The sequence below is a fragment of the Pseudomonas sp. LB-090624 genome, assembly GCF_003205205.1.
GTDB lineage: Bacteria > Pseudomonadota > Gammaproteobacteria > Pseudomonadales > Pseudomonadaceae > Aquipseudomonas.
This window is the reverse complement of the sequence record NZ_QJRL01000001.1, coordinates 283,240-340,910: the sequence shown is the minus strand read 5'-3', so window position 1 is coordinate 340,910 and position 57,671 is coordinate 283,240. Positions and strand designations below refer to the sequence as shown.

Genomic DNA, 57,671 nt, shown 5'->3' with positions numbered 1-57,671 from the left:
GTCATCAACGGCCTGTCCGACGAGTCGCACCCGTGCCAGTTGCTGGCCGACATGCAGACCTTCCTCGAGCACCGGGGCTCGATCCAGGGCAAGACCGTGACCTGGATCGGGGATGGCTTCAACATGTGCAACTCCTATATCGAGGCCGCCAGGCAGTTCGATTTCCAGCTGCGCATCGCCTGCCCCGAAGGCTATGAGCCGGATGAGCGCTTCATGGCGCTGGGCGGTGACCGCGTGCAAATCATCCGTGACGCCAAGGCAGCCGTGCGTGACGCACACCTTGTCGTCACCGATGTCTGGACTTCCATGGGGCAGGAGGAGGAAACTGCACGGCGCCTGGCGCACTTCGCGCCTTACCAGGTCACCCGCGAACTGCTCGACCTGGCGGCACCCGATGTCCTCTTCATGCACTGCCTGCCCGCCCACCGTGGCGAGGAAATCAGCCAGGACCTGCTCGACGACCCACGTTCGGTCGCCTGGGACGAGGCTGAAAACCGCCTGCATGCACAGAAGGCGCTTCTCGAATTCCTTGTAGAACCGGCTTACCACCACGCATGAGTCAACCCCTACTGCTCAACCTGCGCAACCTGGCCTGCGGCTACGGCGACCAGCGCATCGTCCAGAACCTCAACCTGCACCTGAACGCAGGCGACATCGGTTGCCTGCTGGGCTCGTCCGGTTGTGGCAAGACCACCACCCTGCGTGCGATTGCCGGCTTCGAGCCGGTGCACGACGGCGAGATCCAGCTAGCCGGCGAGGTGATTTCCCGCGCAGGCTTCACCCTGGCCCCGGAAAAGCGCCGCATCGGCATGGTGTTCCAGGACTACGCACTGTTCCCGCACCTGACCGTGGCGCAGAACATTGCCTTCGGCATTGCCAAGCACCCACGCCAGGCCGCAGTCATCGAAGAAATGCTCGAACTGGTCAAGCTGGGTGGCCTCGGCGGGCGTTACCCGCACGAGCTGTCTGGTGGCCAGCAGCAGCGCGTCGCCCTGGCCCGGGCGCTGGCACCAGAGCCGCAGTTGCTGCTGCTCGACGAGCCGTTCTCAAACCTCGACGTGGAGCTGCGCCGACGCTTGAGCCATGAAGTGCGTGACATCCTCAAAAGCCGTGGCACCAGCGCTATTCTGGTCACCCATGACCAGGAAGAAGCGTTCGCCGTCAGCGATCAGGTCGGGGTGTTCAAAGAAGGCCGCCTGGAGCAATGGGATACCCCCTACAACCTCTACCATGAGCCGCAAACGCCGTTCGTGGCCAGCTTCATTGGCCAGGGGTACTTCATCCGTGGCCAGATGAGCAGCCATGAAGCGGTCAACACCGAACTGGGTGAACTGCGCGGCAACCGGGCCTACATCATGGCGCCAGGCAGCTCGGTGGATGTGCTGCTGCGCCCTGACGACATCGTGCATGCAGCAGACAGCCCGTTACGGGCGAGCGTTGTGGGCAAGAGTTTCCTGGGGGCTTCGACCCTGTACCGCCTGCAGCTGCCAACCGGCAGCCAGCTGGAAGCCATTTTCCCCAGCCATAACGACCATCAGCTCGGCGACGATGTAGGGATTGCGGTGAAGGCCGACCACCTGGTGCTGTTCCCGGTGCCAGGTAGCGTTGCAGCGCAGTTGACGCGACAGGAGAACGGGGTTCGTCGGTACAGTTCGGCGACCTGATTCTGCATCCCAGGGGCCGTTTTGCGGCCCCAACACGCTCAGCCCCTGCCAATTCCGGCAAACTTGCCTTTGGTATGCTCGGCCAGCACAACGGCCGCCAACTCCACTTCCAGCCCACGCCGTCCAGCACTGACATGGATGGTCGCGAACTGCTGCGCCGAGTCATCGATGAAGGTACGCAGGCGCTTCTTCTGCCCCAGCGGGCTGATTCCACCTACCAGGTAGCCGGTAGCGCGCTGTGCCGCCGCCGGGTCGGCCATCTCGCACTTCTTCACCCCAGCCGCCTGAGCCAGGGCCTTGAGGTCCAGGGTACCTACCACCGGCACCACCGCCACCAGCAACTCACCCTTCTCGCTGCTCGCAAGCAAGGTCTTGAATACCTGCTGCGGGTCGAGCCCGAGCTTCTCCGCCGCCTCCAGACCATAGGACGCCGACTTCGGGTCATGTTCATAACTGTGCACACGGTGCTCGGCGCGATGCTTCTTCAGCAGGTCTAGGGCGGGGGTCATGCAGGGGCTCCGGTCTGGGACGGCTCGGCGGCTACTTTAGGACAATTCCCACATCCCAGCCAGCGCACCGCAATCGGGCGCCTCTAGGACGAGGGTTCATGGCGGATTTTAGCGACCAGTTCGTGACTGGTCGTTCACTTTCGACCTTTGACATCAGCGTTTCTTGTCTATATTTTTTCGTTTCTGAATAAATGGTGCCCTTTTAAGGTGCATTTCCAACATCTGCCCGGGGGTCAACGGGGATCGACCCCGGGCTTTGCTGTCGAGCGCCACGCGCCTCACAACAAAAACAACGAGGTCATACATGACGACTGCTCTACGCCAACCCACCCTCTCCAGCCAATGCCTGGCCGAGTTCCTCGGCACCGCCTTGCTGATCTTTTTCGGTACCGGCTGCGTCGCTGCGCTCAAGGTCGCAGACGCCAGCTTCGGTCTTTGGGAAATCAGTATCATCTGGGGCGTGGGCGTCAGCATGGCCATCTACCTCAGCGCCGGCATCTCTGGCGCGCACCTGAACCCGGCCGTGAGCATCGCCCTCACCCTGTTCGGCGGTTTCGACAAGCGCAAACTGCCCTTCTACATGCTGGCCCAGGTCTGTGGCGCATTCTGTGGCGCGGCACTGGTCTACACCCTGTACAGCAACCTGTTCTTCGATTTCGAACAAGCCCACGCCATGTTGCGCGGTAGCGAAGCCAGCCTGGAACTGGCCTCGGTGTTCTCCACCTACCCGCACCCGTCGCTGTCCACCGGCCAGGCATTCCTGGTCGAAGTGGTCATCACTGCCATCCTGATGGCAGTGATCATGGCCCTGACCGACGACAACAACGGCCTGCCACGCGGCGCGATGGCGCCCCTGCTGATCGGCCTGCTGATCGCAGTGATCGGCAGTGCCATGGGCCCTCTGACCGGCTTCGCGATGAACCCCGCCCGCGACTTCGGGCCAAAACTCATGACCTTCCTGGCCGGTTGGGGCGAAATCGCCTTCACTGGCGGACGGGACATTCCTTATTTCCTGGTTCCGGTGTTCGCACCGATCCTTGGCGCTTGCCTGGGTGCCGCGACCTATCGCGGTCTGATTGCCCGCAATCTGCCTGTGGTGCCCGCTGCGAACCCTGAGACAAATGACAATCGCCAGGGCGATACTCAAGTCAATTGATGCCGGCAACACGCCCAGCCCTGACCCCAAATTCTTGCAAGGCCTACGACCATGACAGACACCCAGGATAAGAACTACATCATCGCCCTGGACCAGGGCACCACCAGTTCGCGGGCGATCATCTTCGATCGCGACGCCAATGTGGTGGGTACCTCCCAGCGCGAGTTCGCCCAGCACTACCCGCAGGCGGGTTGGGTCGAGCATGACCCGATGGAGATCTTCGCCACGCAAAGCGCGACCATGGTCGAGGCCTTGGCCCAGGCGGGCATCAGCCACGCCCAGGTGGCCGCACTGGGCATCACCAACCAGCGTGAGACCACCGTGGTGTGGGACAGGGAAACCGGGCGCCCGGTGTACAACGCCATCGTCTGGCAATGCCGCCGCAGCACCGAGATCTGTGCCCAGCTCAAGCGTGACGGCCATGAAGACTACATTCGCGAAACCACCGGCCTGGTCACCGACCCCTACTTCTCCGGCACCAAGCTGAAGTGGATCCTCGACAATGTCGAGGGCGCCCGTGAGCGCGCCGAGCGCGGCGAGCTGCTGTTCGGCACCATCGATACCTGGCTGATCTGGAAGTTCTCCGGTGGCAAGGTGCACGTTACCGACTACACCAACGCCTCCCGCACCTTGATGTTCAACATTCACAGCCTGCAGTGGGACGACAAGCTGCTGGAAATCCTTGGTATCCCGCGCCAGATGCTGCCCGAGGTACGCCCTTCCTCGGAAGTGTACGGCCACACCAAGAGCGGCATTGCCATCGCCGGTATCGCCGGCGACCAGCAGTCGGCGCTGTTCGGGCAGATGTGCGTGGAACCGGGCCAGGCCAAGAATACCTATGGCACGGGTTGCTTCCTGTTGATGAACACCGGCAGCCAGGCGGTGACATCGTCCCATGGTCTGCTCACCACCATCGCCTGTGGTCCCCGTGGGGAAGTCGCCTATGCACTGGAAGGCGCGGTGTTCAACGGTGGCTCCACCGTGCAATGGCTGCGTGACGAACTGAAGATCGTCAACGACGCCCTCGACACCGAGTACTTCGCCAGCAAGGTCAAGGACAGCAACGGGGTGTACCTGGTGCCAGCCTTCACCGGCCTGGGTGCGCCGTACTGGGACCCGTATGCCCGTGGTGCGTTGTTCGGCCTGACCCGTGGGGTGAAGGTGGACCACATCATTCGTGCTGCGCTGGAATCGATCGCCTACCAGACCCGCGATGTACTTGACGCCATGCAGCAGGACTGCGGCCAGCGCCTGTCCGAGCTCCGCGTGGATGGCGGTGCGGTGGCCAACAACTTCCTCATGCAGTTCCAGGCAGACATACTCGGCACCTGCGTTGAGCGGCCGAAAATGCGCGAAACCACAGCGCTGGGCGCCGCTTACCTCGCGGGCTTGGCCTGTGGCTTCTGGAGCGGCCTGGACGAGTTGCGCGACAAGGCGATCATCGAGCGCGAGTTCAGTCCGCAGCTTGATGAGGCGCAGAAAGAGAAACTGTATGCCGGCTGGCGGAAAGCCGTGGAACGTACTCGTGACTGGGAAGATCACGAGGTTTGATCGCACTGCGGTCACTGTAGGTGCGGCCTTGTGTGGCGATCCTACAGTGACCGCGCAAGGCCATGGCGTTCGTCCACTGGCCGTAGTCCCCTTCCTACGGCATCATTGCAGAATTTGTCCGGCAGCCCCAAAGGACCGCCCATGAATCTGCCCCCACGCCAACAACAAATCCTCGAACTGGTGCGCGAGCGCGGTTACGTCAGTATCGAAGAAATGGCGCAGCTGTTCGTCGTGACGCCGCAAACCATCCGCCGTGACATCAATCAGCTGGCCGAGCTCAATCTGCTGCGCCGCTATCACGGTGGCGCAGCTTACGATTCAAGTATCGAGAACACCGCCTACGCCATGCGCGCCGACCAGATGCGCGACGAAAAACAACGTATCGCCGAAGCCGTGGCCCGGCAGATTCCCGACCATGCATCGGTGTTCATCAACATCGGCACGACCACCGAATCGATTGCCCGGGCATTGCTCAACCATAGCCACCTGAAAGTCATCACCAATAACCTGCATGTGGCTGCGATCCTTGCCGCCAAGGATGATTTCGAAGTGCTGGTAGCCGGTGGCACGGTGCGTCGCGATGGCGGCGTGGTGGGCCAGGCCAGTGTCGATTTCATCAACCAGTTCAAGGTTGACTTCGCCCTGGTTGGCATCAGCGGTATCGACGAAGATGGCAGCCTGCTTGATTTCGATTACCAGGAAGTTCGCGTGTCGCAGGCGATCATCGCCAATGCCCGGCAGGTAATTTTGGCCGCCGACTCCAGCAAGTTCGGGCGCAACGCCATGGTTCGGCTGGGGTCCATCAACCTTGTCGATTGCCTGGTGACCGACCAGGCGCCCACGACGGCACTTACCCAACTGCTCAACGACAACAAGATTCGCCTCGAAGTGGTGTGAACCGCTAGCGGGCCGGCTGGCGGCCCGCCGTTTTCGTAAATGTTCATTTCATTGCCATCCGATCAGTATTTTCTATGAAGACTGACTGGCGACAGGCTTTCTCTTGCGCTAATATTTTCGAAAACGAACATCAATGTTCATATTCGATGTGAACAGCCTCAGGAGGCCTTGCCCGTGTCCCAGCCCGTTTCGTCCCAGCCACCACTCGCCAACTGCTATGACCTCGCCGTGATCGGCGGAGGCATCAATGGCGTGGGCATCGCTGCCGACGCTGCGGGTCGCGGCCTTAAGGTATTCCTTTGCGAAAAGGACGATTTGGCCCAGCACACCTCTTCGGCCAGCAGCAAGCTGATCCACGGTGGCCTGCGCTACCTTGAACACTATGAGTTCCGCTTGGTACGTGAGGCACTGGCCGAGCGTGAAGTGCTGCTGGCCAAGGCTCCGCACATCGTCAAGCCCATGCGCTTTGTGCTGCCCCATCGCCCGCACCTGCGCCCGGCCTGGATGATCCGCGCCGGTCTGTTCCTGTATGACCACCTGGGCAAGCGCAAGCGCCTGGGCGCTTCGCGCAGCCTGCGTTTCGGCCCGGGCTACCCGCTCAAGCCGGCGATCACCCGCGGCTTCGAATATGCCGACTGTGCGGTCGACGACGCCCGCCTGGTAGTACTCAACGCCATGGCAGCCCGTGAGCTAGGCGCCCATATTCACACCCGCACCCGCTGCTTGCGCGCCGAACGGGTAGATGGCTTGTGGCAGGTTGAACTGCAGCACGCCGATGGAAGCCTTCAGACGATCCAGGCCCGTGCGCTGGTGAACGCAGCAGGCCCCTGGGTGGCCAGCTTCATCAAGGACGACCTCAAGCTCGATGCCCCTTATGGTATCCGTCTGATCCAGGGCAGCCACATCATCGTGCCGCGCCTGTATGAGGGAGAACATGCCTACATTCTGCAGAATGAAGACCAGCGCATCGTGTTCTGCATCCCGTATCTGGACCGCTTCACCCTGATCGGCACCACTGACCGGGAATACAGCGGCGACCCGGCAGCAGTCGCCATCACCGGGCAGGAAACAGATTACCTGCTGAAGGTGGTCAACGAGCACTTCAACCATCAACTGAGCCATGGCGACATCCTGCATACCTACTCCGGCGTTCGTCCGTTGTGCAACGATGAGTCAGACAACCCTTCGGCGGTCACTCGGGACTACACACTCGCCCTTTCCGCAGAGACAGGCCAGGCACCGCTATTGTCAGTGTTCGGCGGCAAGCTCACCACCTACCGCAAGCTGGCCGAATCGGCGATGGCTGAGCTCAAGCCCTTCTTCACCCAGATGCGCGGCGCCTGGACTGCCACTGCGCCACTGCCCGGTGCAGAGGGCATGACAACGGTACAGGCGCTGGTCGATGCCGTGCTGGCACGTTTCGGTTGGTTGCCCGTTGACATAGCCAGGCGCTGGGTACTCACCTACGGCAGCCGTGTGTGGCGGCTGCTCGATGGCGTTCACGGGCCCGAGGACCTCGGACAACCGCTCGGGGCCGGGCTGTTCACCCGCGAGGTGGACTACCTGCTGGAGGAGGAATGGGCTGCGCAAGCCGCTGACATCCTCTGGCGTCGCACCAAGCTAGGCCTGTCACTGACCGCACAGGAGCAGATGGCCCTGGAGGCCTACCTGCAACAAGTCCACAAGCTGCGCGCCAATAGCCGCGCAGCCTGACGATGAAGGTGAGCCCTCTTGATTCATCAAGGGGGCGTACTCGCCCAGCGGTCATAGGCTTCACGCGCCAAACGCGCCAACAAGGCGCGTTCGCTGCGATCGTAATCAGTCCTCAGTGCTTCACAGCGCTGTAGAAATTCACTTTCGTTGATCACTTGCTCATCGACCTGAGCCTGGACGGCTTCCATGCGCTGATGCAGGGGTTGCACCAGTTCTTCAAATCGCTGGGCATGAAACTCCCGCGCGTATCGCTCCCAGAAAGGCCGCTGTGCCAACGAAGCAATCAGGGCCTCCGCTGACTCGTTCTGCAATACCGTGTCCTGTGCCCGCAGCAGATCAGTGGTGGTGACGTTGGCAAAACCCGGAAAATGCATTTCGTCGATCTCGAGAGGCAAGCCCAGCGGATGCGCAAGGCGCTGCCGATAGAAAAGCCTGACCTCGATCTCATCGATATGGGGCGCCTGCTCCACATGCATGCGTTGTACGTGCAGCGTAGCCAGGCGGTCGACCTCGTCCAGCCGATACAAGCCACGGCCCAGGCTTACCAAACGGGTTTCCATCCTGCTGCCGTGGGTATCCTCGACAGCCCGCAGCACCAGCACCCCAAGCTCCATCTGCTCCAGCAGTATCAGCAGACGGTCTTCACAGCTGCGTGGGCCAGAGGCCTCGAGAAACAATTGTTGACGTAACTGCTCGTGCTGTTCGCACGTTTCCAGAATCCGCCAGATACGGCTGCGGTAATGCCCGGGATGCTGTTCAAAATCCTCGCCGTGGACGAAGTCTGCCAGAAAGCGAAACAATCCATCTGATCGCGGTTCTTCAAGCAGCGCTGTCCATACGGCTTGCTGGTGATCACGCTCAGCACCAGCTGTACTGTTGGCCCAGGTATTGAACAGGTCACTGTCGATTGCCCTATGGCGCGCGGACGCCGACCCCCACTGGCCGGGGGGCACCCCTCGGGCCTCATCAAGCAGCAACCCGTCAGCTTCACCAAGAGGATTGTCGTGCAAGGACAACTGCTGCATCTGCAGGCGCAGCTGCTGCAACTCACGACGCAGTGTGCGGATGTTGTTGTTACGCAGGTCCACATGAGCACGAAAGGAAATCTGCTCAGGCAACGCTTGCAGGCCGGCAGAGCGCAAATTGACCTCACGCAAGTTGCCGAGGCGGGTCAGCACCGGCGCCCTTCCCAGCGGGTTGTGGCTGAGGTCCAGGTACCGCAGGGAGCTTATCCCGGCAAGACGCAGTTCACCGCCCTCGTCCATGATCACCCCGTTACCCCGCAGGTTCAGCTGCCGCAGGCGCGGCATCTGCTCAATGCCGTAAGGGATCCCCGTCAACCGATTGCCGGACAGGTCGAGCTCAACCAGGTTGGGGAAGCGCCGAAGGAAGTCGCCATCGATTTCGCCCAGGCCGAGGTCACTGAGGATCAGCCGTCTTACATGATCAAAGCTCACCCCCTCAGGCAAAGCCGGCAGGCTACCGACCCGTTCCCCGGTGATAATCAGCGCGTAGTCCCCAGCCTCGTCAGTTATCTTGCGCCGCCAGCTTCGCCGTACGGCGGTTGCGACCCGACGGCGGCGTAGCGCGTCGAGCGGGTTACTGGCATCCCTGCGCCATTGGCGCAGGCTCTGCCGTAGGCGCGCCAACTGCCCCGTCAGCTGGCTGTAGTGCTCCCACAGCCCTACTCTTCGCTCCATCAGATCGAGCAGATAGGCCTGCAGCTGCCCGTCCGTCATTGTCGGGAACACTTGGTGAATACCACGCCCCAAGGCACGCCGACTGCCCTCACCTCGCCCACTCAAGGCATAACCGATACGCCCATCCCCGAACCGGGTCGGGGGTCGCAGGCCAACGCCCAGTCGGCGCATGCCACACAACTCAGCCGCTTGGGTGCGATCACCGGCAGCGGCCTCGATCAGCAACGAGCCCAAGGTGCCTGGGCTGGCAGCAGCATTGCCGAGATCGGCTGTCTGCGCCTCGTCCAGGGCAGCCAACAGTGCCGCCAGATAAGGGCCGGATGTGCCTTGACCGGCAGCGCGGTAGCCGTCGCTGTGGCGCACGATGTACCGTACATCGTGCGCAGTCTCGGCGCCGACGCCAGCCAGATATCTTCCACTCGGGCTACCTTCGCGCAGTTCGATACGCAGGGCGTCCGGCCAGTTCAGCTGACGCTTCAGCAAGCCCAAAGCCAGGCGTTCAGTGTCGGGGTTGACGCAACGCGGCAGATACAAACCCGCACAGGCCCTGTCCAGGCGGCTTTCGCGCAGTGACCAGCGTGCGCGCTCGGCCAATGCCAGAGGGATCCGCTGCGCGCTACTGAGCGTGTCGAGCTGCGCACCGCTGCATTGCTGAAGCAACTCACGCGTACAACGAGCCGACAGGCCCGGGAAAGCGCGCTGCACCATCCGCTCGATGCCACTGGGCTGCACTTGCCTGGCAGCAACGTACTGCGCCAGCTGCGGCGCGCTGAAGTCAGGATGTAATTCATGCGCCTGATAGAGCTCAAGGGCATCGAGCAACCGTGCCGGTGCGCCCATGTGTTCGACGTGCAACCGGCGAATTTGCGCTTCACTCAGCCCTGTAACCTGGAGCAGGTAGTCGCATGCCTCTTCCGGTATTTCTGCCAGAGGCGTACCCAGCCGGCGTACCAGGTTGGCCCGCCCCTCCCAGTATTGGGGCGCTTCGAGTTCATGGCGCCAGCCGCCGGCGCCATTCTGCTCGATCACCGGCCGGTAGGCACCGGGACGACCAGGGTGCTGGATCCTGGAGCGACCATCCTGCGGATCCTCCTTCACCCGATAGCATCCCTCATCGAGGTGCCATAACCATTCCTGAGCGCCGACGCCCCGCACAGGCTGCGCGTCGTAACCCGGCAGATCCGTGGCCATGAGCTTGACCTTGCCGGCGGAGTTGCAGACGGGTGCCAAGTCATCCACGAAGGCCAGACGCTCAAGGGCGCGCACGGCAATCTTGCTGCCAGCAGCGATCATCCCACCGACCACGACGTTTTCGGCAACATTGAAAAGGTGGTTCATCGCCCCTTCGCGATCACCGATGCGCCAATCTTCGTACCCTTCGTAAACTTCGTCAGCAATCTGAACCGCGTTTGCCACCAACAGCACTTCGCCAAGCACCGGCACGAAGGCCCCCGCCACGTTCAGCAAATTCATACCCAGCTCTTTGTAGCCCTGCATGCGCGCTTCGCGGTCTTCGTCATCTTCGACATCGGTGGGCACGGCGAGCACTTTGGCGTCATCCCTGATCTTGGCGAGGTATTGCCGGCGCAGGTGTACAAACGGCGTATCGGTGAGCGGTGCGGAACGGGCGTCAAGTTCCACGTCGGCGGCCTGTGCCTGTGCGACCCGTTCGTTCAGCACCCGATAGAAATTGATCCGCTCACGCTCGGTAATGAAGCGTGCGAAAAAGCGACGATATGCCGGCTCCCGGAAGCGCTTTCCAAGGTCCTTGTCGAGTGCATCCCAGCTGGCATGACGGGAGACGGGCTGACGAGGGTCATCGGGGATCCAGAGCACCACCGACTCCACTGGGCCATCAGCTGAAGAGCCCAATTCCAGCGCCAGCACGCCTTGAACTGGGCGGCCCAAGAGGTACAACTGTCGGGGAACTACACTGCCGACCAGCGCGGGCACCACCGGCTTTTCGGCGACCTGTGGCAACAGGAAAAAATACGTGCGCTCGTCAATTTCCTGTTTGAACGCAGCGATCCGCATCGCCACCTCGAAATTGGCCTTGAAACTCGCCTCCAACAGCCGGTGCAGGCGGGAAACAGCCTCACCTGGCGCATCCTGCGGGCCATCTTCAGGCTGTAAATGGTGCTTGAGCAACGCCTGGTACTTGCCGCCGGCGTCGACCTCTCGACATGCAGAGGCGAACGCTTGAAAGCTCATCGACAGGCGCTTGCCGCTGCCATCGACCAGCTCACCTTTGAGCATCAGTCCGGGGCGTGTTTCCTTGCGATGGTAGTTATGCAGCGCCGCCTCCAGCAATGAGCGCCTGGAGCGGCGAACATAGGTGGGCCGCAGCAGGGCAGGCGAAGCGCTGGGCAGCAACAGCCGCTGCGAGACCCGCACCTTCCAGCCCGTCACGTCCGGCTTGCTGAAGCCGCTCTTGCGCAGTTTCGTCTTGAGCAGCTGTGCGGCGTAGGCCTGCAAGGAAGGGATGGCCTGGAGGATCGGGCCAAGCCGAGCATTGCAGTTCGCCTGGCGGCGCAGGGCGTTACGTAGCGCATCGAGCCGTTCCGGCTGGGCGTGGTCGACTATCCATCCAGGCAGGTTTTGGGCGATCAGGCTGTCGATGGAATCGCTCGGGGACGGGGGCGGTGGCATCTGTGAAATTCTCCAGGCAAAGAGAAGATCACACTACGTCTGGGGCCTTGCCACGCACTGCATAGTTACCGCAGCCGGTGCCTGAAGGTGTGTCTGCTTACGTTCGGATAACCGAACGTGCAAACGTTATTTATTCGGTATGGCGAACTCCAGAGCGCGCTCGAGACTGTCAAGTGCGAGCAATACAGGTGGTTTAAGGTCGACAGCGGGGCTTGGCACGAGTCATGCTCTACACTTGGTAGCCGAATGCACCCGCTTCTTGTTGTATTCGTTGAACGAAAGAGTCCGCCAACGGCTCCATAAAAAAAACAAACACGTCGAGGAAAATTTGATGCGTATCGTTCGTCAATTGCTGGGCGCCGCCATCGCGGCCGCTGTGATCGCTTCGCCGGCCATGGCCGAAGAACTGACCGGCACCCTGAAGAAGATCAAGGATTCGGGCACCATCACCCTGGGCCATCGCGACTCCTCCATCCCGTTTTCCTACCTGGCCGGCAAGCCCGAGCCCGTGGGTTATTCGCATGACATCCAGCTGGCTGTCGTCGATGCCCTGAAGAAGCAACTGGGTACCGACATCAAGGTCAAGTACAACCTCGTCACCTCCCAGACCCGCATCCCGCTGGTGCAGAACGGCACCGTCGACCTGGAGTGCGGCTCCACCACCAACAACGTCGAGCGCCAGCAGCAAGTTGGCTTCTCGGTCGGTATCTTTGAAGTCGGTACCCGCCTGCTGACCAAGGTCAAGGACGGTCAGCCTGCTTACAAGGACTTCCCGGACCTGGCCGGCAAGAACGTGGTGACCACCGCAGGTACCACCTCCGAGCGCCTGCTCAAGGCGATGAACGCCGACAAGCAGATGAAGATGAACGTGATTTCCGCCAAGGACCACGGTGAAGCCTTCAACATGCTCGAAAGCGGCCGCGCCGTGGCCTTCATGATGGACGACGCCCTGCTCGCCGGCGAAATGGCCAAGGCCCGCAAGCCGGCGGACTGGGTCATCACCGGTACTCCTCAGTCGTACGAAATCTACGGCTGCATGGTGCGCAAGGATGACGCGGCCTTCAAGAAAGCGGTCGATGACGCCATCGTCGGTTACTTCAAGTCGGGCGAAGTCAACAAGAGCTACGACAAGTGGTTCCAGCAGCCGATTCCACCAAAGGGCCTGAACCTCCAGTTCCCGATGAGCGACGAGCTGAAGAAACTGATCGCCGAGCCGACCGACAAGGCGGCGGACGAGAAGAAGTCCTGATCCCCGGTTAATAGTGGCCTGGTGCGCATCCGCACACGATTCAACCGACAGGCCACGCATTAGTGTCTACCCTTTCATCCGAGGGCGCCCAGCGCCCCCGGATGCTCGAAGGTGCCCGTGAAACAACCGTCTGAGGGGAAATCCCGATGAATTACAACTGGGACTGGGGCGTGTTCTTCAAGTCCACCGGCGTCGGCAGCGAGACCTATCTGGACTGGTACGTCACCGGTCTGGGCTGGACGATCGCCATCGCCATTTCCGCCTGGATCATTGCCTTGCTGCTGGGGTCGGTGCTGGGCGTCATGCGTACCGTGCCCAACCGTCTGGTATCGGGTATCGCCACCGCCTACGTGGAGCTGTTCCGCAACGTGCCGCTGCTGGTGCAGCTGTTCATCTGGTACTTCCTGGTGCCGGACCTGCTGCCCGAAGGGCTGCAGGAATGGTTCAAGCAGGACCTCAACCCGACCACCTCGGCACTGATCAGCGTGGTCATCTGCCTGGGCCTGTTCACCGCCGCCCGCGTGTGCGAGCAGGTGCGCACCGGCATCCAGGCCCTGCCACGCGGCCAGGAAGCCGCCGCCCGGGCCATGGGCTTCAGCCTGCCGCAGATCTACACCAACGTGCTGTTGCCGCAAGCCTACCGGATCATCATTCCGCCGCTCACTTCGGAATTCCTGAACGTGTTCAAGAACTCTTCGGTAGCGTCGCTGATCGGCTTGATGGAACTGCTGGCCCAGACCAAGCAGACCGCCGAGTTCTCCGCGAACCTGTTCGAGGCCTTCACCCTGGCCACGCTGATCTACTTCACCCTGAACATGGGCCTGATGCTGCTGATGCGCATGGTCGAGAAGAAAGTCGCCGTGCCTGGCCTGATCTCCGTGGGGGGCAAGTAAATGGAAATGGACTTCAGCGAAATCATCCCTGCCCTGCCGGCGCTGTGGGAAGGCATGCTCATGACCCTGCAACTGATGGTCATGGGCGTGGTAGGCGGTATCGTGCTGGGCACCATCCTGGCCCTGATGCGCCTGTCATCGAACAAGCTGCTGTCGCGCGTGGCCGGTGCCTACGTCAACTACTTCCGCTCGATCCCGCTGCTGCTGGTCATCACCTGGTTCTACCTGGCGGTGCCGTTCGTGCTGCGCTGGATCACCGGCGAGGACACCCCGGTGGGTGCCTTCACCTCGTGCGTGGTGGCGTTCATGATGTTCGAGGCCGCCTACTTCTGCGAAATCGTCCGCGCAGGCGTGCAGTCGATCTCCAAGGGCCAGATGGGCGCCGCACAAGCCCTGGGCATGACCTACGGCCAGACCATGCGCCTGATCATTCTGCCCCAGGCCTTCCGCAAGATGACCCCGCTGCTGCTGCAGCAGAGCATCATCCTGTTCCAGGATACCTCGCTGGTGTACACAGTGGGCCTGGTGGACTTCCTCAACTCGGCACGCTCCAACGGCGACATTATCGGGCGCTCCCATGAGTTCCTGATCTTCGCCGGTGTCGTGTACTTCATCATCAGCTTCTCCGCTTCGTGGCTGGTCAAGCGCCTGCAAAAAAGGATCACCGTATGATTTCCATCAAGAACGTCAACAAGTGGTACGGCGACTTCCAGGTGCTCACCGACTGCACCACCGAAGTGAAGAAGGGTGAGGTGGTAGTGGTCTGCGGTCCGTCGGGCTCGGGCAAATCCACCCTGATCAAATGCGTCAACGCGCTGGAGCCGTTCCAGAAGGGCGACATCGTGGTTGATGGCACCTCGATCGCCGACCCGAAGACCAACCTGCCCAAGCTGCGCTCGCGGGTCGGCATGGTGTTTCAGCACTTCGAGCTGTTTCCACACCTGACGATCACCGAAAACCTGACCATCGCCCAGCGCAAGGTGCTGGGCCGCAGCGAGGCGGAAGCGACCAAGAAGGGCCTGGCCCTGCTCGACCGCGTCGGCCTAAGCGCCCACGCCAAGAAGCATCCTGGCCAGTTGTCAGGCGGCCAGCAGCAGCGCGTGGCTATCGCCCGGGCCCTGTCGATGGACCCAATCGTCATGCTGTTCGACGAACCAACCTCGGCGCTGGACCCGGAAATGGTCAACGAAGTACTCGACGTGATGGTCGAACTGGCCCATGAAGGCATGACCATGATGTGTGTGACCCACGAAATGGGCTTCGCCCGCAAAGTGGCCAACCGCGTGATCTTCATGGACAAGGGCAATATCATCGAGGACTGCCAGAAGGAAGCGTTCTTCGGCGACCCGAGCGCCCGCCACGAACGTACCCAGCACTTCCTTAGCAAGATCCTGCAACACTGATTTTGCATCACTGGATCGGTCGGCGCCGCTGCCCTTCGGGCAGCAGGCGCTGGTCGTGACAAGGCCACTGTGATGAAATGCGACCCTTCGCTTCTTCTCCCTGCCAAGCCTGCCGTGAAATCCCGCCTGCTCCGCCAATTGCTATTGCCACCACTGGTCATCCTGCTGATGGTCGGTCTTGGGGTGGCTGGCTACCTGATCAGCGAAAACAATGGCATCCGCACGCTCAGCGAAAACGGCGAACGCCAGCTGGAGCTGCACGCGCGCACGGTGGAAAGCGAGATCAGCAAGTACACCTACCTGCCGAGCCTGCTGGAGCTGGAAGACAGCGTCTCGCACCTGCTTACCGACCCGGACGGCGGCTCGCGCCAGACGGTCAACGAATACCTTGAGGGCCTGAACCGGCGCAGCCGCAGCCGGGCCATCTTCGTCCTCGATACCAATGGCCGGGTCCAGGCCACCAGCAACTGGCGCGATGCCGATTCGTTCCTGGGTGAGGACCTGTCGTTCCGCGCGTACTTCCAGACTGCCGTGCGCGGTGAACCCGGGCGTTTTTACGGCATTGGCAGCACCACTGGCGAAGCCGGCTACTACCTTGCCCATGGCCTGGAAGAACACGGCAAGATCATTGGCGTGGCAGTGATCAAGGTGCGCCTGGACACGCTTGAGGAGCGCTGGCAGCGTGCGCGCCTGGAGGCGTTCGTCAGTGACGAGAATGGCATCATCATTCTTTCCAGCGACCCGGCCCGGCGCCTCAAGTCGGTGCGCCCGTTGACCCCGCAAATCAAGGAGCGCCTGGCGCGCAGCCTGCAATACTACTGGTGGCCACTGAACGAGCTGCAGCCCCTGGGCCGGGAAACCCTGGCCGATGGCGTGGAAAAACTGACCTTCCCGGCCAACAGCGAAACGGCCCAGGGCAAACCCCATGAAGTTGCCTACCTGGCACAGACGCGGCGGCTGGCCGATACACCGTGGCACTTCACCCTGCTGACCCCGCTGCAGGATTTGCGCCGCGAGTCCATGGTGCAAGGCATTCTGGTGGGGGTGGCTTTCGCCCTGCTGGCCATCCTCGGCATCGCCTGGAACGAGCGGCGCAAGGTCATCGCCACCCGGCTGGCGGCACGCGAGGCGCTGGAAGAAGCCAACAGCCAGCTGGAGCGGCGGATTACCGAACGCACCGCTGACCTGCGCGCCAGCAACGAACGCCTGAAAGGCCAAATTCGCGAGCGCCGGCATGCCGAGCAGACCCTGCGCCACGCCCAGGATGAACTGGTACAGGCCGGCAAACTGGCCGCTATCGGGCAGATGTCCACCAGCATTGCCCATGAGCTGAACCAGCCACTGGCCGCGCTGCGCACCTTGTCAGGCAATACCGTGCGCTTCCTCGAGCGCGGGGCACTGGAAACCGCCAGCACCAACCTGCGCACGATGAACGACCTGATCGACCGTATGGGCCGCATTACCGCCAGCCTGCGCTCGTTCGCCCGACGCGGCGACGACAGCGGCCAGGCGTCGCTGGCCAAGGCGGTAGAAGCCACGTTGCAGGTACTGGCCAACCGCATCAGCGCCTGCCGTTTGCAGTTGCACCCGCATTTCGACGACCAGCAACTGGCGATCGACCAGACCCGCCTGGAGCAGATTCTGGTCAACCTGATCGGCAATGCCCTCGACGCCATGGCCGCGCAACCGCTGCCCGAGCTGTGGCTCGAGGGCGAATTGCAGGGTGACAAGTACCGCCTGCAAGTACGCGACAATGGCCACGGTATCGACGCCGAGGCACGCAAGCACTTGTTCGAACCTTTCTTCACCACCAAACCGGGCGAACACGGCCTGGGCCTGGGCCTGACCTTGTCGGCAAGCCTCGCTGCCGCCGCCAAGGGCAGCCTCAACGTCGAGCACCCCGCCACTGGCGGCACGGCCTTCGTCCTGGCCCTGCCGCTGGTTTCTCCCCCTACCGAATCGGCAGAGCAACCATGAACCAAGCGCCTCTTACTGTCCTGATCGTCGAAGACGACCCGCATGTGCTGCTCGGCTGCCAACAGGCGTTGGCCCTGGAAGACATCGCCTGCGAAGGCGTGGGCAGTGCCGAACAGGCGCTGGAGCGCATCGGCGACGATTTCGCCGGGATTGTCGTGAGTGATATTCGCCTGCCGGGCATCGATGGTCTGGAGCTGCTGAACCGCCTCAAGGCCCGCGACCGGAGCCTGCCGGTGGTACTGATTACCGGCCACGGTGATATCGACATGGCGGTCGGCGCCATGCGCAACGGCGCCTATGACTTCATGGAAAAACCGTTCTCTCCCGAGCGCCTGGTCGACGTGGTGCGCCGCGCTCTGGAACAACGCGGGCTGTCACGCGAGGTGCTTGCCCTGCGCCGTCAGCTCGCCGAACAGAGCAGCCTGGAGGGGCGCATCATTGGCCGTTCGCCAGCCATGGAGCACCTGCGCGAACTGATCGCCAACGTCGCCGACACCTCGGCCAACGTACTGATTGAAGGCGAGACCGGCACCGGCAAGGAACTGGTCGCCCGCTGCCTGCACGACTTCAGCCGCCGCCAGGGGCAGCCATTCGTGGCGCTGAACTGCGGTGGCCTGCCGGAAAACCTGTTCGAGAGCGAGATTTTCGGCCACGAAGCCAATGCCTTCACAGGTGCCGGCAAGCGCCGCATCGGCAAGATCGAACATGCCAATGGCGGCACGCTGTTCCTCGATGAAGTGGAAAGCATGCCGATCAACCTGCAGATCAAGCTGCTGCGCGTGTTACAGGAGCGCACCCTGGAGCGCCTGGGCTCGAACCAGAGCATCCCGGTGGACTGCCGGGTCATCGCCGCGACCAAAGCCGACCTCGACAGCTTGGGCCAGAGCGGCCAGTTCCGCAGCGACCTGTACTACCGGCTGAACGTGGTAACCCTGGAGCTGCCGCCACTGCGCGAGCGCCGCGAAGATATCCTGCAACTGTTCGAACATTTCCTGCAGCAGTCGGCCCTGCGCTTCGACCGCGAAACACCGACGCTGGACAGCCAGACCCTTTCACGCCTGATGGCCCATGACTGGCCAGGCAACGTGCGTGAATTGCGCAACGTCGCCGAGCGCCATGCCCTCGGCCTGCCAGCCTTCAAGAAGGGCCCCAGCGGAAGCGCCAGCCAGGGTCTGGGTTTTGCCGAAGCGGTAGAAGCGTTTGAGCGCAACCTGCTCAGCGATGCCCTGCAACGCACCGGCGGCAACCTGAGCCAGGCCAGCCAGGAGCTGGGCATGGCCAAGACCACGCTGTTCGACAAAGTGAAAAAATACGGCCTCGGCTGACCTCAACCCCAACTGGAAAGACAACGTGGACCTGGTATTCAAAGCCGCCCTTGGGGCTGGCGTAGTCGTGCTGCTGGCAGTGCTGTCGAAGACACGCAACTATTACATCGCCGGGCTGGTACCGCTGTTTCCCACCTTCGCCCTGATCGCCCACTACATCGTCGGCAAGGGGCGCAGCATCGCCGACCTGAAGACCACCATCCTGTTTGGCATGTGGTCGATCATTCCGTACTTCGTGTACCTGGCGACCCTGTATGTGCTGGTCGACCGCATGCGCCTCGAGGCGTCGCTGGCGCTGGCCACGGTGGCGTGGCTGATGGCAGCGACCGTGCTGGTGACTGTGTGGGTACGGATGCACTGAGCGAAATCGGCGCGGGTTTCAGAGCCCTGCGATGTGCGTGACCTCTTGCCTGTGCGCCTGCAAATAAGGCAACACGGCCCCCAGCAACGGCGCCTTGAACTGCTCCTGGAAGCGGTGCGCCAGCCCCGGGATCAGGCGCAGCTGGCTGCCCTGGATATGCGCCGCCAGGTGCACGCCATGCATCACCGGCAACAACGGGTCGGCCGTACCGTGCACCACCAGGGTCGGTACCCGCAGTTGATCGAGCAACGCAACGCGGCTTGGCTCGGCCAGTATCGCCATGATCTGGCGCTTGGCCCCGTCCGGATTGAATGCGCGGTCGTATGCCACCGCCGCCTGTTGCAACAACACTGCGCGGTCGTCCCGCACCTCGGGGCTGCCCAATGCCGCCAGCAGGTCAGCCTGTTGCTCGATAGCCACCTCACGGTTCGGCGCGCTGCGCCGGGCCAGCAACTGCACCAGCGCCGGGTCCGGAGCCGGCAACCCCGCGGCCCCTGAGCTGGACATGACCAGTGTCAGGCTGCGCACGCGCTCGGGCGCCATCGCCGCCAGGTGCTGGGCAATCATGCCGCCCATGCTCACGCCCAGCACATGAAACTGGCGCACACCCAATGCATCCATCAGGCGCAAGCCGTCATCGGCCATGTCGGTCAGGGTATAAGGTGCTGCCACGGGCAAGCCCAGCTTGTAGCGCAGCAGCTCGACCGTGAGGTTGGCCGACGGCGGCATCTGGTTCCAGCGCGACAGGCCGACATCGCGGTTGTCATAGCGGATCACTCGAAAACCTTGCTGGCACAATGCTTCGACTACATCGTCCGGCCAATGGATAAGCTGCCCGCCCAGGCCCATCACCAGCAGCAAGGCCGGATCGCGCGGCGCGCCGACGCTCTGGTACACCAGGCTGATGGCACCGAGTTCGGCACGCTGCACCGGCACATGGGCGTCACAGCGCTGTTCGGCAAAACTCGCCGGCACACTCAACAGGAAGAACAGAAAAAGCCAAAAAGCCCGCATGAAAGAAACACCAGAATGCAGATCCCCAGTAGAGCGCGAGTCTGATGAATTCTGTTCGGGCGCGCTGCCACAGTTCGGTGACATTTTCATGACTGCCGCCAGACGGTGCGGCCGATAGTCCAGTCGACAGCAGCGCCAACATGAGGGAAACTCAACTCATCCCCTGTTTACTCATATTTGAGCCCCGGAGTCAGCCGTGCTGGAGATCCGCCACCTGAAAACCCTTCATGCCCTGCGCGAGGCCGATAGCCTGGTGGAGGCCGCCGAGCGCCTGCACCTGACTCAGTCGGCGCTGTCGCACCAGTTCAAGGAGCTGGAAGAGCGTCTGGGCCTGCCGCTGTTCGTCCGCAAGACCAAGCCGATCCGCTTTACCAGCGCAGGGCTACGCCTGCTGCAACTGGCCGATGCCACCCTGCCGCTGCTGCGCGGCGCCGAGCGCGACATTGCGCGCCTGGCCGGCGGCACTGCCGGGCGCCTGCACATGGCCATCGAATGCCACAGTTGCTTCCAATGGCTGATGCCGACCATCGACCAGTTCCGCGATGCCTGGCCAGAAGTGGAGTTGGACCTGGCGTCCGGCTTTGCCTTTGCTCCGCTGCCGGCACTGGCCCGCGGCGACCTGGACCTGGTGGTGACTTCCGATCCGCTGGACCTGGCTGGCATCACGTATGTCCCGCTGTTCACTTACGAGGCGATGCTGGCGGTCGCCAACCAGCACCCGTTGGCCAGCAAGCCCTACGTGGTGCCGCAGGACCTGCTTGACCAGACGCTGATCACCTACCCGGTGGAGCGTGACCGCCTGGATATCTTCACCCGCTTCCTGGAGCCGGCCGACATCGAGCCGGCCGCCGTGCGCACGTCGGAACTGACGGTAATGATGATGCAACTGGTGGCCAGCGGCCGGGGCGTATGCGGCATGCCGCACTGGGCGCTGCACGAGTACAGCTCGCGTGGCTATGTGAAAGGCAAGCGCCTGGGGGAGAAAGGGCTGTTCGCCACGCTTTATGCTGCCGTGCGCACCGACATGCTCGATGCCCCGTACATGCGCGACTTCCTGCTGACCGCCAAAGACACCTCGTTCGCCACCCTGGACGGCGTCAGCGCGGTACGCTGACCCCCTGGCGATACAGCGGCAGGATAAGGTCACGGGTCAGCGGTGCCAGCTGCATCGCTGGCGCCTGATCGGCAGCCAGCCATACCACCTCTTCGATCTCCGCAGCCGGGACGACCGCAGCCGCGCTGTCGACACGAAACAGTTCGGCTTGTACCTCGAAGCCAGGTTCGTTGGCGGCCGGGGCGCTGAACTGGCCTAGGTGCACTGCCTGGGCCGGGTCGATGTGCAAGCCCAGTTCCTCGTGCAGTTCGCGCACAAGTGCCTGGACCGGTGTTTCGCCGGCATCGATCTTGCCGCCGGGCTGCATGAAGGCTTCGGTGCCCCGTTTGCGTACCAGCAAGGTGCGGCCCTGCGGGTCGATCAGCAGGGCGGCGGCGATGCGGATGGTGTTAGCCATGTGCTGGGCTCGGTGAAAAATTGGCTGGGGAGGATCCCATGGGGTCACTGCCCTGACAAGACCGCTGTTTGCTGTGCCTTCCCTTTCGCCAGCACAGGCTTTGGCGGGCCTGCCAGACGAACGGCCCCTTGCCAAAGGGACCACGCCCCTCCATAACCAACTCATGAACCTGCCCGCCAAACACCACCCGGTGCTCGAGCTGTTCCACCCCGCTGTAAGCACCTGGTTCCGCCGCCACTTCGCCACGGTCACCGCTGCCCAGGCCCAGGCCTGGCCGTTGATCCATGCCGGCCAGTCGATGCTGCTGGCCGCCCCAACCGGTTCGGGCAAAACCCTCAGCGCGTTCCTCGCGGTGCTCGACGAACTGTTCCGCCAAGGCCTGGAGCAGCAGGCCGAGCTGCCCGCGCGCACTCAGGTGATCTACGTTTCACCGCTGAAGGCGCTGTCCAACGACATCCGCCTGAACCTGCAGGCCCCACTCGAAGGCATCAGTCAGGCCCTCGCAGACCAAGGCCTGAGCGCCCCACGCATCACCACCGCCGTGCGCACCGGCGACACCCCGCAGAAAGAACGTGCCGCCATGCGCAAGCAGGCCCCGCACATTCTGGTGACCACCCCAGAATCGCTGTATGTGCTGATGGGCTCGGCCTCTGGCCGCGAAGGCCTGCGCAGCGTACACACCGTGATCGTCGACGAAATCCATGCCTTGGCCGGCAACAAGCGCGGCTGCCACCTGGCGCTCACCCTGGAGCGCCTGCAAGCACTGTGCGACCGGCCGCTACGGCGTATCGGCCTGTCCGCCACGCAACGCCCGGTCGAGCGGGTTGCGCAGTTCCTGGTCGGCAGCGGGCGCCCCTGCGCCATCGTCGACGTGGGCCATGCGCGCCAGCGCGACCTGGCCATCGAAGTACCCCCGGTACCCTTGGGCGCAGTGATGGCCACCGATGTCTGGGGCCTGGTCTACGACCGCCTGGCCAGCCTGGCCCGTGAACATCGCACCACCTTGGTATTCGTCAACACCCGGCGCCTGGCTGAGCGTATCACCCGACACCTCAGCGACCGCCTGGGCCAAACGGCAGTGGCCGCGCACCATGGCAGCCTGTCCAAGGAGCTGCGTCTGGATGCCGAGCAGCGACTGAAGCGCGGCCAGCTGCAAGTGCTGGTGGCCACCGCATCACTGGAACTGGGCATCGACATCGGCGACGTCGACCTGGTTTGCCAGATCGCCTCACCGGGCTCGATTGCCGCATTCCTGCAAAGAGTGGGTCGCGCGGGCCACCAGGTCGATGGCGTACCCAAGGGGCGCTTGTTCCCCACCTCACGCGATGACCTGATCGAATGCGTGGCGCTGCTCGACTGCGTGCGCCGGGGCGAGCTGGACGAGCTGCACATCCCCCGGGCACCGCTGGACGTACTGGCCCAGCAAATCGTTGCCGAAGCCAGCAACCAAGCGTGGCACGAGCAGGCCCTGTTCGATTGCCTGCGCCAAGCCACGCCCTACGCCGAACTCGACCTGCAACACTACCAGGCCCTGCTGCGCATGCTGGCCGAGGGTTACAACGGCCGTCAGGGCGTACGCAGTGCCTACCTGCACCGCGATGCGGTGAGCGGCACCCTGCGAGGCCGCCGGGGCAGCCAGCTGACCGCGCTGACCAGCGGCGGCACCATCCCCGACAATGCCGACTACAGCGTGCTGCTGGAACCGCAGGCGCTGAACATCGGCAGCGTCAATGAAGACTTTGCAGTGGAGAGCATCGCTGGCGATATCTTCCAGCTGGGCAATGCTTCGTATCGCATCGTGCGCGTCGAACCGGGCCGGGTACGGGTGGAGGATGCTCATGGCCTACCGCCCACCATTCCATTCTGGCTGGGCGAAGCACCGGGGCGCAGTGATGAGCTGTCGGCCGCCGTGGCGCGGCTGCAAGCCTGTATCGACCGCCAGCTGACGCAGGCCGGCGGTGACGTCGCCGAGGTACTGGCATGGTTGCAAGGCACGTTCGAACTGGGCGAAGACAGCGCCGCCCAGTTGCTTGACTACCTGGCTCGCACCCGCGAAGTGCTCGGCGCCCTGCCCTCGCAGGACACGCTGGTGATGGAGCGTTTTTTCGACGAGTCCGGTGGCACCCAGCTGATCATCCATTCGCCCTATGGCAGCCGTATCAACCGCGCCTGGGGCCTGGCGCTGCGCAAACGCTTCTGCCGCACCTTCAACTTTGAGTTGCAGGCGGCCGCCAGCGAGGACGCCATCGTGTTGTCGCTGTCGACCAGCCATAGCTTCGAGCTCGATGAAGTATGGCGCTACCTGAACAGCCGCAGCGCCGAGCCAATCCTGATCCAGGCAGTGCTGGACGCGCCGCTGTTTGGCGTGCGCTGGCGCTGGAACGCCGGTGTGGCCATGGCCCTGCCGCGCTTTGTAGGTGGACGCAAGGTGGCGCCACAAATACAGCGAATGAAAAGCGAAGACCTGGTAGCGGCCGTGTTTCCCGACCAGATCGCCTGCCTGGAAAATATCGTAGGCGAACGGCAAATCCCCGATCACCCACTGGTCGAGCAAACCCTCGACGACTGCCTGCACGAGGCGATGGACAGCGAAGGCTGGCTGGCACTGTTGCGGCGCATGGAAAGCGGTGCGGTGCGCCTGCTGTGCCGCGACCTGCCCGCCCCTTCGCCACTGGCTGCGGCGATTCTGAACGCCCGGCCATATGCGTTTCTCGACGATGCGCCACTGGAAGAGCGGCGTACCCAGGCGGTGCTGAACCGGCGCTGGAGCGAGGTGCAAAGCGGCGACGACCTCGGCGCCCTGGACGTCGATGCCATTGCCGCCGTCACGGCCGAGGCCTGGCCGCAGCCGGGCAACGCCGACGAAATGCACGAAGCCCTGATGGGCCTGGGCGCCATCAGCCAGGCAGAGGTCGAGGCCAACCCCGGCTGGGATCTGCTGCTACGGCAACTGGCCAAGGCCGGGCGGGCCATGCGCCTGGCCGATGAAAAACTCTGGTTGGCCCGTGAGCGCCTGAACCTGATGCTGGCACTTTACCCAGCAGCGCGTCTGGAACCGGTGCTGGAACTACTCCCCGGCTTCGATCTGGTCATCGCCCCCGATACTGCCCTGAGCGAACTGTTGCGTGCCCGCCTGAGTGGCTACGGGCCGCAGACCCAAGCCCAGATTGCGGCCCCGTTGGGCCTGGCCGCAGTGAAAATCGAACAGGCCCTGGCCCTGCTGGAAGCCGAAGGTTATCTGCTGCGCGGGTATTTCAGCCCTGGTGCCGACGAACTGCAATGGTGCGAGCGCCATTTGCTGGCGCGCATCCACCGCTACACGGTGAAGCGCCTGCGCCGCGAGATCGAACCGGTCAGTCTGCAGGACTTCATGCGCTTTCTGTTCGACTGGCAGCACCTGGCGCCTGAAGAGCGCCTTCGTGGGCCACAAGCAGTGACCGAAGTGCTGGGCCAGTTACAGGGTTTCCCCAGTGCGGCGGGGGCCTGGGAGGCCGAGCTGCTGCCGGCGCGTATCAAAGACTACAGCCCGCAGTGGCTGGATGATGCCTGCCGCAGTGGGCAATTCGCCTGGAGCCGGCTGGCCACCACCGTGTCGAGCAATACCTTGTCGAGCACCCCGCTGGTGCTGCTTGCGCGTGAGCATCTGAGCCTGTGGCGCAGCCTTGCGCCTGCACCCTCCCCGGAACGCCTGGGGCCGCGTGCGCAACGCGTGCACGACGTGCTGCAAACACAGGGCGCCTTGTTCTTTGACGAACTGACACATGATGCACACCTGCTACCCAGCGAACTGGAAATAGCTTTGCAGGAACTGGTCGGTGCTGGCCTTGTAGGCGCCGACAGCTTCACTGGCCTGCGCAGCCTGATTACCCCGGCGGCAAAACGCGCGTCACGCAACAGCCGACGCGGTCATGCGCCGTTGTCCAGCAGCATGTCCCATGCCGGACGCTGGGCATTGCTGCGCAAAGGCACAGTGGACGACAGCCAGCGCCTTGAGCATATCGCCCACACCCTGCTACGGCGTTATGGCGTGGTTTGCTGGCGGCTGCTGGAGCGCGAGAGTGACGTGCTGCCGCCGTGGCGTGAACTGCTGCGCTGCTATCACCGGCTGGAGGCGCGTGGCGAAATCCGGGGCGGGCGCTTCATTGCCGGGTTGGCCGGTGAACAGTTCGCCTTGCCGGAAGCCGTGGGTTTGCTGCGGCAAGTGCGGCGGCGGGAAGTGGACGGCACGCTGCTGGTGGTGAGCGCCAGTGACCCGCTGAACCTGATCGGGTCGTTGCTGCCCGGGGCGAAGGTGCCGGCGGTAAGTGGCAATCGCCTGCTGTATCGCGATGGGGTGCCGGTGGCGGTGCGGGTGGCGGGGCGCTACGCGTACTTGGTCGAGGCACTAGCACAAGAGCAGGAGCGCTGGCGGCAGAAGCTGCTACGCAGCCCTGGGTAAAGCCGTTCGTGCTGGGTATGCGCCCCGGCCAGGCAAATCGCGCTCGACTCGAGAATGATTTTCGCTACCCCGATTTTAATTTGCAGGGCCCGGCAACTTGGCTATGGTCGGGGTTTGCCTCCAGGCCCTGAGCCTGACCGCGCCATCGCAAGGACCCCGTATGAGCCTGTCACTTCTCAGCCGCTATGCCTTCTTCGCCGCCTGTGTTCTGTTCACCCTGGCGAGCCTGCCCTTCAGCCACCACGAGTGGCTATGGCCGTTTACCCTGACCACCGGAATTCTCAGCCTGCTAGGCCTGTTCGACCTGTTGCAGCAGCGCCACGCGGTACGCCGCAACTACCCGATCCTGGGCAACATCCGCTACCTGGTCGAGGCCATTCGCCCGGAAATTCGCCAGTACCTGCTGGAGTCGGACAGCGACGCCCTGCCATTTTCCCGCGCGCAGCGCTCGCTGGTGTATGCCCGGGCCAAGAACGAAGCCTCGGACAAACCGTTCGGCACCCTGATCGACGTGTACGAGTCGGGCTTCGAGTTCATCGGCCACTCCATGCGCCCGGCGCCCCTGGCCGACCCATCCAGCTTCCGTATTGTGGTCGGCGGGCCACAGTGCAGCCAGCCGTATTCAGCGTCGATCTTCAATATCTCGGCAATGAGCTTCGGCTCGCTCAGCGCCAATGCCATCCGCGCGCTCAACCAGGGCGCAAAGCTGGGCAATTTCCACCATGACACCGGCGAGGGCAGCATCAGCCCGTACCACCGCGAACACGGTGGTGACCTGGTCTGGGAGCTGGGCAGCGGCTACTTCGGTTGCCGCACGCCAGACGGGCGCTTCGACCCAGAGCGCTTCGCCGCCCAGGCGCGCACCCCGCAGGTACGCATGATCGAGATCAAGATGAGCCAGGGCGCCAAGCCCGGCCATGGCGGCATCCTGCCCAAGCACAAGGTCACCCGGGAAATTGCCGAAACCCGTGGCGTGCTGATGGGCGAAGACTGCATCTCGCCATCACGCCACAGCGCCTTCTCCACCCCCATCGAGATGATGCAATTCATTGCCCAGCTGCGTGAGCTGTCCGGCGGCAAGCCGGTGGGCTTCAAGTTCTGCCTGGGCCACCCGTGGGAGTTCATGGGCATCGCCAAGGCCATGCTGGAAACCGGCATCCTGCCAGATTTCATCGTCGTCGATGGCAAGGAAGGCGGCACCGGTGCGGCGCCTGTGGAGTTCACCGACCATATCGGCGTGCCGCTGCGTGAAGGACTGCTGTTCGTGCACAACACCCTGGTCGGGCTGAACCTGCGGGACAAGATCAAGCTGGGCGCCAGCGGCAAGATCGTCAGCGCGTTCGACATCGCCAGCGTGCTGGCCATTGGTGCCGACTGGGCCAACTCGGCGCGCGGCTTCATGTTCGCCATCGGCTGTATCCAGTCGCAGAGCTGCCATACCAACAAGTGCCCGACCGGCGTAGCCACACAAGACCCGTTGCGCCAGCGTGCGCTGGTGGTGCCGGACAAGGCACAACGGGTGTTGAACTTCCACCACAACACCTTGCGGGCCCTGGCAGAAATGCTTGCCGCCGCGGGCCTGGAGCACCCGGCACAACTGGAGGCCAAGCACTTGGTGCGGCGCATCTCGGCGACCGAGATCAAGCTGTTCTCGCAGATGCATGTGTTCTTGAAGCCGGGTGAGTTGCTGACCGGCGAAGTGAATGGCCAGTTCTATTCGCGAATGTGGCAACTGGCGCGGGCGGACAGCTTTGAGCCGCACAGTGAGGTGGCGGCCTGACAGGGCGCCGGGGCCGCAAAACGGCCCCGGCTATGTCACATCAGGAAGCGCTACTGGCCACTCCCTGCACCTCTTTCGGCGCCAGGCGGAAGGTGTAATACAGCACCGTCAACAGCACCAGGAAGGCCGGGCCGATATACAGCGCCACCCGGGTATCCTCGAAGTAGGCCATCAGGCCAACCACCAGCACCAGGAAGGCCAGGGCCAGGTACGAGCTCAGCGGCCACAGCCACATGCGGTACTTCAGCCCCTTGCGCTCGGCAACGGTGAGGCTGGCACGGAATTTCAACTGCGCCAGCAGGATCATCACCCAGGTCCAGATCGCACCGAAGGTGGCGATCGAGGTTACCCAGACGAACACCTTCTCGGGCACCAGGTAGTTGGCCAGCACGCCCAGCAGCAGCGCGCCGATCGACAGCAGCAGCGCATTGCGTGGGACGCCGTTCTTCGAGGTACGGGCGAAGGCCGCTGGCGCCTGGCCGTTCTGCGCCAGGCTGTAGAGCATGCGCCCGGTGCTGAAGATACCGCCGTTGCACGACGACAGTGCCGCAGTGATGACCACGAAGTTGATGATGCCGGCAGCGGTCTTGATGCCGAGGCGCTCGAATGTCATGACGAACGGGCTGCCTTGGCTGCCGATTTCGTTCCACGGGTAGATCGACAGGATCACGAACAGCGCCCCCACGTAGAACAGCAGGATGCGCCAGAACACCGAGCCGATTGCCTGGGGAATGGTCTTTTGAGGGTTGCGCGCCTCACCGGCGGTCAGGCCAATCATTTCCACGCCCAGATAGGCGAACATCACCATCTGCAGCGACATCAGTACCCCGGTCACGCCATTGGGCATGAAGCCGCCGTTGCTCCACAGGTTGGAGATCCCCACTGCCACACCGTCATTGCCAAAGCCAAAAGCAATGATGCCGATGCCGCCGAGGACCATGGCGATGATGGTGACGATCTTGATCAGGGCAAACCAGAACTCGAACTCACCGAAGGCCTTCACCGCCACCAGGTTGACCGCCCCCATGCTGCCCAGCGCCGCCAAGGCCCAGATCCAGCGTGGTACGTCGGGGAACCAGATGCCCATGTAGATGGCCACCGCAGTAATTTCGGCAACACAGGTAACCAGCCACAGGAACCAGTAGTTCCAGCCGGTGAGGAAACCCGCCAGCGGGCCGAGGTAGTCCTGGGCATAACGGCTGAACGAGCCGGCGACAGGGTTGTGCACGGCCATTTCGCCAAGGGCGCGCATGATCACCAGAATGGCCAGGCCGCCGATGATGTAGGACAGCATGATGGCCGGGCCGGCCATTTCGATGGCCTTGGCCGAACCGAGGAAAAGACCGACACCGATACAGGCGCCCAGCGCCATCAGACGAATGTGCCGTTCGCCCAGTTCGCGCTTGAGCGGGCCGCCTTCAGTGGCATGGCCGTGGGCAGGGTGGTTGCCGACTGGCATAGCAATACAACCTCATTTTGTTATTGGATTGACCTTCGTGCAGCAGCGGCCCTGCCGATAGGCGTGGCGTTGGCTTGCCAGGCCTGCCTTGTGGGCCGGCCCGTGTGCCGGGCTAGAGCGCCCGGCAAGGCGAAGGGGGCCAGCAGTATAGGAAGACCGTTGCAGGGATTTTCGCTGTATATACAGGAATAATCAGCGAGTTCTCCGGGACCGCGCCGCCCTGGCAACATCCACCGATGATGGAACCCTCACCAAAGCCGCATAGCCCTACACCGCGTTTCTTCACTTCCGACAAATTTTTCACCCTACCCGCTCAACGTCTAAGCTTCAGGCAAGCAAGACGAAAACACCTGGCCGGATAGAAGACTATGGGCGCACTGTGGCAATCGGAACCAAGCAGAACGGAAGCACCCGAGATACCTCCGGCCGAGACGCCACAACCGAAGTCCCCTCGTCAACGTCGGCTGTGGTGGCGGCTGATCATCCTTATCCTGCTGGTCGCACTGGTGGCCGTCGGCTTCGCCGCCTATGACGAGTTCCGCACCTCGGAGCTGCAATCGCGCGAATTCAGCAAACTGGCCAGCACGCTGACCTATTCGCTGCAACCAGGCCCCAGCGATGCCATCGTCTACCCCGGTGACGGGCCTTTCGACAAGCGCCTGGGTTACAGCGCCCTGGGCGAATTCCTGCCGCGCCTGCTTAAACGCGACTACCTCATAAGCGAGCAGGTGAAGTTCTCGCCGGCGTTGATGAACTACGTCGATCATGGGCTGTTCGCGCCCTATATCGAAAAGATCCAGGCCGGCCTGTCGATCACCGACTGCCGCGGCGACATGCTGTACCAGTACAACTACCCGCAGCACCTGTACCCAGACTTTGCGGCAATCCCGCCGGTGATGGTCAACAGCCTGCTGTTCATCGAGAACCGCGACCTGCTCGATACCAAAGACCCACGCAACAACCCGGCGGTGGACTGGCCGCGCTTTGCCAAGGCCGCCTACAGCCAGATAGCCAAGTACCTGGCGCTGCCCGGGCAGTCAGCCGGCGGCAGCACGCTGGCCACGCAGCTGGAAAAGTATCGCCACTCACCGGACGGCCTGACCGTGTCGGGCGCCGAGAAAATCCGCCAGATGATTTCTGCCAGCGTGCGGGCCTATCAGGGCGGCCCCGACACCACCGAGGCGCGCCAGCGTATCGTGCGTGACTACCTCAACAGCGTGCCGCTGTCGGCCGTGCCTGGGCATGGTGAAGTGCATGGCATGGCCGAGGGCTTGCGGGTGTGGTACGGCGCCGACTTCGACCAGGTCAACCAGGCCCTGACCTCCACCGCCAGCGACCCGCAAAGCATGGCCGCACGCGGCCTGGCCCTGCGCCAGGTGCTGTCGCTGATGATTGCCCAACGCCGCCCCTCACACTACCTGTCCAAGGGCCGGGTCGAGCTGGCCGAACTGACCGACGCGCACATCCGCGTGCTCGCCGCCAACAAGGTCATCGAGCAACCGCTGGCCGACGCCGCACTGGCCAGCAAGGCGGTGTACCGCGACTGGGTCGCACAGCCGACCATCGTGCCGATCGTCACCAACAAAGGCATCAGCCTGGCGCGAAACCGCCTGGCAGCCATGCTCAACCGCCCGCTGTACGACCTGGACCGACTCGACGTGTCGGCCACCAGTACGTTGCAGGCCGACCTGCAATTGCAGGTCAGCCAGTACCTGAAAAACCTGGCAGATCCGGCCTTCGCAGCGCAGATCGGCCTGATCGGCGAACGCCTGCTCACCGCCAAGACGACCGACCAGGTGAGCTACAGCTTCACCCTGTTCGAACGCACCGCCGACGGCTCGCGGGTGCGCGTGCAGACTGACAGCACCAACCAGCCCTTCGACATCAACGAAGGCAGCAAGCTGGAACTGGGCTCGACCGCCAAACTGCGGGTACTTACCACTTACCTGGAGATCATCGCTGAACTGCATGACAAGTACGCCGGCAAGCCGGCCGCCGAGCTGAAGAAAGTCGAGGTCGCCGAGCTCGACCGCATCACCCAGTGGTCGCTGGAATGGCTGACGCAGAACAGCAAGAACCAAAGCCTGGATGCCATGCTGGATGCCGCGCTGGAACGCAAGTACTCGGCCAACACCGGCGAGGCGTTCTTCACGGGCGGCGGCATGCACGTGTTCAACAACTTCCGCAAGGAAGACAACAGCCGCAACCCGACCCTCAAGGACGCCTTGCGCGAGTCGATCAACCTGCCGTTCATCCGCCTGATGCGCGACCTGGTGCGCTACGTGACCTACCAGCAGCCGTACAACCGTGTGCCGCTGCTGAAGGATGACGCCGACCCACGCCGCCAGGAATACCTGGCCCGGTTCGCCGACAAGGAAGGCACCAACTACCTGATGCGTTTCTGGAAGAAATACCAGCGCAAGACTTCCCAGCAACGCCTGGATACCTTCCTCGACAGCATGCGCGTGACGCCGCAGCGGCTGGCGGCAGTGCACCGGTACCTGTTCCCGGAGGCGGGCCAGGAAACCTTCAATGCCTTCGTCCGTGCCCATATCAAGGGTGACAAGGTTGCCCTGGGCAAACTGACCGACGGCCGCCTGTCGGAGATGTACGAGGCCTACGGTCCGGGCAAGTACGACTTGCCCGACCAGGGCTACATCGCTAAGGTCCACCCGCTGGACCTGTGGCTGCTCGGCTACCTGCTGAAGAACCCGAGTTCGACCCTGAGCGAAATGGTCAACGCCAGCCGTTTCGAGCGCCAGGAGGTGTATGGCTGGCTGTTCAAGAGCCGCCACCAGGGCGCCCGTGACAGCCGCATCCGCACCATGGTCGAGATCGAAGCGTTCCTCGACATCCACCAGCGCTGGAAGCGAGTAGGCTACCCGTTCGACCACCTGGTGCCTTCGCTGGCTACCGCCATCGGCAGTTCCGGCGACCGCCCCGCCGCCCTCTCCGAACTGGTCGGGATCATTCAGAACGACGGCGTCCGCCTGCCGACCCTGCGTATCGATACCCTGCACTTTGCTGCCAACACCCCCTACGAAACCAAGCTCATCACCGACCCGGACCGGGGCGTGCGGATTCTGCCGGTGGAAGTGGCGCGGGCGCTCAAAGGGGCCATGTCGCAAGTGGTCGATGCCGGTACCGCGCGGCGTATTTCTGGCAGCTTCAAGTTGCAGGACGGCACGCCTCTGGTAATGGGTGGCAAGACCGGTACTGGTGACAACCGCATCGAAAGCTTTGGTGCTGGCGGGCGCCTGATCGGCTCGCGTTCGCTCAACCGTACCGCAACGTTCGTGTTCTTCCTCGGCGACAACCACTTCGGCACGCTGACCGCGTTCGTCCCGGGGCGCTCGGCGGAAGCGTTCAAATTCACCTCGGCGCTACCGGTACAGGTGCTCAAGGGGATGGCGCCGATCCTGATGCCGTACTTGCAGCCGGGCAACCCGAATGAGTGCAAGCCGCCAGAAGTGGCGCTTACCCCGGCAACGGCAAAAGGGGTTACATCGAATAACTAGATGATAATCATCGGCAATTGAGGGCTAGTCTTTAGATATATCTTGAGTAATATCTTACGATATATCGCAAAGACGGAGCCCCATCCCCCATGCGCGAACACACACCCCATGATCCCTTCGAGCGGCGCCCCGGCCGCGGCGAGCGCGGCCCCCGCGTTTTCGCGCCCGGTGACCTCAAGCTGCTGATGCTGGACCTGCTCGCCGATCAGCCTGGCCACGGCTACGACCTGATCCGCCAGATCGAAAACCTGTTCGACGGCAGCTACAGCCCCAGCCCCGGGGTGATCTACCCGACGTTGAATTTTCTTGAAGAAGCCGAACTGATCAGCGGCCAGGTGCAGGGCAGCAAGCGCCTGTATGCCATCACCGATGCTGGCCGCAGAGCCCTGGGTGAGCAGGCCGTGGCGCTGGACGGCGTGCGCATGCGCATCGAAGTCAGCAAGCGTGCCCTGCGCGGCCACGACCGCCCGCCAGAAATCCATGAAGCGGTCGGCAACCTGCGCCACGCACTGCACATGCACAGCGGCCGCTGGACCCCTGAAGAAATCGAACGGGTTCGCGATCTGCTCAACCATACCGCCAAGGCCATCGCCTCCGGGCCGGCAGAACCTGTCAGGGAGAATGCCCATGAGTGACACCATTCACCGCGTCAACCACGAGATCCGCCAGCGTCGCCTGCACGTGCTGCGGGTCACCGACCTGACCCCGCGCATGCGCCGCGTCACCTTGGGTGGCGCCGAACTGCAAGGCTTCACCAGCCTGGGCAGCGACGACCACATCAAGCTGTTGTTCGCTGAGACGCCGGAGCAGCAGCAGGCCATCGAAGCCCGTAACCTGGGCAAGGATGGTGGCACCCGGCCAACCATGCGCGAATACACGCCACGGCGCATCGACCTGGTGGCCAATGAACTGGACATCGACTTCGTGTTGCACGGCGACGGCCCGGCTTCTACATGGGCCGCGCAGGCCGCGCCCGGGCAAACCCTGAACATTGCCGGGCCGCGGGCTTCACTGGTGGTGCCGGATATCTTCGACAGCTACCTGCTGATCGGTGATGAAACGGCCATTCCGGCGATTGGCCGGCGCCTGGAAGAACTGCCGGCAGGTCGCCAGGTGCTGGCGGTGATCCAGATCGAAGACGAGCAGGAGCGCCAGCCACTGCCGAGCATGGCGCAGGTCGAAGTGATCTGGGTGCGTAGGCAGCAGGAAGATCTGCTCGCACTGGTGAAGAACCTGACCTTGCCCCAAGGCCGGTTGTATGGCTGGGTGGCGCTGGAAAAAGCCCTGACCCGCCAGGCCAAGGCACTGCTGCTGGAGAAGGGCGTGCCTGAGGATGCGCTGAAGGCTGCAGCCTACTGGCGTGCCGACGGGACTGCGGAAGACGAGTGATCCGGGTGCCGTCCCAGGCCTATCGCCGGCACGCCTGCCCTCACAGGAATCGCACAGCCCTAGAAGGCTGTCGGGGGCTGGCTTGCCGGCGATAGGGCCTGTGCAGGCTAAGCCAATCTGCTCAAACCCCGCCACTTGTCCAACCCCAGCAACACCAACCCTATCCCCCAGAAGCCTGCCAGCACCCCGATGGCATTGAGCAACACCTGCCCATACCCCAGGTTCGCCACATCAATGAACGGGTAGGCATACATGCCGATCTCACTCCCCCGCCACAACGCATAGCCAAAGTACACCGCCGGGTACAGCGCCCACAGCGCCAGGTGCCATAGTCGCAGCCTGCCCTTGGGTACCTCGCACCACCAGTACAAGGCATACAGCAGTGGCATGACGTCGTGCAGCAACTCGTCCGCCAGCCATTGCCAACCCTGTGGTTGCCACAAATGGCGCAGCAACACGCTATAGGCAAGCGCCACCAGGACGATGCTGGTGGCCACCGCAGAGCTCACCGGCGGCGACAGGAAAAAACGCTTGGCCCGACCTTCCCGGCCAAACGCCGCATAACTGAGTACCGTCGCCACCAAGGTGTTGGTCAGCACGGTGAAGTAACCGAACACATTGATCAGGCCGCCGACAAGACTGGCCTGCTCCTGCCATCGCGCTATCAGCACCAAGTACACCTGCACGGCCAGGCCGAACCAGCCCAGCACGGCCATGCTGGTCAACCAGGGACGGCGTGGCATGTCAGGCCTGGCGCTGCAGTTTCACGTACAGCTGCTCGACCTTTTCCCGCGCCCATGGCGTTTTGCGCAGAAAAGTCAGGCTCGACTTGATGGTCGGGTTGCTCTTGAAACAGCGCACGTCTATGCGCTCGGCCAGGCCCTGCCATTGGTAGTGCGCCACCAGCTCGGTGAGGATCTGTTCAAGGGTCTTGCCGTGCAGCGCGTTGTGTTGGGCCGTGCTCATGCTGTGCTCCGTAGGAAAGATGCGCACCTTACACGAGTGTAGTGGCGGGTGGGATCAGTCATGGCGACAGAAAAATCGCTGGCCATGGGCAAAACCTATGTGCTGAAATAGTTATGTTATGTTGTAACACTATAAAAGCCTCTGCCAAGGAACGCCCCATCCCCATGCTGTACTCACCGCTTCGCCTCTCTCCTCTCGCCGTTGCGCTCTGGCTGGCCTCATCCCCCAGCCAGGCCGTAGAGCTCGAACCCCAGGTCATCACCGCCAACCCGCTGGGCAACAGCCAACTGGCGGCTCCCAGCACCGTGCTCGAAGGCGACAACCTGCTGCAACAGCAGCACGGCAGCCTTGGTGAAACCCTGAACAAGCAGCCCGGTGTCGCCTCTACCTGGTTCGGCCCTGGCGCCAGCCGACCGGTCATTCGCGGCCTGGACGGCGACCGCATCCGCATTCTGCGCAACGGCGTCGGCGCCCTGGATGCCTCGTCGCTGTCCTACGACCACGCCGTGCCCCTGGACCCGGTGACGGTCGACCGTGTCGAAATCGTCCGTGGCCCGGCCGCCTTGCTGTATGGCGGCAATGCCATCGGTGGCGTGGTCAACACCTTCGACAACCGCATCCCGGACTCGCCGATCGAGGGCATCCACGGTGCCGGTGAACTGCGCTACGGCGGCGCCGACACCACCCGTAGCAGCGCCGGCAAGCTGGAGGCGGGCAACGGCGCCTTCGCCCTGCACCTGGACGCCAACAGCCGCCAGTTCAACGACCTGCGCATCCCGGGCTACGCACGCAGCGCCAAAGTGCGCGATGCCGACGAGCCCGGTAGCAAACACCGCCTGGAAAACAGCGACGGCCGCCAGGACGGCGGGGCAATCGGGGGTGCCTACCACTGGGACCATGGCTACGCCGGCCTGTCGTACAGCCGCTACGACAGCAACTACGGCTCGGTGGCCGAGTCCGGCGTGCGCCTGGACATGAAGCAGGATCACTACGCCTTCGCCTCCGAGCTGCGCGACCTCGACGGCCCGTTCAGCTCGGTCAAGGTAGATGCCGGCTACACCGACTACGAACACAGCGAAATCGAGGAAGGCGAGGTCCATACCACCTTCAAGAACAAGGGCTACGAAGCCCGCATCGAAGCCCGCCACCAGCCGCTCGGGCCGATTGAAGGGGTGATCGGTGCCCAGGTCAGCCGCAACGAATTCTCTGCCCTGGGCGAGGAAGCCTTCGTCCCGCAAACCGATACCGACAGCCTGGCGCTGTTCATGCTGGAGCAGTGGCAAGCCACTGAACGCCTGAACCTTAGCCTGGGCGCGCGTATGGAGCACACCCGCGTAGACCCGGACGCCAAAGGTAACGAGAACTTCGTCGACGCCGACAGCGCCAGCAGCTTCAACGCCTTCAGCCTGTCTTCAGGCGCGGTGTACCAGCTCGACCCGGTCTGGTCGCTGGCGGCCAACCTCGGCTACACCGAGCGCGCCCCAACGTTCTACGAGTTGTATGCCAACGGCGCCCACGTGGCCACCGGTGCTTATGAAGTTGGCGATGCTAGCCTGAACAAGGAAAAGGCCATTTCCGGCGACCTGGCGCTGCGCTTCGACAACGGCACCCACAAGGGCAGTGTTGGGGTGTTCTACAGTCACTTTCGCAACTACATCGGCCTGATCGGCACCGGCAACCTGCGTGAGGGCGGGCATGATCACGATCATGACGAGGATGACCACGATCATGACGACGGCTACCCGGAATATCAGTACCAAGGTGTGCGGGCGCGCTTCTACGGCATCGAGGCCCAGGACCGCTGGCAACTGGTCGAGAACCGTTACGGCAGCTTCGCGCTGGAGTTGTCTGGTGATTACACCCGGGCCAAGAACCTGGACAGCGGCGAGCCACTGCCACGCATAGCCCCGCTGCGCCTGAACAGCGGCCTGGTCTGGGAACTGGATCGCTGGCAGGCGCGGGTAGACGTGCAGCACGCTTCGTCGCAGCACCGCAAGCCGGCCAACGAAACCAGCACCGATGGCTACACCACGCTGGGGGCCAGCGTTGGCTACCGCTTCGAGGTTGGCCAGAGCCAGTGGCTGGCATTCGTGCGCGGCGAAAACCTGACCGATCAGACTGTGCGCTATGCCAGCTCGATCCTGCGCGATATCGCACCGGCGCCGGGGCGCAGTGTGGAAGTGGGGTTGCGTACGACCTTCTGAAGCAGAAGCGACGAAGAGGGGTGTGGGAGATTCTATGGTTTCTGGCAATGGCATCAGGGTTGCCAAGTGCCCGTCACAGCCTCTTCAGCGCCTGTGAGACCGAGCGCCGCCCGCGCGGCGCATCGCGAGCTGCGCTCGCTCCTACGTTTGTTTCGGGCCAGTCACGCCTGTAACAGGCGCGCGCGACCGCTTTGTTCGTACGACGCGATATCGCGCCATGCGCCAAAGCGTTCGCGCGCAATTCCCCCAGGAATAATTGGCCCGAACAAACGTAGGAGCGAGCGCAGCTCGCGATGCGCCGCGCGGGCGGCGCTCGATCTCGCAGGCGCTGAAGATCTTGTGGCCAACACCTGTCAGCCCTTATGCGATCTCTGTGGCGGATTTACCGACTGCCCACACCCCTCTACCGGCCTCGACTGTTGCCAGTTCAGCAACAATCAACTGCGACAATTTGTCTTTTTTTCTTACAACTTCCCCTATATCCTTCCCGCCGCAAGCTGAAACGCTTCACTTCAACCTCTTGTCGTCATATCCATTGAAGGGCCTGCCCTTCGATGCGCTTACCGTTTTTTCCATAATCAGAAGATAGCGCTATCTCATGCTCCAACTGCCCAAATCCTGTTACATCGGCCTTGCCCTCAGCGCCTTGGCAACCCCCGTCGGCGCCAGCGAGATGTTCGCCAGCGACTCGCCATGGATGCTCGGCGACTGGGGCGGCACCCGCAGCCAGTTGCTGGAACGAGGCTATGACTTCACCCTTGGCTATACCGGCGAGATGGGCAGCAACCTGCGCGGCGGCTACGACCATGATCGCACCGCGCGCTACAGCGACCAGTTCACCTTTGGCAGCCACCTTGACCTGGACAAGATCCTCGGCTGGCACGACACCGAGGTGCAGCTGACCATCACCGAGCGGCACGGTGACAACATCAGCAACGACCGCATCAACGACCCGCGCGTCGGCGGCTTCACTTCGGCACAGGAAGTCTGGGGCCGCGGCGAAACCTGGCGGCTGACCCAGCTGTGGATCAAGCAGAAGTACTTCGATGGCGCGCTGGATGTGAAATTCGGCCGCTTCGGCGAGGGCGAGGACTTCAACAGTTTCCCTTGCGACTTCCAGAACCTGGCTTTCTGCGGCTCGCAGGTCGGCAACTGGGTAGGCGGTATCTGGTACAACTGGCCGGTCAGCCAGTGGGCCCTGCGCGTGCGCTACAACCTCAACCCCGAGCTGTACGCCCAGGTCGGGGTGTTCGAACAGAACCCCTCCAACCTCGAGTCGGGCAACGGCTTCAAGCTCAGCGGCAGCGGCACCCAGGGCGCGGTCATGCCGATCGAACTGGTATGGAGCCCACGTATCCAAGGCCTGAAAGGGGAATATCGCGCCGGCTACTACTACAGTAATGCCAAGGCACAAGATGTTCTCAAGGACAGCAATGGCCAGCCGGCAGCCCTCAGCGGCGCCGCCTACCGCAGCAGCTCGAGCAAGCACGGCGTGTGGCTCGGCGCCCAACAACAGGTCACTTCGCTGGCATCCGACCAGTCGCGTGGCCTGAGCCTGTTCGCCAACGCCACGGTGCACGACAAGAAGACCAATGCCATCGACAACTATGTGCAGGCAGGACTGGTATACAAAGGGCCCTTCGACGCCCGCGCCAAGGACGACATCGGTTTCGCCCTCGCCCGCGTGCACGTCAACCCTGCCTACCGCAAAAACGCCCGCCTGGCCAACCAGGCCGCAGGCATCGACGACTATGACAACCCGGGTTTCCTGCCCGTGCAGGACACCGAGTACAGCGCCGAACTGTACTACGGCATTCATCTGGCCGACTGGCTCACGGTACGCCCCAACCTGCAGTACATCCGCCACCCGGGCGGGGTGTCGCAGGTCGATGGCGCCCTGATCGGCGGCCTGAAGATCCAGAGCAGTTTCTAACCCCTTTATCGACCTGACGGAGAACCTACGATGAGCACTGAAGGTGCCAACCATGGAAGCCGCTGGCTACCGCGCCTGATCGGCGTGCTGCTGTTACTGATGGGCCTGGCCCTGCTGGCCGGCGGCATCAAGCTGAGCCAGGTGGGCGGATCGCTTTACTACCTGATCGCCGGTATCGGCTTTGCCCTGTCGGGTGCCCTGCTGCTGGCCCAGCGCCGCATCGCACTGGGCCTGTACGGCCTGGTGTTGCTGGGCAGCACCGTGTGGGCCCTGCTTGAAGTCGGCTTGGACTGGTGGCAACTGGTACCGCGTCTGGCGCTGTGGTTCGCCATCGGCGTGGTGTTGCTGCTGCCGTGGGCACGTCGCCCGCTGATCGGTCCGGCCAGCAAGGTCAACACCGCCCTGCTCGGCGTTGCCGTGGTCGCTTCGGGCGCCTGCGCCCTGGGCAGCCAGTTCACCCACCCCGGCGAGGTGTTCGGCGAACTGGGCCGGGACAGCAGCGAAATGGCCAGCGCCGCCCCGTCGATGCCTGACGGTGAATGGCAGGCCTATGGCCGTACCGAACACGGCGACCGCTACTCGCCGCTGCGCCAGATCACCCCGCAGAATGCTTACCGCCTGGAAGAAGCCTGGCGCATCCGCACCGGTGACCTGCCGACTGAGAACGACCCGGTGGAGCTGACCAACCAGAACACCCCGCTGAAGGTCAATGGCATGCTCTACGCCTGCACCGCGCACAGCCGCCTGCTGGCCCTGGACCCGGACACCGGCGCGGAAATCTGGCGCTACGACCCGCAGGTAAAGAGCCCGACCGGCACCTTCAAGGGCTTTGCCCACATGACTTGCCGCGGCGTTTCGTATTATGACGAAAACCGCTACGTCAGCCGCGACGGCAGCCCAGCGCCGAAAATCACCGACGCAGGCCAGGCCGTAGCCCAGGCCTGCCCACGCCGCCTTTACCTGCCAACCGCAGATGCCCGGCTGATCGCCATCAACGCCGACAACGGCAAGGTCTGCGATGGCTTCGCCAACCAGGGTGTCATCGACCTGACCACCGGCATCGGCCCGTTCACGGCCGGCGGCTACTACTCCACCTCGCCTGCCGCAATCACCCGTGACCTGGTGATCATCGGTGGCCATGTCACCGACAACGAGTCGACCAACGAGCCGTCCGGGGTGATCCGCGCCTACGATGTGCACGATGGCCACCTGGTGTGGAACTGGGACAGCAACAACCCGGAAGACACCAAGCCATTGGCCGCCGGCAAGCAGTACAGCCGCAACTCGGCCAACATGTGGTCGATCGCCAGCGTCGATGAAGACCTTGGCATGATCTACCTGCCATTGGGCAACCAGACCCCGGACCAGTGGGGCGCCGATCGCACCCCGGGCGCCGAGAAGTACAGCGCCGGCGTGGTGGCCCTGGATCTTGCGACCGGCAAGGCCCGCTGGAACTACCAGTTCACTCACCACGACCTGTGGGACATGGACGTCGGCAGCCAGCCGACCTTGGTGCACCTCAAGACCAACGATGGCGTCAAACCGGCAATCATCGTGCCGACCAAGCAAGGCAGCCTGTACGTGCTCGACCGCCGCGACGGCACGCCAATCGTGCCGATCCGTGAAATCCCCACCCCGCAAGGCGCGGTGAAGGGCGACCACACCTCGCCGACCCAGGCCCGTTCCGACCTGAACCTGCTTGGCCCGGAGCTGACCGAACAGGCCATGTGGGGCGCCACGCCGTTCGACCAAATGCTGTGCCGCATCCAGTTCCGCGAGCTGCGCTACGAAGGCCAATACACCCCACCGTCCGAGCAGGGCTCGCTGGTCTACCCGGGCAACGTCGGAGTGTTCAACTGGGGCAGCGTGTCGGTCGACCCAGTGCGCCAGCTGCTGTTCACCTCGCCGAACTACATGGCCTTCGTATCGAAGATGGTCCCGCGTGAGCAGGTTGCCGAAGGCAGCAAGCGCGAGAGCGAGACCAGCGGCGTGCAGCCCAACACCGGCGCCCCATACGCAGTGACCATGCACCCGTTCATGTCGCCCCTGGGCGTACCGTGCCAGGCCCCGGCCTGGGGCTACGTCGCCGCCATCGACCTGTTCACCAACAAAGTGGTGTGGAAGCACAAGAACGGCACCACCCGCGACAGCACCCCGGTGCCGATCGGCCTGCCGGTGGGCGTGCCGAGCATGGGCGGCTCGATCGTCACTGCCGGTGGCGTCGGCTTCCTCAGCGGTACCCTCGACCAGTACCTGCGCGCCTATGACGTGAACAACGGCAAGGAATTGTGGAGTGCTCGCCTGCCAGCAGGTGGCCAGGCCACGCCGATGACCTACACCGGCAAGGATGGCAAGCAGTATGTGCTGGTGACCGCCGGCGGCCACGGCTCGCTGGGCACCAAAATGGGCGACTACATCATCGCTTACAAATTGGCTGAGTAAGTTGCCGAGCCCTGCTTGCAGGGCTCATTCCCCTGTACCGGCCTAACGGCCGGTGCAGGCGATCCAAGATGAAACCCTCCCCTGCTCCGTTCGTCTACCATTGAAACCCATTCCCCACCGCCCCATCTAAGCACCATAGCCATTCACGCAGGTGCCCCATGAGCAACCAGCAGGATTTCCCGGAACACCCCGACGAACACAGCGAAGTCGAACACACCACCCCGGCCGAACCCGGCCACGCCCTCGCCCTGCCCGGCCAGCAGCTGCCGGACAAGGTCTACGTGATCCCGATCCACAACCGCCCATTCTTCCCGGCCCAGGTGCTGCCGGTCATCGTCAACGAAGAACCCTGGGCCGAAACCCTCGACTTGGTGGCCAAGTCCCCCGACCACTGCCTGGCACTGTTCTTCATGGACACCCCGCCAGAAGACCACCGCCACTTCGACACCGCGGCACTGCCGCAGTACGGCACTCTGGTCAAGGTGCACCACGCCAGCCGAGAAAATGGCAAGCTGCAGTTCGTCGCCCAGGGGCTGACCCGGGTCCGTATTCGCACCTGGCTCAAGCACCATCGCCCCCCCTATCTGGTCGAAGTCGAGTACCCGCGCCAGCCCGCCGAACCGACCGACGAGGTCAAGGCCTACGGCATGGCCCTGATCAATGCGATCAAGGAGCTGCTGCCACTCAACCCGCTGTACAGTGAAGAACTGAAAAACTACCTCAACCGCTTCAGCCCCAACGACCCGTCGCCGCTCACCGATTTCGCCGCCGCGCTCACTTCGGCCACCGGCAACCAGTTGCAGGAAGTGCTCGACTGCGTGCCCATGCTCAAGCGCATGGAAAAGGTTCTGCCGATGTTGCGCAAAGAGGTGGAAGTTGCGCGCCTGCAGAACGAAATCTCGGCCGAGGTGAACCGGCAGATCGGCGAGCACCAGCGTGAGTTCTTCCTCAAGGAACAGCTCAAGGTGATCCAGCAGGAGCTGGGCCTGACCAAGGACGACCGCAGCGCCGACCTTGAACAGTTCCAGCAGCGCCTCGAAGGCAAGACTCTGCCGCCCCAGGCGCGCAAACGTATCGATGAAGAGATGGGCAAATTGGCCATCCTCGAAACCGGCTCACCCGAATACGCCGTCACCCGCAACTACCTCGAATGGGCCACCGCACTGCCGTGGGGCGTGTACGGCAAGGACAAGCTAGACCTCAAGCACGCGCGCAAAGTGCTCGACCAGTACCACGCTGGTCTCGATGACATCAAGGAACGCATCCTGGAATTCCTCGCGGTGGGCGCCTGGAAGGGTGAGATCAGCGGCTCGATCGTGCTGCTGGTAGGCCCGCCCGGGGTGGGCAAGACCAGTATCGGCAAGTCGATCGCCGAGTCGCTCGGCCGGCCGTTCTACCGCTTCAGCGTTGGCGGCATGCGCGACGAGGCCGAAATCAAAGGCCACCGCCGCACCTACATCGGCGCACAGCCTGGCAAGCTGGTCCAGGCCCTCAAGGACGTCGAAGTGATGAACCCGGTGATCATGCTCGATGAAATCGACAAGATGGGCCAGAGCTACCAGGGTGACCCTGCGTCGGCGCTGCTGGAAACCCTCGACCCGGAGCAGAACATCGACTTCCTCGACCATTACCTCGACCTGCGGCTCGACCTGTCCAAGGTGCTGTTCGTGTGCACCGCCAACACCCTGGACTCCATCCCCGGGCCGTTGCTCGACCGCATGGAAGTGATTCGCCTGTCTGGCTACATCACCGAAGAGAAACTGGCCATCGCCAAACGCCACCTGTGGCCCAAGCAGCTGGAAAAGGCCGGTGTGGCCAAGACCAGCCTAAGCATCAGCGACAGCGCCCTGCGCCTGGTAATTGAAGGGTATGCCCGCGAGGCCGGCGTCCGTCAGCTGGAAAAACAACTGGGCAAACTGGTCCGCAAGGCGGTGGTCAAGCTGCTGGAAGACCCGCAAGCGAAGCTGAAGATCGGCCCCAAGGACCTGGAGGCCGCACTCGGCATGCCGGTGTTCCGTAGCGAGCAGGTGCTGGCTGGCAAAGGCGTGATCACCGGCCTGGCCTGGACCAGCATGGGCGGCGCCACGCTGCCGATCGAGGCAACCCGCATCCACACCCTCAGCCGTGGCTTCAAGTTGACCGGCAAACTTGGGGATGTGATGAAAGAGTCGGCTGAGATTGCCTACAGTTACGTCAATTCCAATCTGAAGCAGTTTGGTGGCGACCCGGGCTTCTTCAACGAAGCGTTCATTCACCTGCACGTCCCCGAAGGGGCGACGCCCAAGGATGGTCCTAGCGCGGGCATCACCATGGCCAGCGCCCTGCTGTCGCTGGCCCGCGACCAGGCACCGAAAAAAGGCGTGGCCATGACTGGCGAGCTGACCCTCACTGGCCAGGTGCTGCCGATTGGCGGTGTGCGCGAGAAGGTCATTGCAGCTCGGCGGCAGAAGATCTTCGAACTGATCTTGCCGGAGCCTAACCGTGGTGACTTCGAAGAATTGCCGGAGTATCTGCGTGAGGGCATGACGGTGCACTTCGCCAAACGCTTTGCTGACGTGGCGAAAGTCCTGTTCTGAGGCTGACGCAATCGGTGCAGGAGCGGCGTTGCGGTCCTTTCACGACACATGGCCGCTGCTGCACTGACCGCGTCAGGCGCACTGTGCACCGAACATCGGTTATCCTGAGGGCATCGCCAGCCTCTGGAGCCAACATGACCACCGCCCGTCTGCTCGTTCCCCTGAGCTTCGTTCTGCTTTCTGCCTGCGCCCAACAGCCGACGCAGCCCGTCGAACTGGACGCCGAAAGTGAATGCCCCACGCGCCTGCAAGTCGGCCAGGCACTGACCCTGAGCTTGCCCAGCAACCCGTCAACCGGCTATCGCTGGCGTGTAGAAAATCCCGCATCGAGCGTACTCCGCAGCCTCGGCCCGGAGGTATACAGCGCACCCGAGGATGAAGACGTGGTCGGCAGTGCCGGTGTTTCCACCTGGCGCTTCCTGGCCAACGGCACCGGGGATGCGCAACTGGTGCTGGTCTACCAGCAGCCATGGGCCGCAGACGTTGCCCCGGTGCAAACCTTCGATTGCAAGGTTGTCGTCCGTTGAGCAGGATCAGATGCGGTCATACCTCAGCTGTACCACCATCAGGTATTCGCACAGGCTCCTCAATGCAACCGTAGCAGCGTCCAGGTCCATCGTCGCACTGAGTGGCGCGGCCTGAGCCAGCCACTCCAGTTCAACCTTGCGAAGCTCGTATAGCCACTCATTCTTGAGTGGCACAAGACCAGCCAAAGCGCTTACTGCCTCCTGTTCATTCCGCGCCGCTTGCAAGGCTCGCTGCGCCTGCCTCTGGTCACCCAATGCTTCATCGATTCTGGCATCGAGCCGGACACGGGCCTTGCCCAGGTCGCTGAATGTCTTGGCGCCCTCCAGCGCATCTGCGTGACTGGCGAGCTTCTGCGTCACAACCTTGAGCAAGCCAGCGTCAAGTTTCGGGTCGGTGATCAACCCTGTGATCTGATCGATTTCGTCGTCACTCGGGATGAGGCCCTTCAGTGCGCTGGCAATCGAAGGTTTCTCGAACAATTCGATAGCCTGGATGATATCTGCCCGCTGTTGACGCAACGTCGCCAACCGTTGATCGAAAGCGACCGCCTGTTCTTGAAGAACATCCGTTCGTGCTTCCGCGGCCGCCAATGCGTCGACAATGGCCGACAGCGAGAACAGCTCCAGCCGCAGGTTTTTATTTGCCAGCCGCGCATGATGCTGGCCCAAGCGCTCCAGTAAACTGGCAAGCCTGTGGTGCGTACCGATGCCCCCGTTCCCCGGGATGAAATCCCGCTCGTCCAGCAACACGATGCCGCCTATCAGGCTCTCCTTGAACGCGCGTTCGACGACCAGCAACAGCGCGCGCAGTTCAACCAACTGCTCGCGCGCTGCGGGAAGCACTTTCATCTCCCAATCTTCCATGAGCTCGAACATGCGTTCCTGCACGTTTTGCATGTGTAAAAAATCGGGCATGACGGTTTCAGTCTTGGCAACATCCATATCAGGCTTCCTCGTACTCTTCAACCAACTCATTGAACAACTCGGACAGTACATGGCAAATACTGCCTATCTTTGTCCACGGCTTGATAACTTCCGAGAAGTCATGCACGAAGGACTCAAGCTGGGATATCGTGCTCAGCTCTTTGGCCTCACTGACAGAGTTATGGGCATACGAAGCGAGAAACAACCACACATCCGCCAACCGTTTAGTGGCCGCCGACAGGTCCTTGCACCTGAATTGCAAGTCTCTGATCAAGGTCGAAACACGCTCGACATCTTTCAGGACCGGCTCGAGGTTGCCCAACTCACGCGCCAATTCTTCGCGTTGCTCAATGAGCGCATTCTTGCTGGCCCTGATTTCTTCTGCCTTGGTACCGAACACGCCACCGGTTATCACCAGGCCAATCGGCCCGAGCAGGATACCGGTGAACGCGTAACCTACATTGGCATCGTACTCGGATTTCAGCTCATCGATCTGCTCGTCCCACGCATCGAGTTGCCTGCGCTTGAGCAGTGTTTTCTCCGGGGAAACTTTCTCGTCGAAGTGCTTCAACAAGCGCCCCATACGCGGTTTGAGCTCCCGCTTGATTTCACTGTTGAACCAGTTCGCGCGGGCATCGACGGCATCGATCCGCCGCTGGGTGTCTTCAATTTCCCTGACCAGCTCGGAAATGCCCCGGGTCAGTACATTGGCGATTTGCGCTTGCTCCTCTTCGCTCAGCTGCGCGGTGTAAACATCGTCGCCCTGCTCGGCCTTGCGTTTCCTGATCGCCATGAAAACTTCGCTGCTTTCAAGGTTCTCCAACAGGCTACCGCCACGCTGTACCAGGCTTTCGGCGAACAGTTCAACTTCTGGCCCCAACTGCTTTATGCTGCGTTCCAGTTTGTCCCATTCATTGGCATGCCGATGCAGCGCGACATAAAGGTCATTGACCATCGACGCCTCGATACCCAAGGCGGCGTAATTAGCCTCCCTCTCTATCTCCACCTGCGTCCGCGGGAGCTGATGGACAGTACTGACGTAGCGCTTGATAACTTTCAAATTTTCAGGCGTCAGTAAAGCGCCAACTTGCTGACTTCCGCCCAGCCGACTTTCAATGAATGAGAAATAGCGTTCGGGCAACACTTTGACTTTGGACACCAGGTCCAGTTCTTCTACCGGCAGTTCTTCCTGCCCTGTGGCGGTATTCATAATCACCTATGAACTCAATAGATTAGAGGCCACTGAAGTTTCCACCCGCACGCCACTCAATACAGTGGCTCGAATAACTAAACAGTGTGGGAAAGTTCACTGCCACCCGCATGAATGCTCCGACCCTGAAGCATTGCCATGGCAAGATGCGCAGCCATTGGATAAAATGCGCTCCCGTTTCACCCTGTATCGAGCCCACCGTGAGCAAACAACCAGACCGCCTTTTCTCCCAACCCTTGGAGCAGGTGCCTGACTTCGTCTTCAACGAGGACGTGGTGCGCGTGTTTCCGGACATGATCAAGCGCTCGGTGCCCGGTTACCCCACCATCGTCGAAAACCTCGGTGTGCTGGCCGCGCGCTTCGCCCAGCCGGATACTGCGCTGTACGACCTGGGCGCATCGCTGGGCGCTGTCACCCAGTCGCTACGTCGCCATGTGCGCAGCGACGGCTGCCGGGTGATTGCGGTGGACAATTCCGCCGCCATGGTCGAGCGCTGCCGCCAGTACCTCACCGCTCAGGACTCGATGTTCCAGGAGCTGCTGCCGGTGCAAGTGCTGGAAGCGGATATCCTTGCCCTGCCCTTCGAGCCCGCCTCGGTAGTGGCGATGAACTTCACCCTGCAGTTCATCGCCCCCGACCAGCGCCTGGCGTTACTGGGCCGCATCCGCCAGGCGCTGCTGCCTGGCGGCGCGCTGATCCTCTCGGAGAAGCTGCGCTTTGCCGATGAACAGGAGCAGGACCTGCTGAATGAACTGCACCTGGACTTCAAGCGGGCCAATGGCTACAGCGAACTGGAAATCGCCCAGAAGCGCAGCGCCATTGAAAACGTGATGCGCCCCGACACCCTCGAAGCCCACCAGGAGCGCCTGCGTGCCGCCGGTTTCTCGAAGGTGGTGCCTTGGTTCCAATGCCTTAACTTTGCCTCGTTGATAGCCCTGCCATGATCGATCTGTCCCCTCTCGTCCGCCGCCTGGCGGGCACGCCCCTGGCTTCCTGGTCGCAAGGCCTGCAAGCACAACTGGACGCCAAGCTGGAAAAGGGCCACGGTGACCTCGACCGTTGGCGCGGCGCACTCGATGCCCTGCCCGCCTTGAAACCCAGCGAAATCGACCTGGTCAACGGATTACGCCTGGACTGCGACTGCGACGACAGCAGCCGCGCACAAATGCGCCAGGCATTGATGGGCCTGTCGCCATGGCGCAAAGGGCCGTTCGACCTGTTTGGTGTGCACGTCGATACCGAATGGCGCTCGGACTGGAAATGGTCCCGGGTCGGCCCTCACCTGAACCTTCAGGGCAAGCGCGTGCTCGATGTGGGCTGTGGCAACGGCTACTACCAGTGGCGCATGCTCGGTGCCGGCGCCGACATGGTGATTGGCGTCGACCCCAACTGGCTGTTCTTCTGCCAGTTCCAGGCCGTACAGCAGTACCTGCCGGAACTTCCCGCCTGGCATCTGCCGTTCGCTCTGGAAGAGCTGCCGGCCAACCTGGAAGGTTTCGACACGGTATTTTCGATGGGCGTGTTCTATCACCGACGCTCACCTATCGAGCACTTGCTGGCGCTCAAGGACTGCCTGGTCAAAGGCGGTGAACTGGTACTGGAAACGCTGGTGATCGAGGGTGACGAGAACCAGGTACTGGTGCCTGAAGACCGCTACGCCCAGATGCGCAACGTCTGGTACTTGCCGTCAGTGCCCGCGCTTGAGCGCTGGTTGCGCCGGGCCGGCTTCAGCGATGTACGTTGCGTCGACGTAAGCGTGACCACCGTCGAGGAGCAGCGCAGCACCGAATGGATGCGCTATCAGTCGCTTGGCGATTTCCTCGACCCGTTCGACCACAGCAAGACTGTCGAAGGCCTGCCGGCCCCACGCCGCGCCACGCTGGTGGCGCGCAAATAAATAAGGCGCCCACCCGGGCGCCTGAATGCACCCGCGCCGAGGAGCCGTCGCAGCGCAGGTGCTGTTGCCTAGTCTTTGGCCACTTCGCGAGCTTTCTCTTGCGCCTTGCGCTCGCGTTCGGCCATGGCCTGCTGCTTGTCACTGTGCAGGCGCTGCTGGTCCTCGCGGAACGCTTGCCAGAACTGCCTGGAGCGTTCCGCACCGCCCTCGGCGTAAACACTGGCGCTGCCCAGGGCAAGGGCGGCCAGCAGCAGGTACTTGGTCAGGTGCATCGTGTTTGCCTCGTGATAACCGATCAGACAGGGCCATCCTGGCAGAGGCTGGCTAACGGCAAGGTGAGGCGGGGATTACAGTCCTGCAATCTGGGCTTTATTGCAGGCCTCGTCGTCGGCCTGCCCGATAAGAGGCCGCAACAGACAGCCAGATAACGCCAGAATTACAAATCCGTTATCTGCGCTGCTGCCCTGTTCTCATGCCGTAACATCCTGCCCCTTGACCCTGATGTCACTACAGGGTCGAGAATCGCGCCCTTTCATCGAACCGAGCCCCCCATGCGCCTACTCATCATCGAGGACGAACTGCGTACTGCCGACTACCTGCATCAAGGCCTGCGCGAAAACGGCTACGTGGTCGACTGCGCCCATACCGGCACCGACGGCCTGCATCTGGCCCGCCAGCAGCCTTACGACCTGGTCATACTCGACGTCAACCTGCCTGAGCTCGATGGCTGGACCGTATTGCAGCGCCTGCGCGCCGAATCTTCTACGCGCATCATGATGCTCACCGCTCACGGTCGCCTGGCCGACCGGGTCAAAGGCCTGGACCTGGGCGCTGACGACTACCTGCTCAAGCCGTTCGAGTTCCCTGAACTGCTGGCGCGTATCCGCAGCCTGCTGCGCCGCAACGACCAGCAACTGCAGCCCAGCACCCTGCGTGTCGCTGATCTGGAGCTGGACCCCGGCCGCCATCGTGCCTACCGCGGCGGGCAGCGCATCGACCTGACTGCCAAAGAGTTCGCGCTACTTCACCTGCTGATGCGCCAGACCGGCGAAGTGCTTTCGCGCACGCAGATCATTTCGCTGGTGTGGGACATGAACTTCGACTGCGACACCAATGTGGTCGAGGTCTCGATCCGGCGCCTGCGGGCAAAGATCGACGACCCCTTCGACAACAAGCTGATTCATACCTTGCGCGGCGTCGGCTACGTCCTGGAAGCCCGCTTTTGAAAACCGCCAGCCTATCGCTACGCCTGGGCCTGAGCGTGACGCTGATGGGCGCTGCGCTGGTGTTGTTACTGGGCTGCCTGGCCGTGTTCGCCCTCGATCACGAGCTGGACAGCCGCGCACGCAAGGACCTGACGCGCAAAATGCTGCAGGTCGAGCACAACTTGCGCGTCGACCTGCGCAGCGAGGATTTGGGCAGCCGGGCCCACCCACTGCTCGACCTGGTGATGGGGCACGATAACCTCAGCCTCAGCGTGCTGGCCCTCGAAAGCCGACACCCGCACTTGCTGAGCCTGGGGCCGGCGCTAGAGTCGCAGGTCGGCGATTTGCCCACCAATGCCCGTCTGGCCTTCTACGCCTGGCGCGACAGCAGCGGTAACCAGATCCTCACCGTGACCCGGCTGATGCAACTGCGCGACGACACCCCGGTCAAGGTCATGATGTCGCTCAACCGCGCCGACGATAACGCCCTGTTGCAGGCCTACCTCCACTCCACCTTGCTGGCGCTGCCGCTGCTACTGGTCCTGATCGGTGCGGGCGCCTGGTGGCTGATGCAGCGCGGCCTCAAGCCGCTGCGGCACTTTCGGCGCATTGCCGGGCAGGTCTCGGCCCAGGACCTGCAGCATCGCCTGCCCGACAGTGGCCTGCCGCTAGAGCTCGCAGAACTGGCGCACAGTATCAATGTGATGCTCGACCGCCTTGACCAAGGTGTCAGCCAGCTGTCGCAGTTTTCCGACGATCTGGCCCACGAACTGCGTACACCATTGAGCAACCTGATGGGTAAGGCACAGGTGACCCTGGCTCGTGAGCGGGACACCGCCAACTACCGGGAAGTGCTGGAAGACAGCATCGATGAGCTGACCCGGCTCAACCGCATCATCAACGACATGTTGTTCCTCGCCCAGGTCAGCCAGCCGCAGGCGCAGGTGGCATTGAAACCCTTGGCGTTGGCTGACGAGACGGCACGGGTTGTCGAACTGTTTGCCTTCAGTGCCGAGCTGAAAGCGGTTGAGCTGCGGGTTCGCGGCTGGGGCACGGCGCTCGGTGACCGGTTGATGCTCCAGCGGGTGTTGTCGAACCTTCTGAGCAATGCCATTCGGCACAGTCCCGAGCATGAGCCCGTCGAATTGCATATCGAGCGCGCGGGCAGTGAGATACGTCTATCGGTAGAGAACCGGGGGCCTGGCATCGCGGCCGAGCACCAGCAGCGCTTGTTCGAGCGGTTTTACCGGGTGGGCTCGGGGCGCTCGCGGCTGGAGGGCGGAACCGGGCTGGGGCTGGCGATCGTGAGGTCGATCATGCAGTTGCACGGTGGAAGGGTCGAAGTGAGCAGCAGCCCGTTGGGGCCTACCCGCTTCACCCTCGTATTCGCCGCCGAGTGATCGGCTGCCTGCACGGGCCGTGATAGGGCCAGTGCAGGCAGCCAGTGAGTCAGCGCGAAGCCGCGACGATCAGCGCCTTCATCTCGGCGACAGCAGCCTTGAAGCCTACGAACAGGGCATGTGCCACCAGCGCATGGCCAATGTTCAACTCATTGATGCCCTTGATCGCCGCCACCGCCTGCACATTGTGGTAATGCAGGCCATGGCCGGCATTGACGATCAGCCCCTGCCCCACGCCAAACGCCACGCCATCGACAATGCGCTGGAGCTCTTGCGCCACTTCCGTCGGGGTTTCGGCATCGGCATAACGGCCGGTGTGCAACTCGATGGCCGGCGCGCCGACCCGATGTGAAGCCTCGATCTGCCGCTCGTCGGCATCGATGAACAACGAAACCTCCGCACCAGTACGCGCCAGACGCTCCACTGCCGCCTTGATCCGTGCTTCCTGCCCTGCCACGTCCAGACCACCCTCGGTGGTCAGCTCCTGACGGGTTTCCGGGACCAGGCAGATGTGCGCCGGGCGAATCTTTTCGGCAAAGGCCATCATCTCTTCGGTGACGCCCATCTCGAAGTTCATGCGGGTCTGCAGCACATCCTTGAGCAGCACCACATCACGCTCCTGGATGTGCCGGCGGTCTTCGCGCAGGTGCACGGTAATGCCATCGGCGCCTGCTTCCTCGGCATCCAGAGCAGCCTTGACCGGGTCAGGGTAACGCGTGCCGCGGGCCTGGCGCAGGGTCGCCACGTGGTCGATGTTGACGCCAAGAAGCATGCGGTTGCTGTGAGTCACGAAAGGCTCTCCTGAAGATTGAGCCCCACAGCATACGTCGTGATCAGCGCTTGCGAAACAGTTCGCGGCTGACCAGGGGTTTTGCCCCCAGGTGAACGGCCAGCGCCTGGCGCATCAAGCGCTTTGCAGCGAGCAAGGCGCCAGGTGCGTCCCAGTCGGCTTCAGCCAGGGCTAGCAACTCGATCCCGCGAAACAGGCCGGGCTGCAACAGCTCGACCCGCTCCAGGCCGGCATCCACGCGCAGGCGATACAGACCGTCGGCAGCGATCGGCTGGTCGTTGACGTCTTGGCTCAATGAAAACGCATACCCCAGCTCATCAAGCAGCCGCCATTCGAACGAACGCAGCAGAGGTTCCAACGGGCGCCCTTCGGCCAAGGCCTGCAAGGTCAGGGCGTAGTGATCGAAAATTGCCGGAAACGGTGCTTCGGCGGGCAGCAGCCGCATCAGCAACTCATTCAGGTACAGCCCGCTGAACAGCGCATCGCCATGCAGCCAGGCGGCGATGCCGCTGCTGTCCATGCGACCGACATTCTTTAGCTCACCGCGCCCCCGCAACTCTAGCTCCAGGGGTACGAACGGCCGCACCAGGCTGCCACCCTTGCCGCGTGCACGACGGAGCACGGCGCGCATGCGGCCCTGCGGGGTGAAAAAGTCCACCAGCGCGCTGGTTTCCTTGTAGGCACGGCTGTGCAGCACATAGGCTGGCTGGCCGACAGGTTGTTCCATTAAGAATCACTCGCCCCGAGGGTTGCACTTGCCCTTGTGGCAGCGCGGCGCGGCTTACAGGTCGCCGTAGCCCAGCGAACGCAGTGCGCGCTCGTCATCGGACCAGCCGCCCTTCACCTTGACCCACAGGTTGAGCATGACCTTGGAGTCGAACAGCACTTCCATGTCCTTGCGCGCCTCGGAACCGATACGCTTGATGCGCTCACCCTTGTCGCCAATGATGATCTTTTTCTGGCCGTCGCGCTCAACCAGGATCAGCGCGTGGATGTGCAGCACATGGCCCTGCTGCTTGAATTCCTCGATTTCGACGGTGATCTGGTACGGCAGCTCCGCACCCAACTGGCGCATGATCTTCTCGCGTACCAGTTCAGCGGCGAGGAAGCGGCTGCTACGGTCGGTGATCTGGTCTTCAGGGAAGAAATGATCGTTCTCGGGCAGGTGCTTGGCGATCTGTGCTTCCAGCGCTTCAAGGTTGTGCCCCTGCTGCGCGGAAATCGGCATCACCTCGGCGTTCGGCAGTTGCTCTTGGAGCCACTGCAGGTGCGGAATCAGCTCGGCTTTCTCTTCCATGCGGTCGGTCTTGTTGACCGCGATGATCAGCGGGCCGGTCACATACTGCACGCGCTCCAGAACCAGTTGGTCCTCGTCGGTCCACTTGGTACGGTCGACCACGAAGATAACCACGTCGACGTCCTTGAGGGCTGCCGAGGCGTTGCGGTTCATGTAGCGGTTCAGCGCCTTGTCGTTGGCTTTGTGCATGCCTGGGGTATCGACATAGATCGCCTGCACATCACCTTCGGTCTTGATGCCGAGCATGTTGTGGCGGGTCGTCTGCGGCTTGCGCGAGGTAATCGCCAGCTTCTGACCGAGGATGTGGTTGAGCAGGGTCGACTTGCCGACGTTGGGGCGGCCGACAATGGCTACGTAGCCACAGCGGGTCGGGTTGCTATCAGTCATTGCCATTCTCCACGCCCAGGGCGATCAGTGCAGACGCGGCAGCGACTTGCTCGGCAATACGCCGGCTGACGCCCTGACCACGGCTCTTGTTGTTCAGCAGCACCACTTCGCATTCGACGAAGAAGGTCCGGCAGTGCGGTTCACCCTGGATATCCACGACTTCGTAACGCGGCAGCTCACAGCTGCGCGACTGCAGGAACTCTTGCAGGCGGGTTTTCGGATCTTTGTTGGTGTCGACCAGGGTCAGGCCTTCGAACTCGTCTGCCAGCCAGGCCAGTACGCGTTCGCGGGCCGTTTCCATGTTCGCGTCCAGGTAGATGGCGCCAATCAGCGCCTCCAGGGCATCGGCCAGGATCGACTCACGGCGAAAACCGCCGCTTTTGAGTTCACCGGAACCCAGGCGCAGGTACTCGCCAAGGTCGAAACCACGGGCCAGACGAGCCAGGGTTTCACCCTTGACCAGGCGGGCACGCAGGCGCGACAGCTGGCCTTCGCGGGCCTGCGGGAAGCGCTCGAACAGCGCTTCGCCTGCAACGAAGTTGAGGATGGCGTCACCGAGAAACTCCAGGCGCTCGTTGTTACGCCCGGCGTAGCTGCGATGGGTCAGCGCCAGGAGCATCTGGTCCTGGTTCTTGAAGGTGTAACCGAGCTTTCGCTCGAGATGGGCAAGGGAAGCACTCATGCGGCCACCCGTTGGTTGTTCAACGCGTTGTTCAAATCAACATCCTGAAAGACTGTTTGGCTGTGGTCCGCCGCGCGATGTGCGGCGAATCTCCCGATCCCTGAGAACACAGCCTATGTCAGAAATGCATTCGGCGCTGTCTGCTGGACAGCGCCGAAGGGTATCAATGGATCAGGCCGACCCGCGACAGGTTGGGCAGGTGGCTGAGTTTCGGCTCTGGCCAGCTCATCCACACTGCGAAGGCCTTGCCGACGATGTTCCGGTCCGGAACCATGCCGTGCAGTTCCTTGGGAATGTTCGGGTCATCCCAGAAACGGCTGTCGTTGGAGTTGTCGCGGTTGTCGCCCATCATGAAGTAATGGCCTGCCGGCACGGTCCACTGTTGGTCCGGCGGCATGCGATAACGGCTCATTTCCTTGCGGATCAGGTGTTCGGCCTCGCCGAGCTTTTCCTTGTACAGCTCGGCGCTGCCCAGGGTGCCCGGTTCGCTGCCCACCAGTTGCTCGGCAATCGGCTGACCGTTGACGAACAACCGCTTGTCGTTGGTGTAGCGCACCACATCGCCCGGCAGACCCACTACACGCTTGATGTAGTTGACGTTGGGGTCGCTCGGGTAGCGAAACACCATTACATCCCCGCGCTGCGGGTCACCCACCTCGATGACCTTCTTGTCGATCACCGGCAGGCGAATGCCGTACGAGAACTTGTTCACCAGGATGAAGTCGCCCACTTCCAGGGTCGGCTTCATCGAACCCGAAGGAATCTGGAACGGTTCGACCAGGAACGAGCGCAGCACCAGCACGATGAACAGTACCGGGAAGAACGACTTACCGTATTCGACCAGCAACGGCTCTTTGTTCAGGCGCTCGACCACGGCCAACTCGGGCTGGCTTACGCTGCCCTGATAGTTGGCAATTGCCGCACGCCGGCGCGGGGCCAGGAACAGCAGGTCGATCAAGCCCAGCAGACCGCAGACGAATACGGCGATAACCAGCAACAGCGGGAAATTTAGCGACATAGGACCTAGCTATCCAACCTGAGCACGGCGAGGAAGGCTTCCTGTGGAATTTCCACGTTGCCCACCTGCTTCATGCGTTTCTTACCGGCCTTCTGCTTCTCAAGCAGCTTCTTCTTACGGCTGACGTCACCGCCGTAGCACTTGGCCAGTACGTTCTTTCTGAGCGCCTTGACGGTTGTCCGCGCAATGATCTGGCCGCCAATGGCTGCCTGGATCGCCACATCGAACATCTGCCGAGGGATCAGTTCTTTCATCTTCTCGGTCAACGCACGGCCTTTGTAGGCCGCATTGTCGCGGTGCACGATCAATGCCAAGGCATCGACCTTGTCGCCGTTGATCAGCACGTCCAGCTTGACCAGGTTGGCCGACTGGTAGCGATCGAAATGATAGTCCAGCGAAGCATAGCCGCGGCTGGTGGATTTGAGGCGGTCGAAGAAGTCCAGTACCACCTCGTTCATCGGCATGTCATAGCGCACTTGCACCTGGCTGCCGAGGAACTGCATGTCGCGCTGTACACCACGCTTTTCGATGCACAGGGTAATGACGTTACCCAGGTGCTCCTGCGGTACCAGGATGGTCGCGGTGACGATCGGCTCGCGGAAGTCGGCCACGGCCGACACGTCCGGCAGCTTGGACGGGTTGTCGACGACGATGGTTTCGCCGGTTTTCAGTTCCAGCTCGTAGATTACGCTTGGCGCGGTGGTGATCAGGTCCAGGTCGTATTCGCGCTCCAGGCGCTCCTGGATGATCTCCATGTGCAGCATGCCGAGGAAGCCGCAACGGAAGCCGAAGCCCAGGGCGTCGGAGCTTTCCGGCATGTACTGCAGCGACGAATCGTTCAGGGTCAGCTTTTGCAACGCATCGCGGAAGTCTTCGAAGTCGTCGGAACTGACCGGGAACAGGCCGGCGTAGACCTGCGGCTGGATCTTCTTGAAGCCTGGCAGCACTTCGACCTCAGGGGTCGAGGACAGGGTCAGGGTGTCACCCACCGGAGCACCGTGAATGTCCTTGATGCTGGCGATGATGAAGCCTACTTCGCCGGCTTTCAGATCAGCGGTCTGGGTGTGTTTCGGGGTGAATACACCGACGCTGTCCACCAGGTGCACCTTGCCGGTGGACTTGACCAGGATCTTGTCGCCTTTCTTGACCCGGCCCTGGCGCACGCGCACCAGCGAGACCACGCCAAGGTAGTTGTCGAACCAGGAGTCGATGATCAGTGCTTGCAGCGGTGCATCGATCTCGCCTTCCGGCGCAGGGATCGAGTGCACCAGGCGCTCGAGCACCTCGTCCACGCCCATGCCGCTCTTGGCGCTGCAGGCCACGGCGTCGGTGGCGTCGATGCCGATGATCTTTTCGATCTCGTCCTTGACGCGGTCCGGGTCAGCCTGGGGCAGGTCCATCTTGTTGAGGACCGGCATGACCTCCAGGCCTTGCTCGATGGCGGTGTAGCAGTTGGCCACGGACTGGGCTTCGACGCCCTGGCCAGCGTCGACAACCAGCAGCGCACCTTCACACGCCGCCAGCGAGCGCGAGACTTCGTATGTGAAGTCGACGTGGCCGGGGGTGTCGATGAAGTTCAGCTGGTAGGTCTTGCCGTCCTGCGCCTTGTAGTGAAGCGTGACGCTGTGGGCCTTGATGGTGATACCGCGCTCGCGCTCCAGGTCCATGGAATCGAGCACCTGGGCTTCCATCTCGCGTGCCGACAGGCCACCGCACATCTGGATGAAACGGTCGGCCAGCGTCGACTTGCCATGGTCGATGTGGGCGATGATGGAGAAATTGCGGATATGACTCAAATCACTCACGGGTCAACACTCGAAAAGGCTGCGAGCCGGACGCCCGCCGAAAAATAGCCGGGAATTGTACCTTAAGCTGCTGGGTTATGGGAGATTCCTCTGTCCGACTGTACACAGCAATGCTTCACTCAATTGTGAAGATTCATGAAAAAGGGCAGCCGAAGCTGCCCTTTCCGCCTTGCCAAGCCGCTTATTCAGCGAGCTTGAAGGTAATGAAGCTGGCGCGGCCCTGACGCAGCACACGCATCGACACCGAACGGT

45 protein-coding genes (2 of these 45 only partly in view) are annotated in these 57,671 nt (G+C 62.6%); 28 read left to right on the top strand and 17 right to left on the bottom strand.

Annotated features, from left to right (window positions below; all coding sequences use genetic code 11):
* On the top strand, positions 1-558 hold the 3' portion of the coding sequence (gene argF / locus DMX11_RS01585; RefSeq protein WP_110742785.1) for an ornithine carbamoyltransferase. Its footprint begins 363 nt before the window's first position; the window shows 558 of its 921 coding nt (coding positions 364-921); the start codon falls outside the window, past its left edge; it ends in the stop codon at positions 556-558.
* Positions 555-1,664, top strand: coding sequence for an ABC transporter ATP-binding protein (locus DMX11_RS01580; RefSeq protein ID WP_110742784.1), 1,110 nt, complete (start codon positions 555-557; stop codon positions 1,662-1,664). The genes argF and DMX11_RS01580 overlap by 4 nt, the downstream gene beginning before the upstream one ends.
* A 38-nt stretch (positions 1,665-1,702) precedes the next feature.
* Here DMX11_RS01580 and ybaK read toward each other — a convergent pair whose 3' ends face one another.
* The gene (gene ybaK, locus DMX11_RS01575; protein WP_110742783.1) at positions 1,703-2,173 is read right to left on the bottom strand and encodes a Cys-tRNA(Pro) deacylase; all 471 of its coding nucleotides are present in this window, start codon (positions 2,171-2,173) and stop codon (positions 1,703-1,705) included.
* A gap of 304 nt (positions 2,174-2,477) precedes the next feature.
* On the opposite strand from ybaK, the gene DMX11_RS01570 reads away from it, so the two are divergent.
* From DMX11_RS01570 to glpD, 4 genes are all read left to right on the top strand, one after another.
* Positions 2,478-3,329, top strand: coding sequence for an MIP/aquaporin family protein (locus DMX11_RS01570; RefSeq protein WP_110742782.1), 852 nt, complete (start codon positions 2,478-2,480; stop codon positions 3,327-3,329).
* A 51-nt stretch (positions 3,330-3,380) separates the two neighbouring features.
* Positions 3,381-4,880 (top strand): glycerol kinase GlpK, encoded by a 1,500-nt coding sequence (glpK, locus tag DMX11_RS01565; RefSeq protein ID WP_110742781.1) that lies wholly within the window; start codon positions 3,381-3,383, stop codon positions 4,878-4,880.
* Positions 4,881-5,021: 141 nt separating this feature from the next.
* Positions 5,022-5,777, top strand: coding sequence for a DNA-binding transcriptional repressor GlpR (gene glpR / locus DMX11_RS01560; RefSeq protein ID WP_110742780.1), 756 nt, complete (start codon positions 5,022-5,024; stop codon positions 5,775-5,777).
* Between the two features lie 174 nt (positions 5,778-5,951).
* A complete protein-coding gene (glpD, locus tag DMX11_RS01555; protein WP_110742778.1) occupies positions 5,952-7,490 on the top strand; it encodes a glycerol-3-phosphate dehydrogenase in 1,539 nt (512 codons plus the stop codon).
* A 26-nt stretch (positions 7,491-7,516) separates the two neighbouring features.
* Here the strand turns inward: glpD and DMX11_RS01550 are convergent, their stop codons facing one another.
* The gene (locus DMX11_RS01550) at positions 7,517-11,839 is read right to left on the bottom strand and encodes an NEL-type E3 ubiquitin ligase domain-containing protein (RefSeq protein ID WP_110742776.1); all 4,323 of its coding nucleotides are present in this window, start codon (positions 11,837-11,839) and stop codon (positions 7,517-7,519) included.
* Positions 11,840-12,170: 331 nt separating this feature from the next.
* Between DMX11_RS01550 and DMX11_RS01545 the strand changes: the two genes are divergently transcribed.
* The 7 genes from DMX11_RS01545 (at position 12,171) to DMX11_RS01515 (ending at position 19,047) form a co-directional block, all read left to right on the top strand.
* On the top strand, positions 12,171-13,088 hold the full coding sequence (locus tag DMX11_RS01545) for a glutamate/aspartate ABC transporter substrate-binding protein (protein WP_110742774.1): 918 nt from the start codon (positions 12,171-12,173) through the stop codon (positions 13,086-13,088).
* Between the two features lie 146 nt (positions 13,089-13,234).
* Positions 13,235-13,981, top strand: coding sequence for an amino acid ABC transporter permease (locus tag DMX11_RS01540; protein ID WP_110742772.1), 747 nt, complete (start codon positions 13,235-13,237; stop codon positions 13,979-13,981).
* On the top strand, positions 13,982-14,653 hold the full coding sequence (locus DMX11_RS01535) for an amino acid ABC transporter permease (RefSeq protein WP_110742770.1): 672 nt from the start codon (positions 13,982-13,984) through the stop codon (positions 14,651-14,653).
* Complete coding sequence (locus DMX11_RS01530) at positions 14,650-15,384, top strand: amino acid ABC transporter ATP-binding protein (RefSeq protein WP_110742768.1); 735 nt, start codon at positions 14,650-14,652, stop codon at positions 15,382-15,384. The genes DMX11_RS01535 and DMX11_RS01530 overlap by 4 nt, the downstream gene beginning before the upstream one ends.
* A gap of 72 nt (positions 15,385-15,456) precedes the next feature.
* The gene (locus DMX11_RS01525; RefSeq protein WP_110742766.1) at positions 15,457-17,361 is read left to right on the top strand and encodes an ATP-binding protein; all 1,905 of its coding nucleotides are present in this window, start codon (positions 15,457-15,459) and stop codon (positions 17,359-17,361) included.
* Positions 17,358-18,686 carry a sigma-54 dependent transcriptional regulator gene (locus DMX11_RS01520; protein ID WP_110742764.1) on the top strand — a complete coding sequence of 443 codons (1,329 nt, stop codon included), beginning with the start codon at positions 17,358-17,360 and terminating at the stop codon, positions 18,684-18,686. The genes DMX11_RS01525 and DMX11_RS01520 overlap by 4 nt, the downstream gene beginning before the upstream one ends.
* 25 nt (positions 18,687-18,711) lie before the next feature.
* Positions 18,712-19,047 carry a GlpM family protein gene (locus DMX11_RS01515; protein ID WP_110742762.1) on the top strand — a complete coding sequence of 112 codons (336 nt, stop codon included), beginning with the start codon at positions 18,712-18,714 and terminating at the stop codon, positions 19,045-19,047.
* A gap of 18 nt (positions 19,048-19,065) precedes the next feature.
* Here the strand turns inward: DMX11_RS01515 and DMX11_RS01510 are convergent, their stop codons facing one another.
* Positions 19,066-20,061: an alpha/beta fold hydrolase gene (locus DMX11_RS01510; RefSeq protein ID WP_110742760.1), complete on the bottom strand. Its 996-nt coding sequence runs from the start codon at positions 20,059-20,061 to the stop codon at positions 19,066-19,068.
* A gap of 196 nt (positions 20,062-20,257) precedes the next feature.
* On the opposite strand from DMX11_RS01510, the gene metR reads away from it, so the two are divergent.
* Complete coding sequence (gene metR / locus DMX11_RS01505) at positions 20,258-21,175, top strand: transcriptional regulator MetR (RefSeq protein ID WP_110742758.1); 918 nt, start codon at positions 20,258-20,260, stop codon at positions 21,173-21,175.
* On the opposite strand, the gene DMX11_RS01500 is transcribed toward metR, so the two are convergent.
* Positions 21,159-21,572, bottom strand: a complete 414-nt coding sequence (locus DMX11_RS01500; RefSeq protein WP_110742757.1) for an NUDIX domain-containing protein — start codon at positions 21,570-21,572, stop codon at positions 21,159-21,161. The genes metR and DMX11_RS01500 overlap by 17 nt on opposite strands.
* A gap of 163 nt (positions 21,573-21,735) precedes the next feature.
* On the opposite strand from DMX11_RS01500, the gene DMX11_RS01495 reads away from it, so the two are divergent.
* Both DMX11_RS01495 and DMX11_RS01490 read left to right on the top strand, forming a co-directional pair.
* Positions 21,736-26,010, top strand: coding sequence for a DEAD/DEAH box helicase (locus DMX11_RS01495; RefSeq protein WP_110742755.1), 4,275 nt, complete (start codon positions 21,736-21,738; stop codon positions 26,008-26,010).
* A gap of 160 nt (positions 26,011-26,170) precedes the next feature.
* Positions 26,171-27,790, top strand: a complete 1,620-nt coding sequence (locus DMX11_RS01490) for an FMN-binding glutamate synthase family protein (protein ID WP_110742754.1) — start codon at positions 26,171-26,173, stop codon at positions 27,788-27,790.
* A 40-nt stretch (positions 27,791-27,830) separates the two neighbouring features.
* Here the strand turns inward: DMX11_RS01490 and DMX11_RS01485 are convergent, their stop codons facing one another.
* On the bottom strand, positions 27,831-29,249 hold the full coding sequence (locus DMX11_RS01485; RefSeq protein ID WP_110742752.1) for an amino acid permease: 1,419 nt from the start codon (positions 29,247-29,249) through the stop codon (positions 27,831-27,833).
* A 368-nt stretch (positions 29,250-29,617) separates the two neighbouring features.
* On the opposite strand from DMX11_RS01485, the gene DMX11_RS01480 reads away from it, so the two are divergent.
* The 3 genes from DMX11_RS01480 to DMX11_RS01470 all read left to right on the top strand — a co-directional run bounded on the left by DMX11_RS01480 (position 29,618) and on the right by DMX11_RS01470 (position 34,156).
* Positions 29,618-32,767, top strand: coding sequence for a transglycosylase domain-containing protein (locus DMX11_RS01480; protein WP_110742750.1), 3,150 nt, complete (start codon positions 29,618-29,620; stop codon positions 32,765-32,767).
* An 89-nt stretch (positions 32,768-32,856) separates the two neighbouring features.
* Complete coding sequence (locus DMX11_RS01475; RefSeq protein WP_110742748.1) at positions 32,857-33,402, top strand: PadR family transcriptional regulator; 546 nt, start codon at positions 32,857-32,859, stop codon at positions 33,400-33,402.
* On the top strand, positions 33,395-34,156 hold the full coding sequence (locus tag DMX11_RS01470; protein WP_110742746.1) for a siderophore-interacting protein: 762 nt from the start codon (positions 33,395-33,397) through the stop codon (positions 34,154-34,156). Before DMX11_RS01475 ends, DMX11_RS01470 begins: the two co-directional genes overlap by 8 nt.
* 107 nt (positions 34,157-34,263) lie before the next feature.
* Here the strand turns inward: DMX11_RS01470 and DMX11_RS01465 are convergent, their stop codons facing one another.
* Together DMX11_RS01465 and DMX11_RS01460 are read right to left on the bottom strand one after the other, a co-directional pair.
* Entirely contained in the window at positions 34,264-34,899 is a 636-nt protein-coding gene (locus DMX11_RS01465; RefSeq protein ID WP_110742744.1) for a Pr6Pr family membrane protein, read from the bottom strand.
* Position 34,900: 1 nt separating this feature from the next.
* Positions 34,901-35,122, bottom strand: a complete 222-nt coding sequence (locus DMX11_RS01460; protein WP_003252112.1) for a VF530 family DNA-binding protein — start codon at positions 35,120-35,122, stop codon at positions 34,901-34,903.
* A 164-nt stretch (positions 35,123-35,286) separates the two neighbouring features.
* Between DMX11_RS01460 and DMX11_RS01455 the strand changes: the two genes are divergently transcribed.
* The 5 genes from DMX11_RS01455 to DMX11_RS01435 all read left to right on the top strand — a co-directional run bounded on the left by DMX11_RS01455 (position 35,287) and on the right by DMX11_RS01435 (position 44,804).
* A complete protein-coding gene (locus DMX11_RS01455) occupies positions 35,287-37,326 on the top strand; it encodes a TonB-dependent receptor (RefSeq protein WP_110742743.1) in 2,040 nt (679 codons plus the stop codon).
* Between the two features lie 598 nt (positions 37,327-37,924).
* Positions 37,925-39,259 (top strand): carbohydrate porin, encoded by a 1,335-nt coding sequence (locus tag DMX11_RS01450; protein ID WP_110742741.1) that lies wholly within the window; start codon positions 37,925-37,927, stop codon positions 39,257-39,259.
* Positions 39,260-39,289: 30 nt separating this feature from the next.
* Positions 39,290-41,701 carry a glucose/quinate/shikimate family membrane-bound PQQ-dependent dehydrogenase gene (locus DMX11_RS01445; RefSeq protein WP_110742739.1) on the top strand — a complete coding sequence of 804 codons (2,412 nt, stop codon included), beginning with the start codon at positions 39,290-39,292 and terminating at the stop codon, positions 41,699-41,701.
* 158 nt (positions 41,702-41,859) lie between these two features.
* A complete protein-coding gene (gene lon / locus DMX11_RS01440) occupies positions 41,860-44,277 on the top strand; it encodes an endopeptidase La (protein ID WP_110742738.1) in 2,418 nt (805 codons plus the stop codon).
* 134 nt (positions 44,278-44,411) lie between these two features.
* Positions 44,412-44,804: a protease inhibitor I42 family protein gene (locus tag DMX11_RS01435; protein ID WP_110742736.1), complete on the top strand. Its 393-nt coding sequence runs from the start codon at positions 44,412-44,414 to the stop codon at positions 44,802-44,804.
* Positions 44,805-44,810: 6 nt separating this feature from the next.
* On the opposite strand, the gene DMX11_RS01430 is transcribed toward DMX11_RS01435, so the two are convergent.
* Both DMX11_RS01430 and DMX11_RS01425 read right to left on the bottom strand, forming a co-directional pair.
* A complete protein-coding gene (locus tag DMX11_RS01430) occupies positions 44,811-45,746 on the bottom strand; it encodes an alpha-xenorhabdolysin family binary toxin subunit B (protein ID WP_110742734.1) in 936 nt (311 codons plus the stop codon).
* 1 nt (position 45,747) lies between these two features.
* Positions 45,748-46,938, bottom strand: a complete 1,191-nt coding sequence (locus DMX11_RS01425) for an alpha-xenorhabdolysin family binary toxin subunit A (RefSeq protein ID WP_110742732.1) — start codon at positions 46,936-46,938, stop codon at positions 45,748-45,750.
* A gap of 200 nt (positions 46,939-47,138) precedes the next feature.
* On the opposite strand from DMX11_RS01425, the gene cmoA reads away from it, so the two are divergent.
* Both cmoA and cmoB read left to right on the top strand, forming a co-directional pair.
* Positions 47,139-47,882: a carboxy-S-adenosyl-L-methionine synthase CmoA gene (cmoA, locus tag DMX11_RS01420; protein WP_110742730.1), complete on the top strand. Its 744-nt coding sequence runs from the start codon at positions 47,139-47,141 to the stop codon at positions 47,880-47,882.
* On the top strand, positions 47,879-48,835 hold the full coding sequence (gene cmoB / locus DMX11_RS01415; RefSeq protein WP_110742729.1) for a tRNA 5-methoxyuridine(34)/uridine 5-oxyacetic acid(34) synthase CmoB: 957 nt from the start codon (positions 47,879-47,881) through the stop codon (positions 48,833-48,835). The genes cmoA and cmoB overlap by 4 nt, the downstream gene beginning before the upstream one ends.
* A 68-nt stretch (positions 48,836-48,903) precedes the next feature.
* Here cmoB and DMX11_RS01410 read toward each other — a convergent pair whose 3' ends face one another.
* Positions 48,904-49,107: a hypothetical protein gene (locus tag DMX11_RS01410; protein WP_110742727.1), complete on the bottom strand. Its 204-nt coding sequence runs from the start codon at positions 49,105-49,107 to the stop codon at positions 48,904-48,906.
* Between the two features lie 279 nt (positions 49,108-49,386).
* Between DMX11_RS01410 and DMX11_RS01405 the strand changes: the two genes are divergently transcribed.
* Together DMX11_RS01405 and DMX11_RS01400 are read left to right on the top strand one after the other, a co-directional pair.
* Positions 49,387-50,061, top strand: coding sequence for a heavy metal response regulator transcription factor (locus tag DMX11_RS01405; protein WP_110742726.1), 675 nt, complete (start codon positions 49,387-49,389; stop codon positions 50,059-50,061).
* Positions 50,058-51,440, top strand: a complete 1,383-nt coding sequence (locus DMX11_RS01400) for a heavy metal sensor histidine kinase (RefSeq protein WP_110742725.1) — start codon at positions 50,058-50,060, stop codon at positions 51,438-51,440. Before DMX11_RS01405 ends, DMX11_RS01400 begins: the two co-directional genes overlap by 4 nt.
* Before the next feature lie 49 nt (positions 51,441-51,489).
* Here the strand turns inward: DMX11_RS01400 and pdxJ are convergent, their stop codons facing one another.
* From pdxJ to DMX11_RS01365, 7 genes are all read right to left on the bottom strand, one after another.
* Positions 51,490-52,212 (bottom strand): pyridoxine 5'-phosphate synthase, encoded by a 723-nt coding sequence (gene pdxJ, locus DMX11_RS01395; RefSeq protein ID WP_371921781.1) that lies wholly within the window; start codon positions 52,210-52,212, stop codon positions 51,490-51,492.
* Positions 52,213-52,273: 61 nt separating this feature from the next.
* The gene (gene recO / locus DMX11_RS01390; protein WP_110742723.1) at positions 52,274-52,957 is read right to left on the bottom strand and encodes a DNA repair protein RecO; all 684 of its coding nucleotides are present in this window, start codon (positions 52,955-52,957) and stop codon (positions 52,274-52,276) included.
* Positions 52,958-53,011: 54 nt separating this feature from the next.
* Complete coding sequence (gene era, locus DMX11_RS01385) at positions 53,012-53,914, bottom strand: GTPase Era (RefSeq protein WP_003252061.1); 903 nt, start codon at positions 53,912-53,914, stop codon at positions 53,012-53,014.
* Entirely contained in the window at positions 53,907-54,596 is a 690-nt protein-coding gene (rnc, locus tag DMX11_RS01380; protein ID WP_110742722.1) for a ribonuclease III, read from the bottom strand. Before rnc ends, era begins: the two co-directional genes overlap by 8 nt.
* Positions 54,597-54,759: 163 nt before the next feature.
* Positions 54,760-55,614 (bottom strand): signal peptidase I, encoded by an 855-nt coding sequence (gene lepB, locus DMX11_RS01375; RefSeq protein WP_110742721.1) that lies wholly within the window; start codon positions 55,612-55,614, stop codon positions 54,760-54,762.
* Between the two features lie 5 nt (positions 55,615-55,619).
* Entirely contained in the window at positions 55,620-57,419 is a 1,800-nt protein-coding gene (lepA, locus tag DMX11_RS01370; protein WP_025754588.1) for a translation elongation factor 4, read from the bottom strand.
* A 181-nt stretch (positions 57,420-57,600) separates the two neighbouring features.
* Positions 57,601-57,671 carry the end of a DegQ family serine endoprotease gene (locus DMX11_RS01365; protein WP_371921780.1) on the bottom strand. 1,330 nt of this gene lie beyond the right edge of the window, so 71 of the gene's 1,401 nt are visible here — the last part of the coding sequence; its start codon lies off the right edge, out of view; it ends in the stop codon at positions 57,601-57,603.

Coding starts and splice junctions, on each gene's coding strand:
- DMX11_RS01580 (WP_110742784.1), top strand. CDS start 555: ATGAGTCAACCCCTACTGCTCAACCTGCGCAACCTGGCCTGCGGCTAC.
- ybaK (WP_110742783.1), bottom strand. CDS start 2,173: ATGACCCCCGCCCTAGACCTGCTGAAGAAGCATCGCGCCGAGCACCGT.
- DMX11_RS01570 (WP_110742782.1), top strand. CDS start 2,478: ATGACGACTGCTCTACGCCAACCCACCCTCTCCAGCCAATGCCTGGCC.
- glpK (WP_110742781.1), top strand. CDS start 3,381: ATGACAGACACCCAGGATAAGAACTACATCATCGCCCTGGACCAGGGC.
- glpR (WP_110742780.1), top strand. CDS start 5,022: ATGAATCTGCCCCCACGCCAACAACAAATCCTCGAACTGGTGCGCGAG.
- DMX11_RS01550 (WP_110742776.1), bottom strand. CDS start 11,839: ATGCCACCGCCCCCGTCCCCGAGCGATTCCATCGACAGCCTGATCGCC.
- DMX11_RS01545 (WP_110742774.1), top strand. CDS start 12,171: ATGCGTATCGTTCGTCAATTGCTGGGCGCCGCCATCGCGGCCGCTGTG.
- DMX11_RS01540 (WP_110742772.1), top strand. CDS start 13,235: ATGAATTACAACTGGGACTGGGGCGTGTTCTTCAAGTCCACCGGCGTC.
- DMX11_RS01535 (WP_110742770.1), top strand. CDS start 13,982: ATGGAAATGGACTTCAGCGAAATCATCCCTGCCCTGCCGGCGCTGTGG.
- DMX11_RS01530 (WP_110742768.1), top strand. CDS start 14,650: ATGATTTCCATCAAGAACGTCAACAAGTGGTACGGCGACTTCCAGGTG.
- DMX11_RS01525 (WP_110742766.1), top strand. CDS start 15,457: ATGAAATGCGACCCTTCGCTTCTTCTCCCTGCCAAGCCTGCCGTGAAA.
- DMX11_RS01520 (WP_110742764.1), top strand. CDS start 17,358: ATGAACCAAGCGCCTCTTACTGTCCTGATCGTCGAAGACGACCCGCAT.
- DMX11_RS01510 (WP_110742760.1), bottom strand. CDS start 20,061: ATGCGGGCTTTTTGGCTTTTTCTGTTCTTCCTGTTGAGTGTGCCGGCG.
- DMX11_RS01500 (WP_110742757.1), bottom strand. CDS start 21,572: ATGGCTAACACCATCCGCATCGCCGCCGCCCTGCTGATCGACCCGCAG.
- DMX11_RS01495 (WP_110742755.1), top strand. CDS start 21,736: ATGAACCTGCCCGCCAAACACCACCCGGTGCTCGAGCTGTTCCACCCC.
- DMX11_RS01490 (WP_110742754.1), top strand. CDS start 26,171: ATGAGCCTGTCACTTCTCAGCCGCTATGCCTTCTTCGCCGCCTGTGTT.
- DMX11_RS01485 (WP_110742752.1), bottom strand. CDS start 29,249: ATGCCAGTCGGCAACCACCCTGCCCACGGCCATGCCACTGAAGGCGGC.
- DMX11_RS01480 (WP_110742750.1), top strand. CDS start 29,618: ATGGGCGCACTGTGGCAATCGGAACCAAGCAGAACGGAAGCACCCGAG.
- DMX11_RS01475 (WP_110742748.1), top strand. CDS start 32,857: ATGCGCGAACACACACCCCATGATCCCTTCGAGCGGCGCCCCGGCCGC.
- DMX11_RS01470 (WP_110742746.1), top strand. CDS start 33,395: ATGAGTGACACCATTCACCGCGTCAACCACGAGATCCGCCAGCGTCGC.
- DMX11_RS01465 (WP_110742744.1), bottom strand. CDS start 34,899: ATGCCACGCCGTCCCTGGTTGACCAGCATGGCCGTGCTGGGCTGGTTC.
- DMX11_RS01460 (WP_003252112.1), bottom strand. CDS start 35,122: ATGAGCACGGCCCAACACAACGCGCTGCACGGCAAGACCCTTGAACAG.
- DMX11_RS01455 (WP_110742743.1), top strand. CDS start 35,287: ATGCTGTACTCACCGCTTCGCCTCTCTCCTCTCGCCGTTGCGCTCTGG.
- DMX11_RS01450 (WP_110742741.1), top strand. CDS start 37,925: ATGCTCCAACTGCCCAAATCCTGTTACATCGGCCTTGCCCTCAGCGCC.
- DMX11_RS01445 (WP_110742739.1), top strand. CDS start 39,290: ATGAGCACTGAAGGTGCCAACCATGGAAGCCGCTGGCTACCGCGCCTG.
- lon (WP_110742738.1), top strand. CDS start 41,860: ATGAGCAACCAGCAGGATTTCCCGGAACACCCCGACGAACACAGCGAA.
- DMX11_RS01435 (WP_110742736.1), top strand. CDS start 44,412: ATGACCACCGCCCGTCTGCTCGTTCCCCTGAGCTTCGTTCTGCTTTCT.
- DMX11_RS01430 (WP_110742734.1), bottom strand. CDS start 45,746: ATGGATGTTGCCAAGACTGAAACCGTCATGCCCGATTTTTTACACATG.
- DMX11_RS01425 (WP_110742732.1), bottom strand. CDS start 46,938: ATGAATACCGCCACAGGGCAGGAAGAACTGCCGGTAGAAGAACTGGAC.
- cmoB (WP_110742729.1), top strand. CDS start 47,879: ATGATCGATCTGTCCCCTCTCGTCCGCCGCCTGGCGGGCACGCCCCTG.
- DMX11_RS01410 (WP_110742727.1), bottom strand. CDS start 49,107: ATGCACCTGACCAAGTACCTGCTGCTGGCCGCCCTTGCCCTGGGCAGC.
- DMX11_RS01405 (WP_110742726.1), top strand. CDS start 49,387: ATGCGCCTACTCATCATCGAGGACGAACTGCGTACTGCCGACTACCTG.
- pdxJ (WP_371921781.1), bottom strand. CDS start 52,212: ATGCTTCTTGGCGTCAACATCGACCACGTGGCGACCCTGCGCCAGGCC.
- recO (WP_110742723.1), bottom strand. CDS start 52,957: ATGGAACAACCTGTCGGCCAGCCAGCCTATGTGCTGCACAGCCGTGCC.
- era (WP_003252061.1), bottom strand. CDS start 53,914: ATGACTGATAGCAACCCGACCCGCTGTGGCTACGTAGCCATTGTCGGC.
- rnc (WP_110742722.1), bottom strand. CDS start 54,596: ATGAGTGCTTCCCTTGCCCATCTCGAGCGAAAGCTCGGTTACACCTTC.
- lepB (WP_110742721.1), bottom strand. CDS start 55,614: ATGTCGCTAAATTTCCCGCTGTTGCTGGTTATCGCCGTATTCGTCTGC.